This is a genomic window from Pseudomonas syringae group sp. 243L2, from assembly GCF_032587875.1.
In the GTDB taxonomy this organism is placed as follows: Bacteria; Pseudomonadota; Gammaproteobacteria; order Pseudomonadales; family Pseudomonadaceae; genus Aquipseudomonas; species Aquipseudomonas amygdali.
On record NZ_JAWHPL010000031.1, the window covers coordinates 1 to 57,671 of the forward strand.

The 57,671-nt window shown below is 58.0% G+C and carries 44 protein-coding genes and 1 pseudogene (1 of these 45 running past the window's edge); 24 read left to right on the forward strand and 21 right to left on the reverse strand.

Going from position 1 to position 57,671, the window contains the following annotated elements; all coding sequences use genetic code 11:
• The first annotated feature begins 528 nt into the window (after positions 1-528).
• The 4 genes from RYB66_RS20030 to RYB66_RS20045 all read left to right on the forward strand — a co-directional run bounded on the left by RYB66_RS20030 (position 529) and on the right by RYB66_RS20045 (position 5,088).
• Positions 529-1,845 (forward strand): MFS transporter, encoded by a 1,317-nt coding sequence (locus tag RYB66_RS20030; RefSeq protein ID WP_016980775.1) that lies wholly within the window; start codon positions 529-531, stop codon positions 1,843-1,845.
• A gap of 473 nt (positions 1,846-2,318) precedes the next feature.
• Positions 2,319-2,588 carry a helix-turn-helix domain-containing protein gene (locus tag RYB66_RS20035; protein ID WP_004657623.1) on the forward strand — a complete coding sequence of 90 codons (270 nt, stop codon included), beginning with the start codon at positions 2,319-2,321 and terminating at the stop codon, positions 2,586-2,588.
• A gap of 183 nt (positions 2,589-2,771) precedes the next feature.
• Entirely contained in the window at positions 2,772-3,491 is a 720-nt protein-coding gene (locus tag RYB66_RS20040; RefSeq protein ID WP_005746261.1) for a hypothetical protein, read from the forward strand.
• A 724-nt stretch (positions 3,492-4,215) separates the two neighbouring features.
• Positions 4,216-5,088, forward strand: coding sequence for a hypothetical protein (locus RYB66_RS20045; RefSeq protein WP_316895259.1), 873 nt, complete (start codon positions 4,216-4,218; stop codon positions 5,086-5,088).
• Positions 5,089-5,092: 4 nt separating this feature from the next.
• Here the strand turns inward: RYB66_RS20045 and RYB66_RS20050 are convergent, their stop codons facing one another.
• Together RYB66_RS20050 and RYB66_RS20055 are read right to left on the reverse strand one after the other, a co-directional pair.
• Positions 5,093-6,169, reverse strand: a complete 1,077-nt coding sequence (locus tag RYB66_RS20050; protein WP_002552545.1) for a diguanylate cyclase — start codon at positions 6,167-6,169, stop codon at positions 5,093-5,095.
• Between the two features lie 301 nt (positions 6,170-6,470).
• The gene (locus RYB66_RS20055; RefSeq protein ID WP_005746258.1) at positions 6,471-7,673 is read right to left on the reverse strand and encodes an MFS transporter; all 1,203 of its coding nucleotides are present in this window, start codon (positions 7,671-7,673) and stop codon (positions 6,471-6,473) included.
• A 109-nt stretch (positions 7,674-7,782) separates the two neighbouring features.
• On the opposite strand from RYB66_RS20055, the gene RYB66_RS20060 reads away from it, so the two are divergent.
• The gene (locus tag RYB66_RS20060; RefSeq protein WP_016980778.1) at positions 7,783-8,691 is read left to right on the forward strand and encodes a LysR family transcriptional regulator; all 909 of its coding nucleotides are present in this window, start codon (positions 7,783-7,785) and stop codon (positions 8,689-8,691) included.
• Positions 8,692-8,722: 31 nt separating this feature from the next.
• Here RYB66_RS20060 and RYB66_RS20065 read toward each other — a convergent pair whose 3' ends face one another.
• The 3 genes from RYB66_RS20065 to RYB66_RS20075 all read right to left on the reverse strand — a co-directional run bounded on the left by RYB66_RS20065 (position 8,723) and on the right by RYB66_RS20075 (position 11,560).
• Positions 8,723-9,313: a polyribonucleotide nucleotidyltransferase (polynucleotide phosphorylase) gene (locus RYB66_RS20065; RefSeq protein ID WP_002552548.1), complete on the reverse strand. Its 591-nt coding sequence runs from the start codon at positions 9,311-9,313 to the stop codon at positions 8,723-8,725.
• Positions 9,314-9,456: 143 nt separating this feature from the next.
• Positions 9,457-10,269 carry a VacJ family lipoprotein gene (locus RYB66_RS20070; protein ID WP_005733992.1) on the reverse strand — a complete coding sequence of 271 codons (813 nt, stop codon included), beginning with the start codon at positions 10,267-10,269 and terminating at the stop codon, positions 9,457-9,459.
• On the reverse strand, positions 10,262-11,560 hold the full coding sequence (locus tag RYB66_RS20075; protein WP_005733991.1) for a serine protein kinase PrkA: 1,299 nt from the start codon (positions 11,558-11,560) through the stop codon (positions 10,262-10,264). Before RYB66_RS20075 ends, RYB66_RS20070 begins: the two co-directional genes overlap by 8 nt.
• 1,276 nt (positions 11,561-12,836) lie before the next feature.
• Between RYB66_RS20075 and RYB66_RS20080 the strand changes: the two genes are divergently transcribed.
• The 3 genes from RYB66_RS20080 (at position 12,837) to RYB66_RS20090 (ending at position 15,894) form a co-directional block, all read left to right on the forward strand.
• Positions 12,837-13,691: a glycine betaine ABC transporter substrate-binding protein gene (locus RYB66_RS20080; protein WP_316895260.1), complete on the forward strand. Its 855-nt coding sequence runs from the start codon at positions 12,837-12,839 to the stop codon at positions 13,689-13,691.
• Between the two features lie 236 nt (positions 13,692-13,927).
• Complete coding sequence (locus RYB66_RS20085; protein ID WP_002552552.1) at positions 13,928-14,239, forward strand: DUF485 domain-containing protein; 312 nt, start codon at positions 13,928-13,930, stop codon at positions 14,237-14,239.
• The gene (locus tag RYB66_RS20090; protein WP_005746255.1) at positions 14,236-15,894 is read left to right on the forward strand and encodes a cation acetate symporter; all 1,659 of its coding nucleotides are present in this window, start codon (positions 14,236-14,238) and stop codon (positions 15,892-15,894) included. The genes RYB66_RS20085 and RYB66_RS20090 overlap by 4 nt, the downstream gene beginning before the upstream one ends.
• 105 nt (positions 15,895-15,999) lie before the next feature.
• On the opposite strand, the gene RYB66_RS20095 is transcribed toward RYB66_RS20090, so the two are convergent.
• The gene (locus RYB66_RS20095; protein ID WP_002552554.1) at positions 16,000-16,158 is read right to left on the reverse strand and encodes a DUF3309 family protein; all 159 of its coding nucleotides are present in this window, start codon (positions 16,156-16,158) and stop codon (positions 16,000-16,002) included.
• Positions 16,159-16,472: 314 nt separating this feature from the next.
• Here RYB66_RS20095 and RYB66_RS20100 point away from each other — a divergent pair, with 314 nt between their 5' ends.
• From RYB66_RS20100 to csrA, 4 genes are all read left to right on the forward strand, one after another.
• Positions 16,473-16,850 carry a DUF2784 domain-containing protein gene (locus RYB66_RS20100; RefSeq protein ID WP_316895262.1) on the forward strand — a complete coding sequence of 126 codons (378 nt, stop codon included), beginning with the start codon at positions 16,473-16,475 and terminating at the stop codon, positions 16,848-16,850.
• A gap of 103 nt (positions 16,851-16,953) precedes the next feature.
• Positions 16,954-17,769, forward strand: coding sequence for an SDR family oxidoreductase (locus RYB66_RS20105; protein WP_316895264.1), 816 nt, complete (start codon positions 16,954-16,956; stop codon positions 17,767-17,769).
• Between the two features lie 306 nt (positions 17,770-18,075).
• Positions 18,076-18,408, forward strand: coding sequence for a YnfA family protein (locus RYB66_RS20110; protein WP_029240841.1), 333 nt, complete (start codon positions 18,076-18,078; stop codon positions 18,406-18,408).
• A 169-nt stretch (positions 18,409-18,577) separates the two neighbouring features.
• Positions 18,578-18,772: a carbon storage regulator CsrA gene (gene csrA, locus RYB66_RS20115; RefSeq protein WP_002552557.1), complete on the forward strand. Its 195-nt coding sequence runs from the start codon at positions 18,578-18,580 to the stop codon at positions 18,770-18,772.
• 47 nt (positions 18,773-18,819) lie between these two features.
• Here csrA and RYB66_RS20120 read toward each other — a convergent pair whose 3' ends face one another.
• The 4 genes from RYB66_RS20120 to RYB66_RS20135 all read right to left on the reverse strand — a co-directional run bounded on the left by RYB66_RS20120 (position 18,820) and on the right by RYB66_RS20135 (position 23,917).
• The gene (locus RYB66_RS20120) at positions 18,820-19,047 is read right to left on the reverse strand and encodes a YheU family protein (RefSeq protein ID WP_003314533.1); all 228 of its coding nucleotides are present in this window, start codon (positions 19,045-19,047) and stop codon (positions 18,820-18,822) included.
• Between the two features lie 67 nt (positions 19,048-19,114).
• Entirely contained in the window at positions 19,115-20,311 is a 1,197-nt protein-coding gene (locus RYB66_RS20125) for an osmoprotectant NAGGN system M42 family peptidase (protein ID WP_002552559.1), read from the reverse strand.
• Positions 20,312-20,392: 81 nt separating this feature from the next.
• Positions 20,393-22,141 carry an N-acetylglutaminylglutamine synthetase gene (gene ngg / locus RYB66_RS20130; RefSeq protein ID WP_005746250.1) on the reverse strand — a complete coding sequence of 583 codons (1,749 nt, stop codon included), beginning with the start codon at positions 22,139-22,141 and terminating at the stop codon, positions 20,393-20,395.
• A 3-nt stretch (positions 22,142-22,144) separates the two neighbouring features.
• Positions 22,145-23,917 (reverse strand): N-acetylglutaminylglutamine amidotransferase, encoded by a 1,773-nt coding sequence (locus RYB66_RS20135; protein ID WP_005746248.1) that lies wholly within the window; start codon positions 23,915-23,917, stop codon positions 22,145-22,147.
• Between the two features lie 378 nt (positions 23,918-24,295).
• Here RYB66_RS20135 and RYB66_RS20140 point away from each other — a divergent pair, with 378 nt between their 5' ends.
• Positions 24,296-24,868 (forward strand): DUF4760 domain-containing protein, encoded by a 573-nt coding sequence (locus RYB66_RS20140; protein ID WP_005746247.1) that lies wholly within the window; start codon positions 24,296-24,298, stop codon positions 24,866-24,868.
• A 70-nt stretch (positions 24,869-24,938) separates the two neighbouring features.
• Here the strand turns inward: RYB66_RS20140 and RYB66_RS20145 are convergent, their stop codons facing one another.
• The 4 genes from RYB66_RS20145 to mnmC all read right to left on the reverse strand — a co-directional run bounded on the left by RYB66_RS20145 (position 24,939) and on the right by mnmC (position 31,313).
• Entirely contained in the window at positions 24,939-26,018 is a 1,080-nt protein-coding gene (locus tag RYB66_RS20145) for a lipocalin-like domain-containing protein (RefSeq protein ID WP_016980785.1), read from the reverse strand.
• Positions 26,008-28,488 carry an ABC transporter permease gene (locus RYB66_RS20150; protein ID WP_316895267.1) on the reverse strand — a complete coding sequence of 827 codons (2,481 nt, stop codon included), beginning with the start codon at positions 28,486-28,488 and terminating at the stop codon, positions 26,008-26,010. Before RYB66_RS20150 ends, RYB66_RS20145 begins: the two co-directional genes overlap by 11 nt.
• Positions 28,488-29,156 (reverse strand): ABC transporter ATP-binding protein, encoded by a 669-nt coding sequence (locus tag RYB66_RS20155; RefSeq protein WP_005746244.1) that lies wholly within the window; start codon positions 29,154-29,156, stop codon positions 28,488-28,490. The genes RYB66_RS20150 and RYB66_RS20155 overlap by 1 nt, the downstream gene beginning before the upstream one ends.
• 174 nt (positions 29,157-29,330) lie before the next feature.
• Positions 29,331-31,313 carry a bifunctional tRNA (5-methylaminomethyl-2-thiouridine)(34)-methyltransferase MnmD/FAD-dependent 5-carboxymethylaminomethyl-2-thiouridine(34) oxidoreductase MnmC gene (mnmC, locus tag RYB66_RS20160; RefSeq protein WP_005746243.1) on the reverse strand — a complete coding sequence of 661 codons (1,983 nt, stop codon included), beginning with the start codon at positions 31,311-31,313 and terminating at the stop codon, positions 29,331-29,333.
• Positions 31,314-31,475: 162 nt separating this feature from the next.
• Here mnmC and pap point away from each other — a divergent pair, with 162 nt between their 5' ends.
• Complete coding sequence (pap, locus tag RYB66_RS20165) at positions 31,476-32,972, forward strand: polyphosphate:AMP phosphotransferase (RefSeq protein ID WP_005779594.1); 1,497 nt, start codon at positions 31,476-31,478, stop codon at positions 32,970-32,972.
• Positions 32,973-33,024: 52 nt separating this feature from the next.
• Here the strand turns inward: pap and RYB66_RS20170 are convergent, their stop codons facing one another.
• Both RYB66_RS20170 and RYB66_RS20175 read right to left on the reverse strand, forming a co-directional pair.
• Entirely contained in the window at positions 33,025-33,429 is a 405-nt protein-coding gene (locus RYB66_RS20170) for a YbaN family protein (RefSeq protein ID WP_005746241.1), read from the reverse strand.
• A gap of 10 nt (positions 33,430-33,439) precedes the next feature.
• On the reverse strand, positions 33,440-34,027 hold the full coding sequence (locus tag RYB66_RS20175) for a YecA family protein (protein ID WP_002552569.1): 588 nt from the start codon (positions 34,025-34,027) through the stop codon (positions 33,440-33,442).
• 176 nt (positions 34,028-34,203) lie between these two features.
• Here RYB66_RS20175 and recQ point away from each other — a divergent pair, with 176 nt between their 5' ends.
• The 3 genes from recQ to RYB66_RS20190 all read left to right on the forward strand — a co-directional run bounded on the left by recQ (position 34,204) and on the right by RYB66_RS20190 (position 39,164).
• Positions 34,204-36,333, forward strand: a complete 2,130-nt coding sequence (gene recQ, locus RYB66_RS20180; RefSeq protein ID WP_005746239.1) for a DNA helicase RecQ — start codon at positions 34,204-34,206, stop codon at positions 36,331-36,333.
• Between the two features lie 93 nt (positions 36,334-36,426).
• On the forward strand, positions 36,427-36,861 hold the full coding sequence (locus tag RYB66_RS20185; protein WP_002552570.1) for a MarR family transcriptional regulator: 435 nt from the start codon (positions 36,427-36,429) through the stop codon (positions 36,859-36,861).
• Between the two features lie 95 nt (positions 36,862-36,956).
• Positions 36,957-39,164: a FimV/HubP family polar landmark protein gene (locus RYB66_RS20190; protein ID WP_316895271.1), complete on the forward strand. Its 2,208-nt coding sequence runs from the start codon at positions 36,957-36,959 to the stop codon at positions 39,162-39,164.
• Positions 39,165-39,203: 39 nt separating this feature from the next.
• Here RYB66_RS20190 and RYB66_RS20195 read toward each other — a convergent pair whose 3' ends face one another.
• Entirely contained in the window at positions 39,204-39,554 is a 351-nt protein-coding gene (locus tag RYB66_RS20195) for a topoisomerase DNA-binding C4 zinc finger domain-containing protein (RefSeq protein WP_005746237.1), read from the reverse strand.
• Between the two features lie 262 nt (positions 39,555-39,816).
• Between RYB66_RS20195 and RYB66_RS26705 the strand changes: the two are divergent.
• The 5 genes and pseudogenes from RYB66_RS26705 to RYB66_RS20215 form a co-directional block, all read left to right on the forward strand.
• A pseudogene (locus RYB66_RS26705) lies at positions 39,817-40,086 on the forward strand (PAS domain-containing protein); the annotation flags it as partial.
• A gap of 249 nt (positions 40,087-40,335) precedes the next feature.
• Positions 40,336-41,370 (forward strand): methyl-accepting chemotaxis protein, encoded by a 1,035-nt coding sequence (locus tag RYB66_RS20200; protein WP_407719288.1) that lies wholly within the window; start codon positions 40,336-40,338, stop codon positions 41,368-41,370.
• 659 nt (positions 41,371-42,029) lie between these two features.
• Positions 42,030-45,035, forward strand: coding sequence for an autotransporter domain-containing protein (locus RYB66_RS20205; RefSeq protein ID WP_316895274.1), 3,006 nt, complete (start codon positions 42,030-42,032; stop codon positions 45,033-45,035).
• A 105-nt stretch (positions 45,036-45,140) separates the two neighbouring features.
• Complete coding sequence (locus RYB66_RS20210; protein WP_316895277.1) at positions 45,141-48,257, forward strand: autotransporter domain-containing protein; 3,117 nt, start codon at positions 45,141-45,143, stop codon at positions 48,255-48,257.
• Between the two features lie 356 nt (positions 48,258-48,613).
• On the forward strand, positions 48,614-48,904 hold the full coding sequence (locus RYB66_RS20215; RefSeq protein WP_016980795.1) for a hypothetical protein: 291 nt from the start codon (positions 48,614-48,616) through the stop codon (positions 48,902-48,904).
• 52 nt (positions 48,905-48,956) lie between these two features.
• Here the strand turns inward: RYB66_RS20215 and RYB66_RS20220 are convergent, their stop codons facing one another.
• The gene (locus tag RYB66_RS20220) at positions 48,957-49,532 is read right to left on the reverse strand and encodes a Bro-N domain-containing protein (RefSeq protein ID WP_044293997.1); all 576 of its coding nucleotides are present in this window, start codon (positions 49,530-49,532) and stop codon (positions 48,957-48,959) included.
• 431 nt (positions 49,533-49,963) lie between these two features.
• Between RYB66_RS20220 and RYB66_RS20225 the strand changes: the two genes are divergently transcribed.
• Positions 49,964-51,517, forward strand: coding sequence for an McrB family protein (locus tag RYB66_RS20225; protein ID WP_016980798.1), 1,554 nt, complete (start codon positions 49,964-49,966; stop codon positions 51,515-51,517).
• On the forward strand, positions 51,514-52,776 hold the full coding sequence (locus tag RYB66_RS20230) for an McrC family protein (protein ID WP_016980799.1): 1,263 nt from the start codon (positions 51,514-51,516) through the stop codon (positions 52,774-52,776). The genes RYB66_RS20225 and RYB66_RS20230 overlap by 4 nt, the downstream gene beginning before the upstream one ends.
• Positions 52,777-52,996: 220 nt before the next feature.
• Here RYB66_RS20230 and RYB66_RS20235 read toward each other — a convergent pair whose 3' ends face one another.
• The 3 genes from RYB66_RS20235 to RYB66_RS20245 form a co-directional block, all read right to left on the reverse strand.
• Entirely contained in the window at positions 52,997-54,037 is a 1,041-nt protein-coding gene (locus tag RYB66_RS20235; RefSeq protein ID WP_044293995.1) for a hypothetical protein, read from the reverse strand.
• Positions 54,038-54,117: 80 nt separating this feature from the next.
• Complete coding sequence (locus tag RYB66_RS20240) at positions 54,118-55,365, reverse strand: ribonucleotide-diphosphate reductase subunit beta (RefSeq protein ID WP_002554639.1); 1,248 nt, start codon at positions 55,363-55,365, stop codon at positions 54,118-54,120.
• 324 nt (positions 55,366-55,689) lie between these two features.
• A protein-coding gene (locus RYB66_RS20245; protein ID WP_002554636.1) for a ribonucleoside-diphosphate reductase subunit alpha crosses the window boundary here: on the reverse strand, positions 55,690-57,671 show its 3' portion. The gene runs 931 nt beyond the window's last position; only the last 1,982 of its 2,913 coding nucleotides appear in the window; its start codon lies beyond the right edge, outside the window; its stop codon occupies positions 55,690-55,692.

Genomic DNA, 57,671 nt, shown 5'->3' on the forward strand with positions numbered 1-57,671 from the left:
CTCTGCGTCGTCAAGAGGACGCGGAGCGTCCAGAAACGGCATGCGACGCGGAGCGCCGCACGATAGTTGAAGTGATCGTTCCTCACGCTCCCGTGTGGGAATGCAGTTCTCGACGCTCTGCGTCGTCAAGAGGACGCGGAGCGTCCAGAAACGGCATGCGACGCGGAGCGTCGCACGATAGTTGAAGTGATCGTTCCTCACGCTCCAGCGTGGGAATGCAGTTCACGACGCTCTGCGTCGTCAAGAGGACGCGGAGCGTCTAGAAACGGCATGCGACGCGGAGCGCCGCACGATAGTTGAAGTGATCGTTCCTCACGCTCCAGCGTGGGAATGCAGTTCACGACGCTCTGCGTCGTCAAGAGGACGCGGAGCGTCCAGAAACGGCATGCGACGCGGAGCGCCGCACGATAGTTGCGATCATCGTTCCCGCTACAGGCCTCAGCTCCGTATCAGTGCGCCCGCAAGCTTTGCTATTCTTCGCGCCCTGTGAGCGCCAGGCGCTTTTTTCAGCCATGTTTCGGGGGCTTCATGACGGCCATCGTTCAATCCACTCCCCAGCCCTTCAGCAGAGCCGACTACAAGACCCTGGGTCTTGCGGCGCTGGGTGGCGCGCTGGAAATCTACGACTTCATTATCTTCGTATTCTTTGCACTGACCCTCAGCCAGCTGTTTTTCCCGCCCGACATGCCCGAGTGGCTGCGTCTGCTGCAAAGCTTCGGGATCTTCGTGACCGGCTATCTCGCACGCCCGCTGGGCGGGATTCTCATGGCGCATTTTGCCGACCGGCTGGGACGCAAGCGGGTGTTCAGCCTGAGCATTCTGATGATGGCCCTGCCTTGTCTGCTGATCGGCATCATGCCCACCTATGCACAGATTGGTTACTGGGCGCCGGTGGTGCTGCTGGCGTTACGCATTCTGCAAGGCGCAGCTGTCGGCGGCGAGGTACCCAGTGCCTGGGTCTTCGTGGCAGAGCACGCACCCCAAGGGCATCGCGGCTACGCACTCGGGGTTTTGCAAGCCGGTCTGACGTTTGGATACCTGCTCGGTGCGCTGACCGCAACATGGCTGGCAAGGGTCTTCAGCCCGGGTGAGATCCTTGACTGGGCGTGGCGCATTCCGTTTCTGCTGGGCGGTGTTTTCGGTGTAGTGGGCGTCTGGCTGCGTCGCTGGCTGAACGAAACGCCAGTGTTCATCGCCATGCACGCCCAGCGTGAAAACCTGCCTGCACTGCCGCTTGGCCAGGTCCTGCGCGATCATCGCCAATCCTTGCTGCCTGCCGCGCTGTTGACGTTTGTGCTGACGTCCGCGGTGGTCGTGCTGGTGGTGATTACCCCGACGGTCATGCAGCAGCGCTTCGGGATCAGCGCCAGCAATACCTTCGCCCTGAGCGCAGTGGGCATCGTCTTCCTCAATATCGGCTGCGTGCTGGCAGGCATGCTGGTTGACCGCATCGGTGCGTGGCGCGGGGTCATCATCTACAGCCTGCTGCTGCCGCTGGGTATAGGCGTGCTTTACGCCAGCCTCATCCAGCAATGGATGCCGCTGGGTATCGCCTACGCCATTGCAGGGCTGGCCTGCGGGGTTGTCGGCGTGGTGCCTTCGGTGATGGTCGGACTGTTCCCTGCGAACATTCGTGTGTCAGGCATCTCGTTCACTTACAACATTGCCTACGCTTTTTGGGCGAGTGCCACGCCATTGCTGCTCATCGCGCTGATGCCCTGGAATATCTGGGTTTGCGTGCTTTACAGCCTGGTCATGGGGATTGTGGGTCTGACGACCGCAGCGGTATTCGGCCTGCGCCGGGGTGTAGTGGTAGATGACCTTGCAACCGGCAGAAGCGGATAGCGCCAAGCCTGTTCCTGCTGGCGCGCCTCTTTCTCGCACGCAGCCGCTCATCTCTGTGGGCGGTTTTCGCAAATGAAACATATCAAGAAAGTTCCTCAAGTCAGGCGCTGTCAATTGTAACAAGTGATTGTAATTCTGTTTGCTCAAGTCTATCTTGCGCCCTTCTATATTATTTTTATTTATTGAGCTGGTGTGCTCTTGCCTGCCACGATTCCAACGTGGCTCGGCTGGCGGGTTATTTATGGTTTCATTAAATTGATAGTCGTAATTTTTCTGTATTTTCTGTAGGAAATTTCTTCAGTCGTTTATTAATTAACGATTATTCTTACAGGTCTTTGTTTTTGGCAAGGTTTTGGTTTTTATTCGGGTTTAATGAAAAACAATACTAAATAAAATGATTTCTGTGCCGATTTACTTTTTAGGTCATGGAAGACGAGTGTAAGAAACATCCTACAAATTTGCTCTAGGGCAAAATGATGGCAAGGGGAAGTAGTATGGAGGTGACAATGAGAGAGCAAGAGGTTCTTGGCCTGCTGTTGCAGGGCTGTACGAACAAGGAAATCGCCAGGCAGCTCCGTATCAGTGACTATACGGTTCGCGATCACGTGTCTTCGCTACTAAGAAAGAGCCGTGTAAAGACCCGTGTCGAGCTCATGGCGCGTTGTGTTTCTATCTTGCTTCCGGGAAAAAGTAACCGACCCCCTACATCTGTCGGATTGCGTAACGAGTCAGCACATACATAATGTGTCTTGTCACAAAATATATCTTGTCAGGGCGATCAGCGTTATCGGGATAGTGCCCCAAGGTCAATAATCTCAATGTTGCACTACGGTTGCTTTTCGGTGTTCGGCTATCTGACTGCCCGGAACAGGGGATTTCTGAAGTTCGTCCTTACGGCAAACCGTAAAGAATAAAAAGGAGCAATCATGACTGTTTGTTTTGTTCGGGGCCGGTCTGAGTCCGATCAGTCATTGCGGCTGGATCCGCATCGGCCCGGTTTGAATCTCACAACAGACTTCCATCGCCTGGCAACCCGTCAGTCGGCACTTTCGGTGACGCAACTTGCCGAGCAACAGAAAAAACTGTCCGGCCCCGTTGGCCTGTTTGCCAAACTCTGCCGACAGGTTCGCTCGCATGGACGCCAGGCCCCGTTGATCGAAGAGGTCGAGCGGCTTGAGGGGCGCAAGCGCAAGTGGCTGGCCGAGCAGGCTGTACAGTTCATCCTGGGCTTGCACGGCCGCCGGCCAGCGGTCGATAACCCGTTCAAAGGCCTGTTGCGCGAAGACCTGTGCTGCATCGTGTTCGATGACGCATCGCTGCACACGCTGGTCGAGCGCTACACTGCCGGTGAAGCACTGCGGCACCAGGACAGCGAGTACTTCGTCAAACTGATTGCCACCACACGGAACACGGTCGAGCGACGAATCGTCTTCCACGGCCTGCTCGAACACTTCGACCGATTACTGCCGATCGAAAAGAGCATCTACCCGCTCAATTACCGCGCCGTCCAGCTTGCCCATCTGGAGCAGGAAGAAACCCTCTACGGCAAGTTGATCATGGAGCAGCCCATTAGCGCACTCCTTGAAGTACATACCCCTGCATGGCTGTTGGAAAATCTTTCCTCTTTTGAGTTTTCGATTGATTGAGAACCCGCTCTGGATGTCCACGGGCTAAGGCTTTTTCTGAAAAGTATTTGATATGGATATATAAAGCTGTTCGGGGGTTACGATTTTTTCAGTAACGGTTTTAAATTTTTCGAGCTTTTTGAAGGCGTAGCATTAAATACCGCATGTTTTTATCAGTGGCTTATACAATAAAAGAGTAGTAAGAAGAATCGCAAATGCCGCGTGTTTTTAATGATAAATCATTGGGGAAAGTGTTATGAAAAAATTAGTACCTCTGTTGCTGTTGTTTTTGTCTTCGGCCAGTCAAGCTGCAGATTACTCGGTGACAACTACAAGAACACCTACGACTATAAACGGACCTGGGCATAATGCATTCTCCAGGCACCAGTTGAGATTGTCCGATTACCCTCGCGGGGCGGCCAATAACTCCCGATTGCGGAACATTTCATGGACGGCGACATCATTTCCGGACAGTAAAGGTGAGCGCGCCAATCTTTGCTTTCGAACCACGGGTGTACACGATATCGATTGTGTAACTATTATTCCTGGCGCTCCAGGTAGTACTGAACTCTTCAATAATCTCGGTTTTAGCTACGCGTCGGATGTGATCATTCGGCACAACGCTGAAAGTGGACCTTGGCAAAGTAAGCCGTTGGGGGCGGAAACAGTCACCTTTCATTTAACGTATTGATTGTCGACCCCTGACGATAAACGTCAGGGGTTCCATAGGCCAGGAGTCCACATTATGCGGGTAATCAGCTCTGGAATAGAAGCGCTGGTAACAGCAAGGCAACTTGATGAAAAAATAGCCTCTAAAAAAATACCCATTCTTGCTAGCTCATCCAGTCGTCCAGACTTTCTGGACCCCTCCGTGACAATCAGCGGCGGGGCGATTCTCAAACAGAGAATTTTCGGACTGACAGACCCTAAATTTCCAGCACCCATGCTAGGTAAGGCAGAGTGCGGCACGTCCATGCCTGAAACCTCTTTTTTAACACGGGATGACCGAAGGCTTCTTGGCGAGGTTTATGAGTGGGCCAGAGATCAGGGGGCTGATCTTTTCTACGTCGATGACTTGGCGTTTGGGCTGGCATCCTACAGGGAGAAAGACGATGGAAGGATCTGGTCTCGTCATAACCAAGGCAAGACCTATGACATGGAAGGGCACAAGGTCTTTTACAGTTTTACAGATACAAATGCGGCGACGGCCAAGCGTATTATTGAGGGAAGCGCTTTAACAACAACACGGCTGGATCAGGGTTTTATTCGTTTTATCACGGACAAAGACTACGGTGCCCTTGGTCACAACCACTTTGAGTTCATGGAAAAAGTCATCAATCGTTTTTCGACGTCGGGGGAAAGGGACCAGCAACTTGGACCTGACTATGCTACCTATAAAAGCCAGAAAAACGACTACATTAGAACTCTGTCAAAGGAAAAGTACGCCCTTGGCGAGGGTGACATTCGGGAAACCGGCATCCCCGCTCAAAAAACCACAAAACCCAAGGAAATCACCCTGGAAAGCCTGCGAGAAGACATGCGCAACTCGTTCATGAAGGCAATGGGCATCAAGAACTTCTCATCCCTGTTTGACGTTCTGTTCAAGAACCGGCGTTGACCGGTCAGGCATCGGCACTCAGTGGCTGGAGCTCTGACGGCATATCCTGAGCGCTGGCCACGCAGTTGCGACCAGTGCTTTTGGCGAGGTACAGCGCCTTGTCTGCTTCGTGCAACCAGGATGAGGCATCCGGCAGTTCAGGAGAGTAGGCGGCTATGCCGATACTGAGGCTGACCTTGAGATCGCGCTGCAGAGAGTAGGTCATTTCATCTATCGCCAGACGCGTGCGCTCCAGGATTTCCCGCGCTTGAAACAAGTGGGTGTCCGGCAGAATGACGCAGAACTCATCCCCGCCACAACGTCCGATCAGATCCGAGTCACGCAGGTTTTCCATCAGTGCTTCACTGATGTTCTGCAGCACTGTATCGCCCATGAGGTGGCCATAGGTATCGTTGATGACTTTGAAATGGTCAATGTCGATCAGTGCGATGACGCACTGCTGATGCTGGTTCTGGCTTTTTACGTACTCCAGATCAAGCAGGTCTTTCCATGCGCCATGATTGAGCAGTCCAGTGAGGCTGTCGGTGCGGCTTATTTTGCGCAGGATGTTGCGATGCTCCCAGAGCTTCAGGGTGACCTGATGGCTCATCCAACCGATGAAAATAGGGTAAATCACCAGTACGGGAAGGCAGGCATAGATCTGTGCCATGTTGCCGTGCAGATTGACAGCAGGGTTGAGCAAGGCCAGCGAGATCAGTACACCCAGTGCCTGTGCGCACAAGCCTTGCAGCATCAGGCGTGGCCCGGCAGCAGCCATGTTATGCATGGCCATCATCGCGATGACCGTAACGCCGGGAACGGCACTGAAGCCCATCGCGCCAATCCAAAACCCGCCCATCAGCGAATCGAAGAGCAGATTGCGCCATTCAGCCTGATAGGGTTCGCGCGACTTTTTCGCAATCTGGTAAGCAACATGTGGCCAGACCAAGGCATTGAGCAGTGCCAGCGTCCAAAGCCAGTGTGCGGCATTCACGTAATACAAAGACACAGCGACAGTAATAAAGCCAACGCTGACACCGAGGGATCTCGGCGCGTAGATCCGCTTGGCGAATGCCAGTCCCTTGCGGTGATATGAGCTCATAGTTCCTTACCGGACTTAACGTCTTGAATCGGTCAGAAACCATGACTCCTTGACCGAAAGGCTGGAGTTTGAGCGTTCGACAGTGTCATGGGAAGAGCATTTTGCAGTGCTGTGTCAATTAGCTGCACATTGGGAAGGCTTGCATGTTTCGGAGTCAATTAACTGACAAAAACAGCCAAGAAACAGGTTCAAAAATATGACGAAACATACAAGCAGCGGCACACTGGAATAACCGGGCAGTGTAGTTGCGTCTTTGCAAAAGTACTGCCCGGTGACATCCGGCTAATCGAGCCGGGCCAGGTTATGCGGCTGTCTTGTTTTTCTGAATCCCGGTCATCCAGGCGACACCAATGGCCAGCAATGCAACGACGGCTGCGACATATCCAACTGCATTCAGGCCCAGATGCTCAATGGTCAGACCGCCAATGATCGATCCCAGACCTATACCTGCGTTGGCGGCCGAGACGTTCAAGGTTCCTGCCAGTGCCTGGGCCTGCGGTGCCGCTTTCATCACCCTGATCTGACAGATAGGGAACAACGCTGTGTGGGCAATGCCCCAAATCACCAGCACCACGGCCAGTAACGGCATCGAGCCTGCGGCAGGTACGCTTGCGGTCATGCCCAGCGCCAGCAGCAGCGCAAACACCATGGTTGAGCCCAGCGGGCTGCGGTCCACATACCGGCCACCCAACGCATTGCCGATCAGGCCGACTGCACCAAAGCCCATTAACCACCAACCTACTTGAGCCGACTCGATACCTGCGATGCGTTCCAGCGTATCTGCCAGGTAGGTGTAGGCGCCAAACATGGCAGTGAACAGCAAAATGGACAGTAGCAGGTTGGCGAGGAACAGCGGATCTCGCAGGATTTTTGCCTGCTCGGCGAGGCCCACCTTTGCGGTAGGTTCAATACGTGGCATCGACAACGCCAGCAGCACTGCCATTAATGCAGACAGCAGCGTCAGCGCCCAGAACGCGCCGCGCCAGCCCACTGCATCGGCAAATACGGTGCCCAGCGGGATGCCGAACAGCATCGCGGCGGAGATACCGAGGTAGACCTGCGCCACAGCCTTGCCGGCGCGCTTCGGTCCGGCCAGCAGGCTTGCGGTTTCACTGGCGGTGCCCCAGAACACCGGCAACGCCAATGCTGGAATGAATCGCGCCAGTGCCAGCACCCAGATGTTGCTCGACACCGCAGCCAGAGCGTTGGAGGCCGCGAAAATCAGCAGGATGACGATGAACGTACGCTTGCGGTCCAGGTGCGAAAGCATGGCTGTCAGCGGCGGGCCAAACAGCATCACCGTGAAGGCGAATAGCGTGACCAGCAAACCGGCAGTAGAAATGGAAATTCCCAGATCGCGGGCCAGTGAAGGCAGCAGGCCTATGATGAGAAATTCAGTGGTAACGATTACGAAGCCAGCCAGCGCCAGGATCGCGATGGACAAGCCAGCACCGGTCGAGCTTTCGCTCTTGGTGCCGGAGGCGGCAGTTTCCAGAGACGGCATGATACGAACCCATAAAAAATAAGTTCGCCAGCTTATTGCAGAAAATGATTCCTATCTTTGGCAAATATTCATTACATTATGGACTTAAATTCACTAATTGGTCTTCCATGTGCTGTCCACTGACCGCCTCAAGGGCATCGAAACGTTTGTCGCCGTTGCCAATGCTGGGAGCTTTACGGCAGCCGCTGACCGCTTGAGTCTGACTAATTCCGCAGTCAGCAAAAGCGTTGCACGCCTGGAGAGCCGCCTGGGCATGCGTCTGTTCGAGCGCACTACCCGAAGTCTCGCGCTGACGGAGGAGGGGGCGGCCTATCACGCTGTGTGCACGCGCATGCTTGCCGACCTGGAGGCTGCCGAAACCGCGCTGGCGGCGCAGCGTACAGAACCCGCCGGACAACTGCGTATCGATCTGCCTGCGACCTTTGGTCGTTTGCACGCGCTGCCGCTGATCCTCGCCTTCACCGGGCAGCATCACAAGCTGCGCCCGCGGATAACCTTCACTGATCGTTTCGTTGACATTCTTGAGGAAGGTATCGACCTGGCCGTGCGCATCGGCGGTCCTGCTGTCTGGCCAGCGGGCGTGGCGCACCGTTACCTGGGCACCGAGCGGGTGATCTTTTGTGCGGCACCGGCTTATCTGGAGCGCCACGGCGTACCGACGACGTTCGAGGACCTCGCCAGTCACGCATGTATTCTGTTTGGTCGTGGCGATGGCAGCACCAGCCCCTGGTTGTTTGTTGACGATCAAGGGCAGCGGGAGGCGCGCGCTGTCGAAGCGCGGCTGGTTATTGGCAACGGCGAAGCCCAGGTGGCTGCGGTGACTTCGGCGTGGGGCATTGCGCAGCTGGCGACCTGGCTGATCAGGGAGCAGTTGCAGCGTGGCGAGTTGGTGGAGATCCTTCCACAACTGGCCACTGACGGTTTGGCGCTGCATCTGGCCTGGCCGCGCAACCGCGAGTCATTGCCCAAGGTGCAGGCGCTGGTCGAGCGACTTTCAGAGGCGTTGCGGGTGGATTAAGCCACAGGGGTTCAGCCACCCGATACTCGAATCATTCGCCTATGACGGCCTTCACCAGCGCTGCGTGTTCCTTCGGGTTTTTCGCGTTGGAGACCACGTTGAGCACGGCTGCGCGGGCACCCGAGGCGGCAATGATCGAGGTGCTCAGAACCTGGGCGTCGCTCATGGTCGCCGAGGTATCCAGCTGCCGTACACCCAGACCGTTCTTCTTGACGATCTTTTTGTCACCCAGCTTTTTGAAGTCTTTGTAGCCGGTACTCTGCTGGGCAAGTATCCCGGTGACCAGGCCATCAAGCACTACGCCGTCGTTGTCGCTGGCCTGGACGCCCATTGGCATAGGCGTCTCGGTAACGATCAGCACGCGCTTTTCAGCGGCATTGGTGTACAGCGCACCCGTCACCCCCTGAGCCTTGGCCTTCGCGTCAATCTCGGGCATCTCGCCCTGCACGTAGCCCGCAGGAATGGTAAACGCCAGTTTGCCACCCAGCAGCGACGCCTTTTGTACCGCAGCGGCGGCAGGCGCAGCGGCCTGGGGCTTGGTCGCGGCCTGAACGCTGACCATGCTCTGGCAGGCTGCCAGCGCGACACACACAACGATTGCCTTGAAACCGAAAGACCGCATGGAAATTCCTTGTTTGTCTATTAAATGGAGATGGATCGAGGCCTGTGTGCCCGAGGAATGTGAGTGGCCCGGCAGGTAAAAGTGCCCATAAAAAAACGACCAGCAGGATCACTCCAGCTGGCCGTCCTTTTACTGCGTTTCGCTTACTCGGCGATCTGCAGTTTGCGCGACTCGGTATAGACGTAACGCACCTTCTCGTACTCGAATGGCGAGTTCAGCTGGCCATAGCGGAAGCTGGTGACATACCGGCGGTCAATCGCACGCAGCACGGTAATTTCCGGATGGTCGTCGCTGACTTCGGCAACGTTCAGGAAGTTGATCTGGTTTTCAGCCGTGTAGTCGAACAGCATACCGCCCGTGTCACGCAGGTTCGATGGACCGAACAATGGCAACACCAGATAAGGGCCGGCAGGAACACCATAAAAGCCCAGCGTCTGGCCGAAGTCTTCGCTCTGGCGCGGCAGGCCCATCATGGTCGCCGGGTCCCACAGACCGGCGATGCCGATGGTGGTGTTGAGCAGCAGACGACCGGTTGTGTCCAGCGAACGCTCACCCTTGAACTGCAGCAGGCTATTCAGCAGGTTGGAGACGTCGCCCAGGTTGCTGAAAAAGTTGCTCACGCCGCTGCGCACGAAGCCGGGTGTGATGTAGCGATAGCCGTCCACGACCGGCAGGAACACCCATTCATCAAAGCGGTAGTTGAAGTGGTACACCCGACGGTTCCAGGATTCCAGCGGGTCGTAGACTTCCAGCGCGTTAATGGAGGCGCGCTCGAACTCACGCTGATCTAGCCCCGGGTTGAATTGCAGTGACTTCAGCGGTTGAGTGAAACCGTCAGCATCGGTCTGACGGGCCACAGTGGCCGGGTGCTGAGCCTTGTTGCTGGTATCCGCGTCAGCGGCCTGGACTGTGCCGGCACAGAGCAGAGCGGCAAGAAGTAAAAGACGTTTAGCCACGGAAAAACTCCAGCATGGCGTCGGTGTTGACGCGGTAATTAAGGTTGCCGCAATGCCCGCCGTACGGATAAACGGTCAGACGATCCCCGAAGGTCTTGCGCAGGAAGCCCAGATCACCCGAGCCCAGAATCACATCGTCAGCGTTGTGCATGACGGCAATCTTGGTGTTGCTGTGCAGGTAATCCTTGAGTGCGTAAAGACTGACCTGGTCGACCAGCTGCAGCAGGCTACCGCCGTCAGTGCGGGCGCGCCACATCGGAATGACCTGTTCGGTCAGGTAGCAATCGAAGTCGCATTGCAGGGCACGCTTGAGGAACGGCGTCAGGCTGGTGCCTTCAGAGATAGGGAATTTTGGTGGCGTGATCAGGCCGCGACGGTTGATCAGGTCCGAGGTGAACGCGATGTCGGCCGACGAGAAGCGGAACGAGGTACCGATCAGCATCGCCATCTGCTCATTGGTCAGGTGCTGCTTGGACTGCTGAAAGTCGAACAGCAGTGCATCGTTGAGGTCGATGTAACCCTTTTGCCGGAAGTAACGGGTCAGCTTGGCCAGCACCAGCTCGTAGAACGTGGTGGTGTTGTTGATGCCCTTGACGTTGGTCTGCACCAGTTTGTCGAGGTTGCTGATTGAGGTGTAAAGGTTGACCGGCGGGTTGAGCAGCAGCACTTTCTTGAAGTTGAAGCTGCGGCGGGTTTCATCCAGTTTGCTGACGAAGGCGGCATTCAGTGCGCCGAGGCTGTAACCGGTCAGGTAATAGTCGGTCACCGGCAGTTGCGCCTGCTGAGCCCGAATGGCCTGCATGACGCGATAAATGTCTTCTGCGTCGTCGGTGGAGACGCCAGGAGTGGCGAAGCGCGAGGCCGAACTCATGAAGTCGTAGCTGGTGGGCGAAGACAGCTGCACGACGTGGTAGCCCGCGCCGTAATAGAGTTTTTTCAGGAATTCATTGATGGTGCTGTTATACGGCGCACCGGTGCCGGCGATCAGGAAGATCAGCGGGGCAGCGTGGTCCTGCTTCGCCAGGCGATAGTGCAGCTTTTTTACCGCCCAGAAGTTGTCCGGCAGGGTGAACTCGCGCTCGGGATGCAGGTTCAGGGTGTAGACGTCCTGATCGATGTCTTCATCGTCAGGCAGATCGGGGCGCAGATCAGGCGGTGTGGTCGCAATGGTCGCTTCAAACGGATTAGTCAGCGGGTAGCCATAGGTAGCAGAGTCGACGGTGGTTGCCAGAGCGGACGCACTTAAACACAAGCCACCTATAACGGTAGCGAAGCGCAGAAAACGGAGCATGACTAAATCCCTTGGGAAAGAAGTGCTGATGAGATACGCAGGCTATGACCAAGGTGTAGTGCCAAAGTGCCGCATCCACCGGTTAACCGTGTAAATTATGACGGAACAATACACGTTCTTTGGATTTTGCAATGCAGTTATGCGGTTTATTTTTCGCAGGCGACGTAGATTGGCTCGGTTTGACCATACAGGCGGGGGACTGACTGCCGCTACATGCCGCTACGCTGCAGCTTCCTGGGGACGAAAAACACAAAGGAGAGCCGTAGCTCTCCTCCAATGTGTTTTACCTGCTCTTTTTATTGTTGTAGGGCGGCCTGTTATTGTTGTTGATGGCCAGTCCCTTTACAGCGTTGTTGAGCGACCCCCATCCGGGGTCAAGAGCAAACGTATTTTTTTGAGCGCTGACTCGCTTTAATCACCTGTCTTCACAACATCGTGATCCCACCGGTTCGGAAGCTACCTGAAGGTAGTTTTATTGTTCTCTGTCCGGTCGCGAGGCCTTTCACCGAAAGGTCCCTGTAAAGCTTATCCACTCCAAAAAAATCTGTTAGCTGCGCCTCTGTCCGTTTTGTTCTTGTTATGTCAGAGCCGTTACGTCTTGTTTTTATTGGTTTGCCGCTTCGTTTCTTGTTTTTGTTGTACAAGAGAGATAGCAGAAGCTGTGCCAACTTTTTAAAGTGCTTTTAAAACAACGATTTAGCTGTTCTGCGGGAAGAGGTGAGTGGGCTGCGCTGGAAAAACTGTTCCCGTGTTACCCGTTCGGGCCGGTGGATGTGAGTCGGCGGTAACACATCCTGTTTCCTTTTATAAAACGAGCAGGCTGAGACGTTTTTCAGCAGCGCTTGTCGCTGATGACTGCATGTTGTCGTTTCCCGTTGCCCGAGTGTCGTAGCCAGAGCATGTCTGCTTGCCCGGCAGGTTGATGATGACGGTGGCAATTTGCTGCGTGTCACTGCGCGTGGCGGCGATCAGAGCGCAGCGTGCCCCGAAACTGGACGCTCAGCGTTATACATCAGCCCCGGAGAGCCCGGGAAGTGATGCTTTCAAGCTTCTGCCCGCAGGGCGTGGGAGCGAACCTGTTCGCGAAAGGGCCGGTACAATCTCTGAATATGCATCGTCTGAGATACAGCCTTCGCGAACCAGTTCGCTCCCACGGCCTTCAGCCAGAATCACAAGCAACGTGTGTATGACGATGAGAGCCAAGCGTGGGTGTGCGCTTGAAAACAACGTTGACGAAGCCCGACAACCGTCGGTGCAGACTTCCGGGGAAGCGACAATGATGATGCGAAAAATACTGGGGGCGGGTGCCGCTCTGGTGCTTGCTGTCAGCTCCACGCTGGCGATTGCTGAAACCAAAACCCTGACTATCGGCTATGTGGAAGGCTGGTCCGACAGCGTCGCCACCACCTTCGTGGCTTCCGAAGTGATCAAGCAGAAGCTTGGCTACGACGTCAAACTGCAATCGGTCGCGGCCGGGATCATGTGGCAGGCCGTGGCCACCGACAAGCTCGACCTGATGTTGTCTGCTTGGCTTCCGGGCACTCACGGCGAGTACTACACCAAGTACAAGGATCAGGTCGTCAACTACGGGCCCAACTTCAAGGACGCCAAAATCGGCCTGATCGTGCCTGAATACGTGAAAGCCAAAACCATCGAAGACCTCAAGACCGATGCTTCCTTCAACAAGAAGATCACCGGGATCGATGCCGGTTCAGGGGTTATGCTCAAGACAGATCAGGCCATCAAGGATTACGGTCTGGACGGTTACAAACTGCAGGCGAGTTCCGGCGCAGGCATGATTGCCGAACTGACTCGTGCGGAGAAAGCGCAGAAAGCCATCGTCGTCACCGGCTGGGTGCCGCACTGGATGTTCGCCAAGTGGAAACTGCGTTTCCTGGAAGACCCTAAAGGCGTCTACGGTGCAGCTGAAACCGTCGACAACGTCGCCAGCCTTGGCCTGGAGAAAAAAGCCCCCGAGGTCGTGGCCTTCCTGAAAAAATTCCAGTGGGCATCCAAGGATGAAATCGGTGAAGTGATGCTGGCGATTCAGGACGGTGCCAAACGTGAAGCCGCTGCCAAGGACTGGGTAGCCAAGCACCCGGATCGGGTTGCTGCATGGACCGCTAAATAGTTCTGCAGCCCTCTGCAAAAGCCGTTTCAAGGCCGTCTGGTGCCATCGCCAGACGGCCTTTGGCGTTTCTGGACCACGGTATTTTCTGCACAGGCTGACTGATGGCGGACCTGTGCCGTGCAAAGAGGTTCATCTGCGGCTAGTGTCGTTCTAATACTAAGGTCGTCTGGAGTGCGCGCCGGACCCGACTAAAGTGCGTTACGTGACATCTCATCTGTGCTGCGAGGACAAAAACAATGAACGACAGCATTTACCTCTCGATTCAAAACAGCCCGCGTTTCAAGGAGCTGGTATCCAAAAGAGAGCGGTTCGCCTGGATTCTCTCGGCGATCATGCTTGGCCTGTATGCGGCCTTTATTCTTTTGATTGCGTACGGACCCCATATTCTGGGGGCCAAGTTGAGCCCGACTTCAACCATTACCTGGGGAATGCCGATAGGCGTAGGGCTGATTCTCTCCGCGTTTGTGCTGACCGCCATCTATGTTCGCCGTGCCAATGGCGAATTCGATGATCTGAACAACGCCATCCTGAAGGAGGCTCAGCAATGATCCGGCGCCTATCAGCAGCACTTGGCCTTGCCGCCTTCGCGCCGACTCTCTGGGCGGCAGACGCATTGACGGGCGCCGTGCAGAAGCAACCCCTTAACATCGCCGCGATTGTCATGTTCGTGGTATTCGTCGCCTTCACGCTGTACATCACCTACTGGGCGTCGAAAAAGAACAAGACCGCGTCGGACTACTACTCGGCAGGCGGCAAGATCACCGGTTTCCAGAACGGTCTGGCAATTGCCGGTGATTACATGTCGGCAGCGTCCTTTCTGGGGATTTCCGCACTGGTCTACACCTCCGGCTACGACGGCCTGATCTACTCGATCGGCTTCCTGGTGGGCTGGCCGATCATTCTGTTCCTGATCGCCGAACGCTTGCGTAACCTGGGTAAATACACATTTGCTGACGTTGCGTCGTATCGCCTCAAGCAAAAGGAAATTCGCACCTTGTCCGCCTGCGGCTCGCTGGTGGTAGTGGCGTTCTACCTGATTGCGCAAATGGTCGGTGCCGGCAAGCTGATCCAACTGCTGTTCGGTCTGGACTACACGGTTGCGGTGGTACTGGTCGGCATCCTGATGTGCCTTTACGTATTGTTCGGCGGCATGCTGGCCACTACTTGGGTGCAGATCATCAAGGCAGTCATGTTGCTGTCCGGTGCGTCGTTCATGGCCCTTATGGTTATGAAACACGTTAACTTCGACTTCAACATGCTGTTCTCCGAGGCGATCAAGGTTCACCCTAAAGGTGAAGCGATCATGAGCCCTGGCGGTCTGGTGAAAGACCCGATTTCAGCGTTCTCGCTGGGTCTGGCGCTGATGTTCGGTACTGCTGGCCTGCCGCATATTCTGATGCGCTTCTTCACCGTGAGCGATGCCAAGGAAGCCCGCAAGTCTGTGCTGTACGCAACCGGCTTCATCGGCTACTTCTACATCCTGACCTTTATCATCGGTTTTGGCGCGATCCTGTTGGTCAGCACCAACCCGGCGTTCAAGGATGCAGCGGGTGCCTTGCTGGGCGGTAACAACATGGCAGCGGTTCACCTGGCCGATGCGGTCGGTGGCAGCCTGTTCCTGGGCTTCATCTCGGCAGTCGCCTTCGCCACCATTCTGGCAGTGGTTGCCGGTCTGACCCTGGCAGGTGCTTCGGCGGTCTCCCATGACCTGTATGCCAGCGTGATCAAAGCGGGCAAGGCCAACGAGAAAGACGAGATCCGTATCTCGAAAATCACCACCATTGCGCTGGCAGTCGTGGCGATCCTTCTGGGTATTGCCTTCGAAAGTCAGAACATCGCGTTCATGGTGGGTCTGGCGTTCTCGGTCGCTGCAAGCTGCAACTTCCCGATCCTGCTGCTTTCCATGTACTGGAAAAACCTGACCACCCGTGGCGCTATGATTGGCGGCTGGATGGGCCTGATCAGTGCCGTGGTGCTGATGATCCTGGGGCCAACCATCTGGGTGCAGATCCTGCATCACGAGAAAGCCATTTTCCCTTACGAATACCCGGCGCTGTTTTCTATCGCCATCGCCTTCGTAGGTATCTGGTTCTTCTCCATCACCGACAAGTCGAAAGCGGCAGAGGGCGAGCGCGCCTTGTTCTACCCGCAATTCGTCCGGTCACAAACAGGCCTGGGTGCCAGCGGTGCGGTTTCGCACTAAGTGCTGAAGCAGTAAATAAAGCAGCCTTCGGGCTGCTTTTTCATGGGCCATAAAAAAGCCCCGCCTGGAGAGGCGGGGCTTTTGCCTGTTGCTTGAAGCAACAGGTTATATCTTGCCGAGCAATACCAGAATCAGCAGGATCACCAGGATAGTACCGATGATGCCCGACGGACCGTAGCCCCAGCTGCGCGAGTGCGGGAATACCGGCAGACCGCCAACCAGCAACAGAATCAGAACGATGATAAGAATAGTGCCGATGCCCATGATGAGTTCCCTCTTTCATTTAAGTTAGTTAACAGATGCAGTACAGAATTTCATACCCAACGGCACTGAATTTGCCTGCTTGACTCATCCGACTATGGCCACTCGGGAAAGGTTTCATCTATTTTTAATAATTTCTTACATATCTAAAAAATCATTAAAATCATGGGCTTGATGTGTTTTTGTCCGACAATAATTCGGGTCTAGTTGATGGAAGGTGCCTGAAATGATCTTAAAAATCATTGAACTAAATGGCGTGAAAATTCTCCGCTGATTTGCACAGATGACCTGATTGAAATCCAGCAGAGGGCGCGCAGATGTTTTATCGAGTGGCGGCAGATGCCGTGGTCGCGTTTCATCTACTGTTCATCGTATTCGTGCTGTTCGGCGGTCTGCTGGTAGTGAGCAGGCCGTGGCTGGTATTACTACACGTCCCGGCAGTTGCGTGGAGGGCTGCGGTTGAGTTTCTACATCTGTATTGCCCACTGACACCGCTGGAAAACACACTGCGCCGCACAGCCGGTGAGCAAGGATATGACGGCGGCTTCGTCGAGCATTATCTGATTCCGCTGATCTACCCGGCCGGGCTTACGCCGGGCATACAGCTGTGGCTGGGGGGCATTGTGCTGTTGGTCAATGTGTCGGTGTACGGCCTGTTATTGATGCGTTTCGTATCACGCGTGCGGCATTCATGAGCTTCGGGTTTGCTCCAGGCATTCAGCGCCTTGATGGTGGGGTTGTAGGGCCCCGGCTGTGATTACACTCAGGCAACTCCTGCACATCACAAGGCACTCGGCTATGCAAAACCGCATCATGATTACTGGCGCCGGCTCAGGTCTGGGTCGTGAAATTGCACTGCGCTGGGCGCGCGAAGGCTGGCGGCTGGCGCTGTCGGACATCAACGATGCCGGTCTGCAGGAAACCCTGATGCTGGTGCGCGAGGCGGGTGGTGACGGGTTCGTTCAGCGTTGCGATGTTCGCGATTACAGTCAGCTCACGGCGTTTGCTCAGGCATGTGAAGAGCGACTGGGCGGCATCGACATTATCGTCAACAACGCGGGCGTGGCATCGGGTGGCTTCTTCAACGAGCTGTCGCTGGAAGACTGGGACTGGCAGATCGCGATCAACCTGATGGGGGTCGTCAAAGGCTGCAAGGCGTTTTTGCCTATGTTGCAGGCCAGCAAAGGCAAAATCATCAACATTGCGTCGATGGCCGCGTTGATGCAGGCCCCGGCGATGAGCAATTACAACGTCGCCAAGGCAGGGGTTGTGGCACTTTCCGAAAGCCTGCTGGTTGAACTGCATGATCAGGGCGTCGCCGTGCATGTGGTTTGTCCGTCGTTCTTTCAGACCAACTTGCTGGATTCGTTTCGAGGCCCGACGCCTGCCATGAAAGCGCAGATCGGCAGACTGCTGGAGAAGTCACCGATCACTGCCGCAGATATTGCCGACTACACCTTCAGGCAAGTAGCCGCAGGCGAGTTCATGATCCTGCCCCACGAAGAAGGCCGAATGGCCTGGGACCTGAAGCGCAACCAGCCACAAGCGATGTATGACGAAATGACCATCATGTGCGCAAAGATGCGCGCCAAGGCGCAGAAAGGGCACGCCTGACACAGCTCCAAAGCTTCACTATCGTGCGACGCTCCGCGTCGCATGCCGTTCCGGACGCTCTGCGTCCTCTTGCGACGCAGAGCGTCGCGACCTGCATTCCCACGCTGGAGCGTGCGGAACGATAACCTCACGATCGCGCGACGTTTCGCGTCGGCATGATGACTATCGTGCGACGCTCCGCGTCGCATGCCGTTCTGGACGCTCTGCGTCCTCTTGAGCGACGTGTTCAAGGTCATCAGGGTCATGACCGCGCTGTTTTCTGATAGGGTTGCGCCCATCCTTTCAGCCCCTTTCAGCGAGTCCATCGTGCTCAATTACCTGTGGTTCTTTCTCGCAGCCCTGTTCGAGATATTCGGCTGCTATGCCTTCTGGCTATGGCTGCGCCAAGGCAAAAGCGCGCTGTGGGTCATTCCGGCACTCATCAGCCTGACACTGTTCGCGCTGTTGCTGACACGTGTGGAAGCGGCCTATGCGGGGCGAGCCTATGCGGCGTATGGCGGGATTTACATCGTCGCGTCGATTGCCTGGCTGGGGCTGGTCGAGCGGGTCAGGCCGCTGGGTACGGACTGGCTGGGTCTGGCTTTCTGCGTGATCGGCGCGACTATCATCCTGCTCGGGCCGCGCTGGTCAGCTCCATGAAAACTGCGGCTGTCAGCGATATTTCCTACAGATTTAGCTAGAAAGTAAGACCCTTCCTTCAGTCTTTTCCGATGCGTTTGAAGGGCGTTACTGATTTGCCATCAGCGCATTGAAGCGCTCGGTTTCGCGATGCACCCTGCCTTTTTGCGCAACGAGAAGGGTGGGAAAAATGCTGGTACTGACGCGGGAAATTGGTGAAACGTTTTCAATCGGTGATGACATCACCGTGCAGATTCTGGGTATCAACGGCAATCAGGTGAGGCTCGGGATCAATGCCCCGAAAGACATCAAGGTTCACCGAGCCGAGGTCTACAAGCGCATCGCCAACAAACTTTCGCAACAAGCGACAACGCCGCTTCAATAGGCGACGTTGTTCGCCTCATTGAAAACCCGATTCAGGCCCGCCCAAGGTTATTCAAAAAACTCCTTGGGCACATCGTGCTTGAGCATCAACTGACATTGCTGACTCTCAAGATCGAAAAAGATTACCGCCTGGCCTTTGGTCAGCGCATGTCGCACACGCAGCACGCGGGTTTGCAGCGGTGTTTCGTCGCCATTATCGGTGCCCTCACGGGTGACGAAATCCTCGATCAGGCGGGTGAGGGTGTCGGGTTCCAGTTGGTCGTAGGGGATCAGCATGGCGGTTCTCGTGTCGATGAGCAGCGATGATAGAACTGCGGTGCCAGGCACCGCAATTCACAGGCCCTCAACTTTCCTCGCGATTCTGCCCGATCAGGCTGTCGACCGGTGGCACACGGGTGTCGGATTCCATCTGCGCATCATGTTCGATCTGATGACTGAACCGCTCCAGTGAACTCTGGGCCGGTTTGGCATCGCTGGCGAACACAGGTGGGCTCAATATGTAAGCACCCAGCAGTTTGCTCAGCGCTGCCAGGCTATCGATGTGCGTACGCTCATACCCGTGAGTCGCATCGCAGCCGAAGGCCAGCAGGGCCGTGCGGATGTCGTGCCCTGACGTCACTGCCGAATGCGCATCGCTGTAGTAATAGCGAAACAGGTCACGGCGTACCGGCAGTTCGTTCTCTACGCCCAGACGCAGCAAGTGGCGGGACAGATGGTAGTCGTACGGACCGCCCGAGTCCTGCATCGCCACGCTCACCGCGTGCTCGCTGGAGTGCTGGCCCGGTGCAACCGGCGCGATGTCGATACCGACGAACTCGCTCACGTCCCAAGGCAGTACGCCCGCTGCGCCCGTACCGGTTTCTTCGGTGATGGTGAACAGCGGGTGGCAATCGATCAACGGCTCTGCACCGCTGTCGACAATGGATTTCAGCGCCGCAAGCAGCGCCGCGACACCGGCCTTGTCATCCAGATGGCGTGCACTGATGTGACCGCTCTCGGTGAACTCCGGCAGCGGGTCGAAAGCCACAAAGTCGCCGATACCGATGCCCAGCGATTCGCAGTCGGCACGTGTGGTGCAATAGGCATCCAGACGCAGCTCGACGTGGTCCCAACTGATCGGCATCTCGTCCACGGCGGTATTGAACGCATGACCGGACGCCATCAACGGCAGAACGCTGCCACGAATCACGCCCGTGTCGGTGAATACACTGACACGGCTGCCCTCGGCAAACCGGCTTGACCAGCAACCGACTGCCGCCAGTGCCAGGCGGCCATTATCTTTGACTTCCCGAACGCTGGCACCGATGGTGTCCAGGTGCGCCGATACCGCACGGTCAGGGCTGTTCTGCTTGCCCTTGAGGGTGGCGCGGATCGTGCCGCGGCGGGTCAGTTCGAACGGGATGCCCAGTTCTTCAAGACGCTCGGCCACGTAACGCACGATAGTGTCGGTAAAACCGGTCGGGCTTGGAATCGCGAGCATTTCCAACAGAACTTTCTGCAGGTATTTCAGATCCGGATCGGGGATATTTGCAGGGGTCATGGATGCTCCTTATGGAACAGTTGCAAGCCACAAGGCTGCAAGGGCTGATAGCCCTTTTGCAGCCTGTGTCCGCAACTGCGATCAGATATGCACAGGCAGGCTGTGCGGAAACAACAGATCGACGAAACGTTCGGCGGTGGGTTGTGGTTCATGGTTGGCAAGGCCCACGCGTTCATTGGCTTCGATGAACACGTACTCGGGCTGATCGGCGGCCGGCACCATCAGGTCCAGGCCGACGACCGGGATGTCCAGAGCCCGCGCTGCGCGTACTGCTGCATCGCTGAGCACCGGGTGCAGAATGGCCGTGACATCTTCAAGGCAGCCACCGGTGTGCAAGTTTGCAGCGCGGCGCACGGCCAGACGCTGATCCATCGGCAGGATATCGGCATACTCAAAACCGGCCTCGCGCACTGTGCGCTCGGTCTCCTGGTCCATCGGAATACGGCTTTCGCCATCAGTCGCGGCGGCACGGCGTCGGCTCTGGGCCTCGATCAACTGTTTGATGGTATGGCGCCCATCACCAATGACCTCAGCCGGACGACGGATCGCTGCAGCCACCACCTGAAAGCCGATCACCACGATGCGCAGGTCGAGGCCTTCATGAAAGCTTTCCAGAATGACGCGCGTGTCGAACCGACGGGCCTGTTCGATAGCGCTCTGAACGTCTTCGATGGTCCGCAGATCGACGGCGACACCCTGGCCTTGCTCGCCATCCAGCGGCTTGACCACGATTTGCCCGTGCTCTTCAAGAAACGCAAGGTTGTCGTCTGCACTGCCTGCCCGCTGCTGTGCGGGCAAGCGCAGGCCGGCAGCCTTCAACGCTCGATGGGTCAGGCTTTTGTCCTGACACAGGGTCATGCTCACCGCGCTGGTCAGATCGCTCAACGACTCGCGGCAGCGGATCCGCCGACCACCATAGCTGAGGGTAAACAGGCCAGCATCCGCGTCATCCACCTGTACATCAATGCCACGACGATGGGCTTCCTCGACGATGATTCGCGCATATGGATTGAAATCCGCCTGCGGACCGGGGCCGAGGAACAACGACTCGTTGATGCCGTTCTTGCGCTTGATGGCGAAGGTCGGCAGGTTACGGAAATTCAGCTTGGCGTACAGCGCCTTGGCCTGATCGTTGTCATGCAACACCGACAGATCAAGGTAGCTCAGACCGCGGCTCATGAAGTGCTCGATCAAATGCCGCACCAGCACTTCACCCACGCCGGGACGTGTGCATTGCGGGTCAACCGCCAGGCACCAGAGGCTGCTGCCTTTTTCCGGGTCATTAAAGGCTTTCTGATGATCAAGGCCCATGACGCTGCCGATGATCGTGCTGCTGCCCTCATCTTCGGCCACCCAATATACCGGGCCACCTTCATGACGCGGCGTGAGCAGGGCCGGGTCGATGGGCAACATGCCGCGTGCCAGATACAGGTTATTGATGGCTTGCCAGTCCGCTTCGTTATGCGCCCGCCGGATGCGATACCCGCGAAACACCCGGTGCGCCGGTCGGTAGTCGCTGAACCACAGACGAAGCGTGTCCGACGGGTCGAGAAACAACTGCTGCGGCGATTGCGCCAATACCTGCTGCGGCGCCGCCACATACAAGGCAATGTCACGCTCGCCGGGCTTTTCGTTGAGCAGGTCCTGGGCCAGTGCTGCCGGATCAGGGTAAGTGTGACCGATCAGCAAGCGACCCCAGCCACAATGCAGCGCCAAAGGCTCTGCGTCTATCTGGCTGCCATCTTCGGCAAGACGCGCTTGCAGACGTTCGTACGAGGGCGACTGGCCACGCAACAAGCGCTGGCTATAAGTCGTCGCGTTCTGTTTCATCAATCACAGTCCTTGTTCGCTGAGCCACAGGTTCAGCGCTGCCAGTTGCCACAGCTTGGAGCCGCGCAATGGCGTGAGCTGGCCTTCTGGGTTGGTCAGCAACTTATCGACCATGGCCGGATTGAACAGGCCGCGGTCCTGACTGGAGTCGGTCAACAGTTCACGCACCCAGTTAAGGGTGTCGCCCTGCAAGTGCTTGAGGCCGGGAACCGGGAAGTAGCCCTTCTTGCGGTCGATCACTTCCGAAGGAATGACCAGACGCGCCGCTTCTTTCAACACTTGCTTGCCGCCATCAGGCAATTTGAACTTGCCCGGAATACGCGCAGACAGCTCAACCAGACGGTAGTCAAGGAACGGTGTACGCGCTTCCAGGCCCCAGGCCATGGTCATGTTGTCGACTCGTTTGACCGGGTCATCGACCAGCATCACCGTACTGTCCAGGCGCAACGCCTTGTCGACCGCCGCGCTGGCACCGGGCTGGGCGAAATGATCGCGAACGAAATCACCGGCTGCGTCGTTGGCTGTGCGCCACTTCGGCTGCACCGTCTCGGCATATTCCGCATAGCTGCGGTCGACAAACGCATCGCGGTAGGCCGCAACCGGGTCGCTCGCGCCGTCTACTTGTGGGTACCAGTGGTAACCGGCAAACAGCTCGTCAGCGCCCTGACCGCTCTGTACCACCTTGCAATGCTTGGACACTTCACGCGATAGCAGGTAGAAGGCGATGCAATCGTGGCTGACCATCGGCTCGCTCATGGCGCGGAACGCCGCAGGCAGCTGTTCGATGATCTCGCTTTCCTGAATACGCAACTGGTGGTGGCGTGTGCCGTAATGCTTGGCGATCAGGTCGGAATACTGAAACTCATCTCCACGCTCGCCACCGGCATCCTGAAAGCCGATAGAGAAGGTCGACAGGTCTTCGACCCCCACTTCACGCAACAGGCCGACCAGCATGCTGGAGTCGACACCGCCGGAAAGCAGCACGCCGACGTCTACCGCGGCACGCTGACGAATCGCCACTGCTTCACGGGTGCTGTCCAGTACGCGGTCGCGCCAGTCTTCGAGCGTGAGGTTTTTCTCGTCTTCATGAGGACCGTAAGGCAGGGTCCACCAGACTTTCTGTTCGACCTTGCCGCTGGCGTCGATACGCATCCAGCTGGCTGGCGGAAGTTTTTCGACGCCGGCCAGCAAAGTGCGCGGCGCAGGCACCACAGCGTGGAAGTTGAGGTAATGGTTGAGCGCCACCGGATCAAGCATCCCGCTGATGTCACCACCCTTGAGCAGGGCAGGCAGCGAAGACGCGAAGCGCAGGCGCTTGTCGGTTTTCGACAGGTACAACGGCTTTACGCCGAGGCGGTCACGGGCGATGAACAGCTGCTTGCTGTCACGCTCCCAGATGGCGAAGGCGAACATGCCATTGAGCTTGGGAAGCATGTCTGCACCCCAGGCGTGATAGCCCTTGAGCAACACCTCGGTGTCGCCACCGGAATGGAACTGATAGCCAAGGCTTCCCAACTCGGCACGCAATTCCGGGAAGTTATAAATCGCACCGTTGAAGGCCATGGACAGGCCCAAGTGACTGTCGATCATCGGCTGCGCCGAGCCATCCGACAGGTCCATGATTTTCAGACGGCGATGACCAAGGGCAACCGGCCCCTGGCTGTGAAACCCCCACGCATCCGGGCCGCGAGGCGCCAGCTCATGGGTAATGCGCTCAACAGCGGCCAGGTCCGCTGGTTGATGGTCGAAACGTAATTCACCTGCTAATCCGCACATAAGTCCTTACCGGGTTTCCGTTGGGGAGGTGACTGAGAAAGTGCAGTCACCCAGAAACTGACCCAGTGCGGGCATGGTAGTTTTAGATCAAAAAGTTATAAGCGTTTGTTTTCAGCTGGTTGGCAACGTGCTTCTGGAATTGATGCTCTCACTGGGTTCGATTTGCCGTCGTGCTTACCGCACCCGCTTTAAGACGGATTTTTCTGACATGTAAAGCAGATTCGGCTCATTGACGGTGATGTTGGCAGCACGCTAGCTTGGGGCATGTGAAAGCACGCCAACTCACTTGCCATACGTAAAAAGGTATCGATATGAACAAGCACGCTGCAAAGGCTCGCGAAGAGTACGAAGGCTTTTAAACCCGCCCAGGAATTTCAGATGGAGACCCAGCCGGTCTCTATTTTTTATGAGAAAAATCATATGGATATGTGTCTGGCTCTGGCCGAATTGCTGGCAAAAGAAGCGCTCCGCAATATTCTTTTGCTATGCGGAGTGCTCACTGCAATCGTTTCGATGTACATGGTTTTGGCGACTGCAAAAAAGAAACAGACCGCAGACCTGTTATTTGGATGTCGGCTGGATGAACAGCTGCAGTTGGGTAACACGCGCATCGCCGCTATGCATGTCGCCCAGTCGCCAATGAAGGATTTGCTTTTGTCCTGCAACGAGGCCGACCGCAAGGAAAAGGAAGCGGTCAAGTATGTGTTAAACCATTGGGAGCGAGTGGCCGTCGGTATTGTTCAGGGGATCTATCACGAGGAGATGCTGCGTCAGTCCAACCATTCGAATGTCGTGAGCCTGTACAAGAAAGCCAAGCCTTTTATAGACGCGGTACGTTACAAGGAGCAGAAGGATACTTTTTACAGACATTTTGAAAAAATGGCGTTGTCTTGGGATGAGCGCCCTCTGAAAAATCTGAGAACATGGCCCTATTTCAAAAAGTCAGCCTGATGTGCGTCGGCGGTTCTCGCAGGGCCTGCTGGTGTTTCGAATTGAAAGCGCAACTGCCAGCAGGATCCGCTCAATACCCGGTCATCTCCAGATACCCCACGCCTTCCTGACTCCCGCTGAACCTCACCGGCCCCTCCCAGTAGGGAATGCTCACGCCCATCCAGGCGGCCAGGTTCAGCGCATCGGTGGTGATGTCCAGGTCTTTGCCGGGGACCCTGACTCTCCAGCGGGTGGGCACTTTATGCTCGCCGATCAATGTTTCTTTCAGTGGCTCCAGGCTGATCTCGTTGGCGTGCAGCATCCGGGTGGTGCCATCGGCGCTGATCCAGTTGCCGGTCAGGTAGGGTGTGCCGTCCTTGTGGCGGATGCGGTAAAGCATCAAGCGGTCGCCGCCTGCCAGTTGCAGCGAGAACCAGTCCCAGCCGCTCTGGTTGGCGGTCAGTGGCTGGCTGCTCCACTCCCGATCCAGCCAGGCGTTACCGGTGACCTGATAGGTTTTTCCTTCAATTACCACACTGCCTTTGGCGTCGAAGAAAGGCTGGCTGTAGTAGTACGACGCCTGGCCCGCTTCCGATTTCTGGCTGTAGCCTTGTTCGCCCTGCAACACCAGCGGCTTACTGGAGGTCAGGTGCAGGTCGTAGCGGAAATCCTTGCCGCTTGCCTTGAGTTGCATCGATGCGAGCGGGTCTCCGGTTTGAGCAGTGCTGGTGAATGCCCAATCGTCGATCCACGCCGAGAAGGGCGCCGACGTCACATTTGCCTGGCCGACTCCACCTCGTGCGTAACGCTCTGCCACGTAATGGCCGCTGCTTGATGTGGCTGCTGCATGGCCCAGCCAGATCGTGCCTTCGTTCCAGCCACTGCCGGTCTGTTGGCCGGGTCGCAGGGCATTGCGGAACAAGGTCCACTGCACGCCGAACTGCTGGCCCGCTTCATCCTTGAGGGTGGCGGTGATGTACCACCACTCGATACGAAAGCCGGGGTGCTGGCCGTGGTCCTGCGGGAATGAAAAGACCTTGCCGGGTGTCACCTGCGCATAGCTGTCGGCCGTATTGCCCAGACCGGCGAAACCGCTTTCAGGTTGCGGTTTGTCGTCGCAGGCGGTGAGCAGCACCGCGACGACCAGCGGCACCACCCATTTACTGTTCATTGGCGAATGTCCTGATTAGATCCGCTGGACGGCTACGGTACAGCCTCAGCAACGGCCAGGCCGAGGCCAGCAAAGTCGCCAGCATCGCCAGCGCCATCAATTGCAGCAGTTGCAGCGGGAACACCTGCAGCGGCAGGCGCCAGCCAAAGGCGCGAACGTTGATCACCGCATCCAGGCACCAGGCCAGCAGCAGCCCCAGTGGCAGCGCGAGCACCAGTGTCAGGACCGCCAGCAGCCAGGTCTGCCCCAGGTTGAGCAGCATCAGTTGCCGTCGCGTGACGCCCAGCGCCCACAACGGGGCGAGCTGCCCGAGGCGGCTCTGGCTTTGGGTCAGCAGGCTGATGAACAGCGCCACGCCAGCCACGCCCAGTGTCAGGCTGTTGAGTGCGGCAGTGGCGGCAAACGTACGTTCAAAGACCTGGCTCGACCAGCCCTTGAGCTGGCTTTGATCGATGATGTGATTGTCGTCCAGCTTGAAACGCGCTTGCAGCCGGGTGACCAGCGACGGGATTGTCGCCTGATCGACTCTCAGGTTGAAACGCACCGGCATCGATTGCGGCCAGTGGGCGAGCAGGTGCCGGGCATTGACCAGCAGATGGCCCTTGGGGTTGCCATAGTCGGCATAGATCCCGACGATGCGCGGGGTCCACTTGCCAGTGGGCACCGGGATACTCAGCGTATCTTCCAGCCCCAGTTGAAGGCGGCGGGCCAATTGTTCGCTGAGCATGACTGTGTCTTCATCGCGCAACAGATTCCACGGATCACCGGCGACGGATTCCAGCAACGCCCAATGCTGGCGATAGGTGTCGTGATCGATCACGCCAAACAGGTCCGCTGGCCAGCCCTGGACTTGCACCGGCACTTGCCAGTTGGGCAGCACGGCGCGGATATCCTGTTGCTGGTTCAGCCAGGTGTTCAGCGGCTCGGCCTGCTCCGGATTCTGCGGGCTGACATACAGTTCGGCGGTCAGGCGTTGCTCCAGCCAACTGTTGAACGTCTGACGAAAACCCGACGTCATGCTGCCTGCGCCGATGTTCGCGGCCATCGCCAGCAGCAGGGCCATCAGCGCCAGACTCAGGGCGGGCAACTGTTGACGGCAATCCGCCAGAAACCACTGCCCGAGCACCGAGCGGCTGCGCGTCAACAGACCGCCAAGCATGGTGTCCAGCAAAACCGGCAGGGCCAGCGCGGCACTGAGCAGTAGGGCGGACATCATCACAAACCCCAGCATCAGACTGGTGCCAAATAACAGCGCGCTCACGCCCACCAACGCGCCCAGCACCGCCACCCACGCCTGGCGCTGCAACCAGCGTGCATGGGCTTGCTGCCATGCCTGGGCATCGGCCAGTGCCAACAACGGCAAGCGCGCAGCCCGCAACAGGCTATTGGCACCGGCCAGCAACGCGCCAAGCAGACTCAGGCCGATACCGCTCAGCCACCACCACAGACTGAGGTTCAACTGGCCGGCGACCTCCGCGCCGTACAAGCCGCGCAGGCTGGCCGCGACATCCGGCAATAACAGGCTGGCCAGCAAGTAGCCGCTGACCACGCCGAAAATACCGCCCAACAGAGCCAGTGCGCCCAACTCTACGCCCAGCGCAGCTATCAACAGGCGTGCGCTGACGCCACAGGCACGCAAGTTACGCAACAGCCCACGGCGCTGTTCAAGGGCCAAGCCAATGGCCGCGTGGACAATGAACAGGCCGACGATGAAGGACAGCCCCCCGAGCGCATTCAGATTCAGGTGGAAGCTTTCGGTAAGGCGCTCCAGATTGTTTTCTTCGCCGCTTTTCTTGATCACCAGCAGATCGTTAAGGGTTGCCGGTAGCGCAGGGTTCTGCCGGGCAAAATCCTTGGCCAGCAGCATTCCGGACAATTGCCCCGGCTGGCCCAATAACGGTTGCGCAAAGCCTATGTCAGTCAGCAAAACGCCGGGCGCCATATCGGGTTTAGCGTGCAAGGGGGGCAGCGGAACACCGGTTTCGGTCAACGGTTGCTGGCCTTCTTCGAGCCCCAGCGCTTGCAGGGTCTGCGGCGCAATCCAGGTCATGCCCGGCGGCGTGAGGAAGTCCACGACCTGTTCGGCGTTCAGCGTCTGCCCGGCCAGTGCCGAGCCGGTCGGCAAGGTCACCGGCTCGATACCCATCAGTTGCAGGCGACGGTCTTCGCGCCCTTGAAGCACGATACGGCCTTGCAGCATGGGCGATACGGGCCAGCCTTCGCGGCGCAACTCGATAAACAATGCCTGCGGGAACAGCCCGCCGCTGCTGGCGGCGATACGGGTCTGCGGCTCGCCGCCAATCAACTGGCTGGCCCGCTGGTAGCTTTCCCGTGCCTGACTATTGAGCGCCTGAACGCCGGTCAGCAGTGCGGTGGCCAGCCACAAGCCGGTCAGCACACTGAAAAACTGCACCGGATGACGGCGCCAATGGCTCAGCAGGGCGCGCAGCGTCCAATAGAAAACCCGCATCAGCGTTCGCCTTCGTCAGCCAGACGCCCCATGTGCAGTACCACTTTACGCGACAGGCGCTGCGCGACGCGCGGGCTGTGGGTGACCATCAGCAGGCTGGTGGGGCTGTCGGCGAGAATATCCAGCAGCAGTTGCAGCACCTCGTCGCTGCTGGCTTCGTCGAGATTGCCGGTGGGTTCGTCAGCCAGCAGCAGGCCGGGTCGAGAGGCGAGGGCGCGGCCTATCGCCACTCGTTGCTGCTGTCCGCCGGAGAGTTGTTCGGGATAGCGATCCAGCAGTGCAGCCAGACCCAGGCGCTCGATCAAATGCGCCTGCCAGGCTGCATCTACGCGCCCGGCCAGTCGTGCCTGAAACGCCAGGTTGTCGGCTATCTTCAGGCTGCCGATCAGGTTGAACTGCTGAAACACCAGACCGATCTCGGTACGCCGCCAGTTGGCCAGCTGGCTTTCGTTCATCAGGTCCAGACGCTGGCCTGCAACCTCGATGCTGCCATCGTCGACCTGATCCAGGCCCGCCACCAAATGCAGCAAGGTGCTCTTGCCACTGCCGGACTCACCCATCAACGCCAGGCTTTCGCCCTGTGCCAGATGCAGATCGACACCACGCAAGACATCCAGCGGTCCCTGTGCCGTGGTGTAGCGCTTGAATACGTTTCGCACTTGCAGCATGAGCGGCTCAATGGTTCTGACTGAGTTAAAAGAGTAGCGCCTGAGCGCAAGCGCGTCGCGACCAGATATCAGCTATCGTGCGACGCTCCGCGTCGTCATGCCGTTCAGGACGCTCTGCGTCCTCTTTGCTACGCAGAGCGTCGCGACCAGCATTCCCGAACGACAATCATAAAGCTACTTCCCGCCGCCACGAATCAGCCCGCGCAGGGCAAACCGGTTGGGGTGACAGGCTTCGGCAACGCTGCGCGGCAAGGGCAGGGGCTCGTTGTCGAGCCAGGCGGCGATCAGCTCGCCACACAGCGGCGCGGTGATCAGCCCGCGCGAACCGTGGCCGCTGTTGACGTACAGGCCGTCCAGCCACGGGCAGGCGATGTTGGGCACTTGGCGCGCGTCCTTGCCCAGGGCAGCATAGGCCTGAAGGAATGCTTCGCGGTCGGCCAGCGGCCCGACGATGGGCAGGTAGTCCGGGCTTGTACAGCGAAAGGCTGCGCGACCCTGCAATTGCTCGGGCGACAAATCGGCGGTGTCGAGGCGCGAAGTGAGGTCTTCTGAAATCTCCCGCAACAGCCCCAGATTGTCCAGATGATCGGCCAGGTTGGGGGTCAGATCAGTACTGTTGAAGTCGAAACTGGCCCCCAGCGTATGTTCGCCCAGACGCGCCGGAGCCACATAACCCTCGGCGCACACCACACTGCGCAATGCCGCGCTGGCCTGAGTCTGCGGCAAACGGGTGATCTGCCCGCGGATGCGTTTGAGCGGTAAATCGGCGCTCTGCGAAAACTGCTTGATATCCGCCGCCCCGGCCAGCACGACGACCGGAGCACTGTCGATCAACTGTTCGTCACTCCAGACCTGCCACTGATCATCGACGCGTCTCAGCTCCAATGCCTGCTGATGAGCGATCAGACGGATATTGGCGTGCGCGGCCTGTGCGTGACACAGCGCAGGCGGATGAACCCAGCCGCCTTCGGGGTAAAACAGCCCGCCACTGTTCAGCGCAACGCCGCTTTGCGCCTCGGCCGCCGGTTGGTCGAGCAGGCGCAAGAGAGATTCGGGGAAGGCATCGGCCAGTTGTTTCTGGCGTTGCGCCTCCTTGTCGTCGAAGGTCAGTTGCAGCACTCCGCAAGCGTCCCAGTCGACTCCGCGCTGCAAGCGTTCAAGCAGTCTTCGCGTGTGGCCAAAACCACTGAGGATCAACTGTGAAAGCGCTGTGCCATGCGCCGATAACTTCAGGTACAGCACGCCCTGCGGATTGCCCGAGGCTTCCTGCGCCGGTGCGGCATGACGCTCCAGCAAGCTGACCTGCCAACCCCGCTGCGCCAGGCTCTGTGCGGTGGCGCAGCCGGCCAGCCCCGCGCCAATCACCAGCGCTTTGCGCTCGCCGCCAATCGCAGCGGGGCGGGCGAACCAGGGTTTGGCGGCAGGAGAGGGTGCAGCATCTTCAGGCCAGGCGATAAACGCGCCGCGCAGCACTTCCCATTTATGGCCGATGCCCGGCACCCGCTTCATTTTGAAGCCTGCTGCGTTCAGCGAGCGCCGCACCCAGCCGGTGCTGGTAAACGTGCCTATCGTGGCGCTCGGTGCAGACAGGCGCGCCAGTTCGGCAAACAGTTCGGGTGTCCACATTTCCGGGTTTTTCGCTGGCGCAAACCCGTCGAGAAACCACGCATCAATCTGCCCGTCCAGCTGCGGCAGCATCTGCAGCGCGTCACCAATCAGCAGGGTCAGGGTCACGCGGCCGTCATCGAATACCAGACGCTGAAAGCCTTCATGCACAGCCACATATTGATCGAGCAATTGACCCGCGAACGGCGACAGCTCCGGCCACAATGCCAGGGCGCGTTGCAGGTCGGCGCGGCTCAACGGGTATTTCTCGACGCTGACGAACTGCAGGCGCGCATTGGCGGGCGCGCACTCGTCGAACAACTGCCAGGCACAGAGGAAATTCAGCCCGGTGCCGAATCCGGTTTCACCAATGATCAGCCTGCCGTCCTCCGGCAGCTCGCTGAAACGCCGACGCAGGTCGTTCTGCACCAGAAACACATGGCGCGTTTCGTCCAGACCGGACTCGGTGGAAAAGTAGACATCGGAGAAATCGCGGGAACGCGGGTTGCCTTGTTCGTCCCAGTCTATCCGGGCGTGGCGGGTAATGGTCATGTCAGGCTCAGCGGTGGCAGTGGGCGCATTTTAGCCGTGTGCGAGGATAAAAGTGCGATCACTGCTGCGCGGATTGACCGATGCCTGCAATCGGTGGTCAGAATGCTCACTGAGGGTTGTCCACCGGGCGTTCTCTGAGCCATCCCCAATCAGGAGTTGTGCATGTTTGAATCCGCTGAAATCGGTCATGCCATTGACGACGAGACCTACGAAGCTGCTTTGCCCGAGTTGCGCGAAGCCTTGCTGGAAGCGCAGATAGACCTGCACGAGCAGGCCGGTCGGCAGATCATCGTGCTGATCAACGGCATAGAGGGCGCAGGCAAGGGCGAGACCGTCAAACTGCTCAGCGAATGGATGGACCCGCGCCTGATCGAGGTACGCACCTTCGATCAGCAGACCGACGAAGAGCTGGCCCATCCACCCGCCTGGCGTTACTGGCGGCAATTGCCGGCCAAGGGCCGCATGGGTATTTTCTTCGGCAACTGGTACAGCCAGATGCTCCAGGACCGGGTTCACGGGCGCTTCAAGGACGCGGTACTCGATCAGGCCATCAGCGGTGCCGAGCGATTGGAAAAGATGCTCTGTGACGAAGGCGCGCTGATCTTCAAATTCTGGTTTCACCTGTCCAAAAAACAGATGAAGCTGCGCCTCAAAACCCTCAAGGATGATCCGCTGCACAGCTGGCGCATCAGCCCGCTGGACTGGCAGCAGTCCAAGACTTACGACAAGTTCGTGCGCTTCGGTGAGCGGGTGCTGCGCCGCACCAGCCGCGAATATGCGCCCTGGCATGTGATCGAAGGCGTGGACGCCAACTACCGCAGCCTGACGGTTGGCCGCCTGCTGCTGGAAGGCATGCAGGCTGCACTGAACAAGGTAGAGCCCGAGCCCGCTGCGCTCACCGTTGGCCCGTTGGCGATCCATGACAATGAGTTGACCCTGCTGGACAGCCTCGACCTGAGCCTGCACCTGAGCAAGGACGACTACCAACAGCAGCTCATCACCGAGCAGGCTCGCCTGTCCGGCAACATGCGCGACAAACGCATGAAAAGCCATGCACTGGTGGCCGTGTTCGAAGGCAACGACGCGGCAGGCAAGGGCGGCGCGATACGTCGTGTTGCAGCGGCGCTCGACCCGCGGCAGTACGCTATCGTACCGATTGCTGCACCGACTCAGGATGAACGCGCTCAGCCGTATTTGTGGCGTTTCTGGCGGCAGATACCGGCGCGCGGCAAATTCACTATTTTTGACCGCTCGTGGTACGGCCGGGTGTTGGTCGAGCGGGTCGAGGGCTTTTGCAGCGAGTCCGACTGGAAGCGCGCTTACGCCGAAATCAATGACTTCGAAGAGCAACTCACGGACGCAGGCATTGTGGTGGTCAAATTCTGGCTGGCCATCGATCAGCAGACCCAGCTGGAACGTTTTCAAGAGCGCGAAAAGATCCCGTTCAAGCGTTACAAGATCACCGAAGACGACTGGCGCAACCGCAAGAAATGGCCGGATTACCGCCAGGCAGTGGGCGACATGGTGGATCGCACCAGCACCGAAATTGCGCCGTGGACACTGATCGAGGCCAACGACAAGCGCTGGGCGAGGGTCAAGGTGTTACGCACGATCAACGAGGCGCTGGAAAAGGCGTTTGGCAAAGACAAGAAGAAGTGATCGTCTGAACCGCGTGCCTGTCTGCATCGGCACTGACGGGCGCAGCGGGGCATCATTTGCGAGGCGGGCGCGTTTTCTGCCTGATGATGTAAATGGTCACCAGCACCGCGCTGGTCAGCATGAAAGCTCGTGCCCAAGGCTGTGCGATCAGGTAGCACGACAGGCTGATGCTCAGCCAAATCAGGCCGATTGCGTACACCTTGCCCTTGAGCGGGATGCCGTTGCCTTCAAGGTAGTCTCGAATCCATGGGCCAAGCCGCGGGTGCTCGACCAGCCAGTGGTAGAAACGTGGAGAGCTGCGCGCGAAGCAGGCAGCTGCCAGCAGCAGAAAGGGCGTGGTGGGCAGCACCGGCAGGAATATCCCGATGACACCCGATACCACGCTCAACCAGCCAACCGCTATCAGCAGATAGCGCACCGAGCGGTGACGGCTGGTGCGCGGTGGGTCTTGCGCCATAGGCGCAGACTCAGTGGTGGCGGGGCTTGAGGATCGCCGGCTTTTCGTCCGGAGCCTGGCAGAGCAGGTACAGGGCGGTCAGTGCTTCGGGGATCTGCACGATCATGTCGTCCATCAGGTTGGCGTCCTGAGCGATGTCGGCGAACTCCGGCTGCTCATCGAACAGGCCCGAACCGACCATGATCGGCAGGAGCATTTCGCTGACTTCTTCCTCGGCACTTTCGAACCAGGCGTTTTCACGCAGGAATACGCCTTCCATGAAGCCGATGCACCAGCCACGCAGGTCCGAATCATCCGGATCGTCGCCCAGGTCGAGATCACATGGCAGTTCGAACTCTTCGTCCGACGCCAGCTGGCGGGCAATGTGTGCCTTGAGTGCGATCAGCGTGGCTTCGACTTCTGTCTGTTGCGCCTCGCTGCTGTACTGCGGCGGCTCGGAGAACAGCGCGTCGATCCACTCGCGCTCCGGTACGTCTTCGGCACAGATGGACAGGGCGGTCAGGTAGCCATGAGCGGCCACGTAGTCCAGTGCTTCTTCGTGCAGTTCATCTGCATCGAGGAAGACTTGCAGGCGGGTTAATTGCTCAGCGAAGGACATGGAAGCGCTACCTTGAAAATAAACGATGCTGGATTCTAGGCCCTGAGCGTCCTTGGCGCCAGCGCGCAGGCCAATTGCGGTTAATTTCGACCGCTCATGTCCGAGCCATCCATTGCTCCCGAGCGCTCGGGTATACTCCCCCGTTTTGCAGTGCAGCAGGATATTCCGGGGTTTTTATGCTTGAGCAGGCACAACGCGTACTTAAAGACATCTTCGGTTACGACAGCTTTCGTGGTCGCCAGGGTGCCATTATCGAGCGTGTAGCCAACGGTGGCGATGCACTGGTGCTGATGCCGACCGGTGGTGGCAAGTCCCTGTGTTTTCAGGTGCCGGGGCTGTTGCGTGAGGGGCTCTGTGTGGTCGTCTCGCCGCTTATCGCGCTGATGGACGATCAGGTTGCCACGCTGGATGAACTGGGTGTGTCCGCTGCTGCACTCAATTCCACCCTCAGTGCCGAGCAACAGCGTGAGCTGGCCAACCGCATTCGCCTGGGCGAAGTCAAAATGCTTTACCTCGCCCCGGAGCGCCTGGTGCAGCCGCGCATGCTGTCGTTTCTGCAAAACCTTCAAATTGCCCTGTTTGCCATCGATGAAGCGCACTGCGTATCGCAATGGGGTCATGATTTCCGCCCTGAGTACCTGCAATTGGGGCAACTGGCCGAGCTGTTTCCGGATGTGCCGCGCATTGCGCTGACTGCCACCGCCGACAAGCGTACCCGTGAAGAAATCGTCACGCGCCTGCACCTGCAGAACGCCGAGCGCTTTCTGTCCAGCTTCGACCGGCCAAACATTTTCTATCGCATCGTGCCCAAGGAACAGCCGCGCAAACAGCTGCTGGCGTTCCTCTCCGAACGGCGCAGCGATGCTGGCATTGTCTACTGCCTGTCGCGCAAGAAAGTCGATGAAGTGGCCGTATTTCTGAGCGAAAACGGCTATCCCGCGCTGCCGTATCACGCCGGGCTGCCCTCGGAAACACGTGCTGCCAACCAGAAACGCTTCCTTAATGAGGAAGGGCTGATCATGGTGGCGACCATCGCGTTCGGCATGGGCATCGACAAACCCAACGTGCGTTTTGTGGCGCACATGGATCTGCCCAAATCGCTTGAGGCCTACTATCAGGAAACCGGCCGGGCCGGGCGTGATGGTCTGCCTGCCGATGCCTGGATGGCCTACGGTCTGCAAGACGTGCTGATGCTCAAGCAGATGTTGCAGAACTCCGAAGGTGACGAGCGCCATAAGCGTCTGGAGCAGCACAAGCTCGACGCCATGCTCGCCCTGTGCGAAGAAACCCGTTGCCGTCGACAGACCCTGCTAGCCTATTTCGACGAAGACATGCCCAACCCGTGCGGGCATTGCGACAATTGCGTCGATGGCGTGCAGACCTGGGATGCCACCGAACCTGCGCGTCAGGCGCTGTCGGCCATCTACCGTACCGGCCAGCGTTATGGCGTCGGTCATCTGGTCGATGTGCTGCTGGGCAAATCCAACGACAAGGTAGAAAGCTTCGGCCATCAGCATCTGTCGGTGTTCGGGGTCGGCAAGGCACGCACCGAGGCCGAGTGGCGCTCGCTGTTCCGCCAACTGGTGGCGCGCGGGCTGGCAGACATCGACCTTGAAGGCTATGGCGGCCTGCGCTTGAGCGACACGTGCCGGCCTTTGCTGCGTGGCGAAGTTACTCTGGAACTGCGCCGCGACCTCAAGCCACAAACCACTTCAAAGAGCAGTTCCGGCAGCCCGGCGAGCCAACTGGTGCGCGGCGAAGAGCGCGAGCAGTGGGAGGCCTTGCGTGCCTTGCGGCGCAAGCTGGCCGAGGAACATGCCGTGCCGCCTTACGTCATTTTCCCGGACTCGACCCTGCTGGAAATGCTGCGCAGCAAACCCGGATCAATGGCCGAGATGGCCCGAGTGGGCGGCGTGGGCGCGCGCAAGCTGGAGCGTTACGGCGAGGCCTTTCTTGAAGTGCTCAGTGGCAAGGCCGAGGCACCACGGGTGGTGGCCGATGTACGCCACGAGCTGATCAGCCTGGCGCGTGCCGGCATGACCCCTACGCAGATTGCCGGTCAGTTGCAGTGCTCGGAAAAGAATGTCTACACCCTGTTGGCCGAGGCCATCGGCAAGCAGCAGCTGTCCATCGAGCAGGCACTGGACTTACCGGAAGACCTGTTGGGCGAGGTTCAGGATGCCTTTCTCGATGGCGAAGGAGAACTACCACCGGTGTCGGCGATTGCCGAGCAGTTTGCCGGGCGGGTGCCGGAGGGCGTTTTGTATTGCGTGCGAGCGGCGTTGCAATCGGAATTTGAGGTATAACAGCGTGCGACGAAACGTCACCGTCCCGCGCTTGCCTGAACATAAGGACCATGCTTAGCTCGCTAATAATTAGTTTGAATCATGAGTTTCCTTATGCCATTGACTGATGAACACCGTTTCGGGATGCAACTCGGACATCTCACCCGGGGCTGGCGCGCCGAACTGGATCGTCGGCTTGCCGATCTTGGCCTGTCTCAGGCGCGTTGGCTGGTCCTGCTGCACCTCGCCCGGTTCACCGAGCCGCCCACCCAGCGCGAGCTTGCGCAAAGCGTGGGCGTCGAAGGGCCGACCCTGGCGCGTTTGCTCGACAGTCTTGAAAAGCAGGGCCTGGTTCAGCGCCAGGCAGTGGTCGAGGATCGACGCGCGAAAAAGATCCTGCTCAGTGATACTGCCTTGCCACTGATTGAAAAGATTGAAACCATCGCCAATGTGCTGCGTATCGAGCTGTTCGAGGGCGTGAGCGAGGAAGATTTGCGCGTCAGCATGCGGGTGCACTCGCAGATTCTGGCCAATCTGGAAAGATCCTGAGACGAAGCCGGGCGTTCTCAACCATAATCGTGCAACGGATACTGAAGTCCAACTGATTACGTGAGAAGCCTGCTGTGGTTTCTATAAGGGTTCGCATGCTGAAGAGTTCACTGGCTGCTGTCGAAGGTGCAGGTCGCAGGTCGCGCGGGGTGTTTTGCAAGAGCGTCATAGCGGCGTCATTGCTGGCCTGCTCTACGCTGGCGTCTGCGCTGGGGCTGGGTGAAATCACCTTGCACTCGGCGCTCAACCAACCGTTGAATGCCGAGATCCAGTTGTTGGAGACCGGCGGTCTGAGCAACGAAGACGTTGTTGCCAGGCTCGCGTCGCCCGAGGCTTTTGCCAAGGCGGGCATAGAGCGGGTGTTCTTTCTCAACGACCTGCGCTTCACCCCTGTGCTGCGCGGCGATCGCGGCGTGATCCGGGTGGTATCCACTAAACCGGTCACCGAACCCTACCTGAGTTTTCTCGTCCAGTTGGCGCGGCCGAATGGCGATTTGCTGCACGAATATACGGTGTTGCTTGATCCTGCCACCTCACCGCAAGGTCTGGCCGCCACGCGCAGCCGCAACACGCAACGTTCGACGGCCTCGGCGCAGGAAAGCCGCATGCCGGTCGCGCCACCGGCCGCCGTGCAGGGCAAGCATTACACGGTTGCCAATGGCGATACCCTGAATGGCATTGCCAGCCGTTTGCAAGGGCCGGGTAACAAGGTTTCGGCAAGCCAGCTGGCAGACGGCATTCGTTTGCTCAACCCGCAGGCATTCGCGGCGGGCGCCGGTTCCGCGCTTAAAGTTGGCCAGGATTTGTTGCTGCCCGATTCCGCGGTATTGCCAAGTGCCGCTGCGCCTGCCGCCAGCCCGGAGGCGTCGTCACCCAAGCCTGCCGAGTTGCAGCGCACCGCCGAGCAACTGTCGGCGGCAGCCATTGAAAACCAGCAACTGGCTCAATCGCTGGAGGCGCTCAAGGCCCAGACTCAAGAATTGCAAGAGCAGATGAGTGGCAAGGACAAGCAAATCACCGCGCTGCGCAGTGATCTTGCCGTTGCGCAATCCGCTGCCCGACCTGCCACGCCTGCCGCACCTGCAATGACTCCGGCTACTCCTGCTCAACCGGCCGCTGCCCCGACGCCAGGCACCGATTCATTCCTGAGCCTGCCGATACTGCTTGCTGCCGTGTTGATTGTGCTTCTGCTTGTAGCGTTTGCTTATTCGAGACGACGCCAGCAGCGCAAACAGTCCGCAGCACCTGCTGTTGCGCCGGATGAGCAACTGATCAAACCTGCTCAGGCGACCATGCTTCCGGTGTTCGAAGTGCCCGCCGTTGCGCCACAGCCCGTGGTGCAGCCACCACCAACCCCGGCAGCGACCAAACCACCGGCAGCGCAACGTTCGGCTGGCTCTACGCCGGATGCGCTGGACGGCGTCAGCATTTACATCGCCTACGGGCGCTTTACCGAGGCGATGGGCATTCTGCGCAGCGCCCTGGAAAAGCAGCCGGAGCGTGATGACATTCGCATCCGCTTGCTGGAATTGCTGGCGGAGCAGGGCGACGGCAGCGGTTTTGTTCGGGAAGAGCAATCAGCGCTGGAGCACGGTGTTGATCCGCAGACCATTCAAGACATCCGCGACCGCTTTCCACAAATCAAGGCCGCCGAAGTTGCGCCTGTGGCGGCGGTCGTCCCTGCCGCTGCGGTCGCGGCTACCACGCTGTCTTTCGAGAAAACCGAGCCCGAGCCTGAATCTGCCGCCTATCTGCAGCCCGACCTGGAGCCTGAACCCGCGGCGCAGCTGGACGAAACCGCCGCAGCGGCGCTGAATCCGCAGGACGAGTTTCAGTTGAACCTTGATGACCTGTCGATGGATGCCGACTGGGATCTGGTCGATCCGTTCGACAGCCCGCCGCCGCGCATCAAGCCAGCAGCGGCGACTGCTGCGCCAGCGCCCGCTGACGTCGACCCTGGTTTTTCTTCGGACCTGACTCAACTGCCGGAAGTCTTTGAGCTCTCGGATGAGCAGTTCCTCAGTGATTTCTCCGAGCCCGATGTCATCGAGCCCATCGAAGTGGTGGCACCTGCCGCCGCTGACGACCTGAGCGATGACTTTCTCGACAGTTTCATGAGCGACGACGCAGAGTTCGACCTGCTGGACCTTGAAGAGCCACCGCTCAGCCAGATCAATCAGGCGCAGGTGCTGATCGAGGAGGGCGATCTCGAGTCGGCTCGTGAAATTCTGCAACAGGTCATTGCCGAGTCCGACGAGGAGCATCGGCGCATGGCGCGGGAACTGTTGGCGGGCATCAGCTGAACCCGTTGTTTCCTTGAGCAGGCGTGGCCGGTCTGGCGTTTAACGAAAGATCGGCCGGATGCCCCGGCATTTCGGATACGCCACGCAGCCCCAGAACTCACCGGCATTCTTGCCGGTCCGGGCCACCTTGATCACCATGGTTTTTTTACAGTGCGGACACGCTGGCGCTGCTGGCTTTGCCGGCAGCTTTGGTGTGGCCGGTTCACGACGCTTTTCCGGGCGCTTGGCGCGGCTGGTTTTGACAGGCTTTTGCGGTTGCGGTGAGTGTGCTGCGGGTTTGGTGGGCTGCACATGTTGTTGCTGATCCGCTGTCTGACCGGCAACCCTGCTTAGTAGCCTGCGAAATATGCGGATCAATGCCGCCAGAGCAGATGTCGTGTTGCGTGCCATAAAGGTGCCTTGAGTCGCGTCGCGTTCAGGGGCGGCATGGTGCAGGCATCCTCGTCAGGACGCAAACTCCTACGTGGCGATCATGCCCGTCTGCTGTTCCCCGCCCCACCTAATTGCCGCCTGTCGCTAAAGCCCTGCGTTTTGTGGGCGATAACAGTGCACGAGGACTGCCGGTTGCCACCCTGAAGGGTTGTGCTACACCTTCAGCACACGCCCGGCATATCAAGCATTATCACGGAGTGAATTATTAATGCGCGTCAACATGCCTATCACGCAGACTGAACGGACTTTTCCGGCATCTGAACGCCTCATCTCCACCACCGACCTCAATAGCCACATTACCTACTGCAACGATGCGTTCGTCGCGTTGAGCGGTTTTACCCGCGAAGAACTGGTCGGCCAGCCGCATAACCTTGTGCGCCACCCGGATATGCCGGCTTCGGTGTTCGCCCATATGTGGGAAACCATCAAGCAGGGCAAGCCGTGGATGGGCGTAGTCAAGAATCGCTCCAAACAGGGTGACTATTACTGGGTCAGCGCCTACGTGACGGCGGTGTATGAAAACGGTCGAATCGTCGGCTATGAGTCCGTACGCTCGTTGCCGACCCGCGATCAGGTTCGTCGGGCAGAAGCATTGTATGCACGGCTGCGTGCTGGCAAATCGGCGGTGTCGGCAACCAGCTCGGCGGCCTATCACTTGGTTCGCCAGCTACCGATGATCCTCTGCGCCCTGGCACTCGCTGTCGGCGTCTACCTGCTCGACGATCTGCCTTCGATCATCATGATTCCGATTGTAATGGTGGTGCTGGGCGGTTTTCTGGAAATGCGTCAGCGCCGCAGCATTCGCAACACCCTTGAAGAACACCCCAAAGCGTTCACCAGTTCTTTGGTTGCGCTGACCTACAGCGACAACCGTGGCCCGCAGGCGCAACTCGATCTGGCCATGCTCAGCGAAGAAGCCCGCCTGCAAACTGCCCTGACGCGCCTGGCCGATACCGGCGAGAGCGTACGCCAGCATGCCGGGCGTTCTGCGCAACTGTCGTTGCGTCAGGCCGAGTCGCTGGACCAGCAGCGCAGTGAGGCGGATCAATCGGCTACGGCCATCAATCAGATGGCGGCGACCATTCAGGAAGTGACCCACAACGTACAGAACACCGCCCACGCCGCCGAGGAAGCGGACAAACTGGCGCAGCAGGGGCGTGGTCTGGCCGATGAAAGCCTGTTGGCGATTCGGCACATGGCCAACTCGGTCACCGACATCGGCAACGCAGTGGGTGAACTGGCCAGCGCGACGCAGTCAATCGGCAGCGTGGTTGACGTGATCACCTCCATCGCTCAACAAACCAACCTGCTGGCGCTCAATGCGGCCATCGAAGCGGCCCGTGCCGGTGAGCAGGGGCGTGGCTTTGCGGTGGTGGCCGATGAGGTTCGCTCGCTGGCTTCCCGTACGCAGTCCTCGACCGAGCAGATTCAGCAAATCATCACCTCGCTGCGTGATGGTGCCGACCGTGCGGTGCAGACCGCCAACAAAGGCGAGCAGATCTCCCAGGAAAGCGTCGCCAGCGTCGAAGCCGTGCAGAAGGCCCTGGACGGCATCAGCCAGTCGGTGACCCGTATCACAGGCATGAGCCAGCAAATGGCCTCGGCATCCGAAGAACAGAGCCACGTTGCGGAAAACATCAGCCAGCAGATTACCCGTATCGCGCAACTCTGCGACGAGAGTGCCAGCCAGGCGCAGCAAGGCTCGCAGATCAGCGGCGAACTGGAAGAAATGGCGCAGTACCTGCACAGCCTGGCCGAGCGATTCAGTCGCTAAGCATGCGCAGAGGACGCAGAGCGTCCGGAACGGCATTACCACGCGGAGCGTGGTAACGAGAATTGGGGGGATTGCGCCTGGGTGCGTTCACACTACAACCCCACTGTCCGGACCTCAGCCTGACCTCAGAAGGCGTAGCCCGAAGAGGACGCAGAGCGTCCAGAACGGCATTACCACGCGGAGCGTGGTAACGAGAATTGGGGGTATTGCGGCTGCGTGCGTTTACACAAAACCCAACCCCACCACCTATCGTGCCCATCGCTCCGCGTGGGCATGCAGTTCATGACGCTCCGCGTCATCTGTTTGCCGTAACGCAGACTCCATTTGGGTGATTATCAATTATTGTCGGACAATTATTGGTATATCCGAATAAATAAGACGCTTAACTGAAGTTGTTGAAGATATCGGCTGGAAAACTAGAAAAAGTGGAGGGCGTGCAATTAAATTGCCACTACGCAGTTCAATTACCTCCATATCAAAAAAACAAACAAACTCAATACATTCAAACGGATATCACTGAACTATATATCCAGTAATGCATTATCCTTATGTCCTGAAACTTGTATCAGAATTGAAATAAATCTGTTGCCAAGTGCATAACTGCAGACTATGTTCTGGAATCGCTCAATGAAGAGCCGACCATTATCAGGTGTGCAGGGATGCGAAAGTCCAAGCGTTTGGGTGCTGTCCGTTATTCGTTTAAACCTGTAGCAAGCGGCGCTCTTTGTGCGTTGTCTTTTACGTTTGGCTGCTCTGCCTACGCGGATTATGTCGAGCAGGGCAAACCGGGTGACGCTGCCAGTTGGCGTTCGGCAGAATTCCAGAGCGACTGGGGCCTGGGGCGTATTCAGGCTGATCAGGCCTACGCCGCTGGCATCACTGGCGCAGGCGTCAAGATCGGTGCGCTGGACTCGGGTTTTGACCCGTCCCACCCTGAAGCCACTTCGTCCCGCTATCACGCAGTCACCGCTACCGGTACTTACGTTGACGGTTCGCCCTTCAGCATCACTGGCGCCATCAACCCGAACAACGATACCCACGGCACGCACGTCACCGGCACCATAGGCGCGGCGCGCGATGGCGTCGGCGTGCATGGCGTGGCGTACAACGCACAGATCTACGTCGGCAACACCAATCAGAACGACAGCTTCCTGTTCGGCCCGAGCCCGGACCCGCAGTATTTCAAGGCGGTGTACGGGGCGCTGGCAGATGCCGGAGTACGCGCCATCAACAACAGCTGGGGCAGCCAGCCATCCGACGTGACCTACGCCACCGAGGCAGGTGTGCGTGCGGCCTACGCTCAGCACTACAACCGTGGAACCTGGCTGGACGAAGCGGCGAACGTCTCGCGCAAGGGCGTGATAAACGTGTTCAGTGCAGGCAACAGCGGTTACGCCAATGCCAGCGTGCGGGCGTCGTTGCCGTATTTCGAGCCAGACCTCGAAGGCCACTGGCTGGCTGTGTCGGGCCTCGACAGCAGCAACGGTCAGCGCTACAACCAGTGCGGCCTGTCCAAATACTGGTGCATCACAACGCCCGGGCGACTGATCAACGGCACCGTGCCCGGCGGCGGTTACGGGATCAAGTCCGGCACCTCGATGTCTGCACCGCACGCCACCGGGGCGCTGGCACTGGTGATGGAACGCTTCCCGTACCTGAATAACGAGCAGGCGCTGCAAGTGTTGCTGACCACCGCCACCCAGCTCGATGGCTCGGTCACTCAGGCACCGACCAACAGCGTGGGCTGGGGCGTGGCCAATCTTGAGCGGGCGATGCGCGGTCCCGGTCAATTGCTCGGCACCTTCGACGCCAACCTGGGGGCCGGTGTGAGCGATGTATGGAGCAACGATATTTCCGATCAGGCGCTGCTTCAGCGTCAGGCCGAAGACACTGCCGAGCAGGCCACCTGGCAGCAAACCCTGATCAGCAAAGGCTGGCAAAACGGCGTTGCCAGCACCGCCAGCCAGCAGGATCAGGCCGATTACGCCACCGGCACTGCGCGAGCCGCCGCAGCCGCTCAGCGTCAGTACCAAGGCAGCCTGGTCAAATCCGGTGCCGGTCGACTGATTCTGCAAGGCGCCAACACCTACCGTGGCGATACCCTGGTCAACGGCGGCTTGCTGTCGGTCAACGGCTCGCTGGTTTCCGCTGTGCAGGTCAATGCGGGCGGCACGCTGGGCGGTAACGGCCAGATCGGTGGGCTGACAGCGCGCAGTGGCGGTATCGTTGCGCCGGGTAATTCCATCGGTACGTTGCAGGTCAACGGTGATGTCACCCTGCAACCGGGTTCGACCTACGCTGTTGAGCTTTCGCCCACCGCCAGTGACCGTATCGTCGCCACCGGAAGCGCCACCGTGTCAGGCGCGAACATGACGCTGGCGCTGGAGAACGCGACGCCGGTGGCCTTGAGTTCTGCACCGATCCAAAGCGTCGTAGGTCGCCAGTACAACGTGCTGCAAGCCGCCAATGGCGTGAACGGCCAGTTCGGCTCAGTGACTTCGAACTACGCGTTTCTGGGTGGCCGACTCGACTACGCAGCCAACGGCGTCGCGCTGAACGTCGAGCAAACCAGCGCATTTAGCAGCGTCGCCCAAACCCCGAATCAATCTGCCGTAGCAACCGCTGCCGAACAGCTTGGCGCAGGCAACGCGGTGTACGAAAACCTGTTGCTGACTCAAAGCGCAACTGCTGCCCGAGACAGCTTTCAGCAACTGTCCGGCGAGATCTACCCGGCCATTGGCAGCGTGCTGATCAACGACAGCCGGCAGATCCGCGATGCAGTGGGTGAGCGTCTCGGGACCAGCGTATTCGGCACTGATGGCAATACGGCCGCGCAAGACAATGTCTGGATCAAAGCCCTAGGTGCCTGGGGCAAGACCGACTCGCGTGACGATACCGCCGGTTACACCACCTCGATTGGCGGCCTGCTGGCCGGTGTCGATGGCAACCTTACCGATGACACACGTCTGGGCGTGGTCGCGGGCTACAGCGACAGCTCATTGAACATGGGCTCCGGCACGCATTCCCGGGCTTCGGTGGACAGCTACCACCTGGGCGCTTACCTCGGCCATGAAATCGGCGCACTGCGCCTGACCCTCGGCGGCGCGCACAGTTGGCATCGCATTGATGCACAACGCGACGTGCAGGTCGGCGGTGCTGCTGGCAAAGAGAAAACCAAACACGATGCCCAGAGCACGCAAGTGTTTACCGAGGCGGCGTATCGCATCCACTTGCAACCCGCGACCCTCGAGCCGTTCGCCAATCTGGCCTACGTCCACCTCAACACCGACAGCTTCTCCGAGAAGGGTGACGCGGCGGCCCTGTCTGCCGGTAGCGATAACCGCGATGCGGTGCTGAGCACTCTCGGTGTACGGGCGCTGAAAACCATCGCGATCAGCGACCGACAGAAAATCGATCTGTCGGGCAGCCTCGGCTGGCAGCACAACCTGAGCAACACCGATTCCGAGCAGCACCTGGCATTTGCCTCGGGCGGTGGCAGTTTCGGTATCGAAAGCTCGCCGCTGGTCCGTGACGCCGCGCTGGTCGGTGCTCATGCCAGCGTTGCATTGAGCAAAGACGCCAGGGTCAGCCTCGACTACAGCGGCCAACTGGCCAGCCGGGAAAAAAGCCACGGTGTCGGCCTGAGCCTTAACTGGCAGTTCTAAACCCGGCATTACCCAACCCAAACCAACCCTCAAACCAAAAAAACGACGCGCATGCAGATGCATGCGCGCGGAGATTCGTGCGCGTTAACTAAGGACGGTCGTTTCATGAAAGATGCATCCACCACTCGACACACCTCTGTCAAACCCCTCGGTCAGGCCATTCGCGCCATCAACCGCGCCTCTTGCGGCGCACTGGCCTGCTACCTCGCGACCTTGGGCGTGGCACATGCCGCACCCTATGTGGAAGCAGGTCAGGCGGGCAATGCTGCCAGCTGGCGCAGCGCCGAATTCAACGCCGACTGGGGCCTGGGCGCGATCAATGCCGATCAAGCCTACGCCGCTGGCTACTCCGGCAAGGGCATCAAACTGGGCATCTTCGACCAGCCGGTCTATGCCCCGCATCCAGAGTTTTCCAGCGCCAACAAGGTGATCAACCTGGTCACTAGCGGTATCCGTGAATACACCGACCCGTATATCCCGGTGAAGGCGGGCGACGCGTTTCGCTACGACGGCGCACCGACGCTGGACTCCGGTGGCAAACTCGGGAACCACGGCACCCACGTGGGCGGCATCGCCGGTGGCGATCGCGATGGCGGGCCGATGCATGGTGTGGCCTACAACGCGCAAATCATCAGCGCCGACAACGGCGACCCAGGCCCGGAAGACGGCATCGTGCTGGGCAACGACGGCGCGGTGTATCAGGCTGGCTGGAACGCGCTGGTCAACAGCGGCGCACGGGTCATCAACAACAGCTGGGGCATCGGCATTACCGACCGTTTCAGCAAGGGCGGTCGCGACCCGGCCTTCCCGCACTTCACCGTGCAGGACGCGCAAGTGCAGTTCGATCAGATCCGCCAGATCCTCGGCACGCGTCCGGGTGGCGCGTATCAGGGTGCCATCGACGCGGCACGCAGCGGCGTGGTGACCATCTTCGCCGCAGGCAACGACTACAACCTCAACAACCCCGACGCAATGGCCGGGCTCGGCTACTTCGTACCGGAAATCGCACCCAACTGGCTGACCGTCGCCGCCCTGCAACAAAACCCCGACGCCGCCGCAGCTGCAACCACGCCGTACACCCTGAGCACCTTCTCGTCACGCTGCGGCTACACCGCCAGCTTCTGCGTCTCGGCACCAGGCACGCGCATCTACAGCTCGGTGCTCAACGGCACCAGCCTTGCAGACCTGACCGTCGGCTGGGCCAACAAGAACGGCACCTCGATGGCCGCGCCGCACGTGGCAGGCAGCATGGCTGTGCTGATGGAGCGCTTCCCGTACATGACCGGCGCGCAGGTCGCCGACGTGTTGAAAACCACCGCCACCGACCTTGGCGCACCGGGCGTCGACGCGCTGTACGGCTGGGGCATGATCAACCTCGGCAAAGCAGTCAACGGCCCGAGCATGTTCGTGACCGAGGCAGATATTCCTGCCGAATTCCGTATCGACGGCGCCTACGGCGACAGCCAGTTCGTCGCTGACCTGCCCGGCGTCGGTGCGATTGTCGACGCAGGCAAACCGACCCAACGCACTTGCACCGGGCCGCAATGTGGGCTGGATGTATGGAGCAATAACATCTCCGGCCACGGCGGCCTGACCAAACAAGGCATTGGCATCTTGGTGTTGAGCGGGGCCAATAGCTACAGCGGCCCGACGCTGGTCAATCAAGGACGCCTGGCCATCAACGGCTCGCTGGCCTCTGCCGTCACCGTCAACAATGGCGGCATTCTGGGCGGCAATGGCAGCGTCGCAACACTGACCGCCAACCGGGGCGGCACCGTCGCGCCGGGCAACTCCATCGGCACCCTGCAAGTGGCGGGCGACCTCAACCTGGCACCGGGCTCGACCTACGCGGTTGAATTCTCGCCCACTGCCAGCGACCGCATCGTGGTCGGCGGCACCGCGACTGTGAGCGGTGCCAACATGGCCCTGTCTCTGGAAAACGACAATCCCGCACTGCTCAGCAGCAACCAGACTCGCAGCGTTCTGGGTCAGCAGTTCAACGTACTGCAAGCGGCTGGCGGCATTCAGGGTCAGTTTGGTTCGGTGACGGATAACTACGCATTCCTGGACGGCAACCTAGCGTATACCGGTACAGGCGTGACACTGGCCCTTGCACGTAACGGCGACAGCTTCGCTAGCGCAGGCCAAACCGACAACCAGCGCAGCGTGGCCCAGGCCATTGAGCAACTGAGTGCAGGCAACTCGGTCTACGAGAGCATCATCCTCAGCCAGGACGCCGCCAGCGCACGCCGCGCCTTCACCCAACTGTCGGGAGAAGTGCACCCGGCCATCGCTACACAACTGATCAACGACAGCCGCCAACTGCGCGACGCCGTAGGTGATCGCCTGCGCGTCGAAGGGCTGTACGACCAGCCAGCAGCGGGCAGCGAAGACAATTCAGTGTGGGTCAAAGCGCTCGGCGCATGGGGCAAAAACAGCGGCAGCAGCGACAGCGCCAGCTCGACCTCATCGCTGGGCGGCTTGCTGGCAGGCGTCGACGGCCTGATCAGCGAACACACCCGTTTGGGCGCGATGGCAGGTTACAGCGACACCTCGCTGAGCCTGGGCGATGACACCCACTCGCGGGCCTCGGCAGACAGCTACCACCTGGGCGCCTACATCGGCCACGAACAGGGTGCTTTGCGCCTGACTGCAGGCGCATCGCACAGCTGGCACCGCATCGACGTGAAACGCGATCTGCAATTCGGCGCGTTCTCCGATCGTCAGAAGGTCAAGCGTGACGCCCAGTCGAGCCAGGTGTTCACCGAAGCCGCCTACCGCCTGAACCTGCAACCGCTGGCACTGGAGCCTTTCGCCAACCTGGCCTACGTACACTTCGACAGCGACAGCTTCACCGAAAAAGGCGGTGCCACGGCCCTTAAAGGCAGCGACGACACCCGCGACACCGTGCTCTCGACCCTGGGCATGCGCGCCGGAAACCGATTCAACCTCAACGACACACAAAAACTCGACGTCTCCGCCACTCTCGGCTGGCAGCACAACCTGAGCGACACCTCGTCGGAACAACACCTGGCCTTCGCCAGCGCCGGCAACAGCTTCAACGTACAAAGCGTCTCCATGGACCGCGACGCCGCCGTAGTCGGTGCCCGCGCCAGCGTGGCGTTGGGCAAGGATGCACGCATCAACCTGGACTACAACGGCTTGCTCGGTGCGCGGGATAAAACCCACGGCGTGGGCTTGTCGCTGGATTGGCAGTTCTGATGGAGGATGCCTGCGGGGTGCAGTAGCCCCGCAGGCACTCGGTAATACCTATCGTGCCAATGCTCCGCGTTGGCACGCATCTCGTGACGCTCTGCGTCGCATCCAAGCCATCACGCGAATGCTGAATCACTCATAAGTCCAAGCTTCTGCCCGGAGGGCGTAGGAGCGAACTTGTTCGCGATCTGCCGGGAACCGGCAGCAAAACCTGTGTATGCGGTACATCATTTGCGAGCCAAATTTCAGGCTCGGCCTAGCCATGCCTCTCCAGATCGCCTCAATAAAAAAATTTGATGGCTCAATGGCATCATGGTAAAACCTTGCAACAGACACTCGTCTGCACTCGCTAAGGAATAGCCATGAAAAAGACAGGGACAGGCTTCGTCGCCATACTCGCATTCCTCTGTGCCTTCTCCGCAAACGCCAGAGAAGCCCAGGTAACAGACGCCTCAATCGTCAAAGCCATCATCCAGGAATCCATCGACAGCTACCCCGGCAATTGTCCGTGCCCCTACAATTCCGCTCGCAACGGCAGCCAATGCGGCAAACGCAGCGCGTACAGCCGCAAAGGCGGTTACGCACCGATCTGCTACAAGGAAGATGTCACCAAAGAAATGATCAGCGACTACCGCAGCCGCCTGAAAGACTGATTCCGTAAAAACACGATGGTCGTCACCCAGCGTCGCGACCATCAAGCCACATTCAACCCAACCGAGAGACAGGCAACACAGCCCGCCACCACGACTTCGCCAAGCGATGCGGCCGCGCATCAACCTGCATCTGCGGATGCGCCAACAGCATCGGCATATCCCGCAACCGTATCCACGGCTCGCTGTGCCAGTGCAACATACTCACCGACAACCCCGGCCACTGCAGCATGCTCAGGTGCGGCGTGCAGTCATCAAACGGCAACTGCCCATCCCGCAACGCAGGCACCACCTCATTGGTAATCCACTGCCGCAACCCACGATTCTCTGCGTGATAGTGATGCACCATCATCGTGTACGCCCCCGACTCACTGACCATGAGCTCTGACTGTGCTTCGCCGTGCAGGTCGAGCGTGATCATTCGATGCTGGTCAGCATCCAGCTTGCGCAGCGTCCGCTCGTTCAACGGCCAGCCGATCATGCGACCGAGATCGCGGGCGCTGAACCAGGGTTGGTTTTCGAAGAGGAGGGCGAGGAGTTGTCGGTTATGGCGGTGGAAGGGGGTTGGGGTGAAACCGGCGCACACCTCGCGCGGCTGACGAGCACTGGCCTGAAATAGATTGCTTAACATGCTGACCTCTACGTATGAACTGAAATGACGTTAAAGACAAACGTAGAGCGGGCGTAAGAAAACCCAACTGAGCGGATCAGCAAAGCCGAGATTCCCCGTTCAATTAGAACGATTGGAATCTGAAGCTATGCGTGAACTCACTGCATCTACGTTGGGTGTTTCTTAGGCACCGGCGCATATGATACTGGCTCTGGCAGCGTGTCCATATCGGACTGGGGAGGGAGAGGATGTCAGGGGTTTCTGATCTTCAGGCGAGGTATCGGGCTCAGCAACCCATATCGTTCCAACGCTCCGCGTGGGAATGCAGTTCGCGACGCTCTGCGTCGCATTCTCAGGGCTGCTACATAAACACGACACCACCGAGGCTTCGCTTTACCCATGCTGGCAATCTAGATACTGTTGTCGGACTTTTCCTACAAGGACGTTCGGCAATGCCTTCGCTCAATCAGATTTTCTTCGGTCCGCCCGGTACGGGGAAAACCTACGCCACAGTCGAAGCGACGTTGCAGATACTTGATCAGCCTTTTCTTGCTAAAAACCTTGATAACCGATCAGCGCTGAAAGCTCGATTTGACGAGCTGCTTGCAGCAGGTGATGTGCGCTTTGTGACCTTTCATCAGAGCTTTAGCTATGAAGATTTTGTCGAAGGGCTACGCGCTACAACTGACGAGCAAGGTCAGATCCGTTACGAAGTGGTATCTGGCGTCTTCAAGAGCCTCTGCGAGTCAATTGCGAGTGAACTGAGCGGAAAATACCGAGCATTCAAGGTCGGTGATCGCTACGGCACAGGCTACAAAGTGACCCGCGCCACGCCTGACGTCGTTGAGATAGAGAAGCCCCAAGGTAAACACCTTCCCATCGGCATGAGTCTGCTGAATACACTCGCTTCTTATGTAGACGCTGGCACCTTCACAATCGAAGAGCTGGGCAACGGTCGTTGGGATAAGAAAGTGCCCGGCTCCATCCTTGATCCGTTTTTGGTGAACGGCTACAAGAACTTCTTGCCATCAATGGTCGAGCACATGCTGGGCAAAAACGAGGAGGGCTTATTTGAGCCTGCCCCCGTTCAACATAGCGACGCCAAGGTGCTGATCATTGATGAGATAAACCGAGGCAACGTCTCGCGCATTTTCGGTGAGCTGATTACGCTCATCGAGCCTTCCAAGCGAGCGGGCGCCGATGAGGCTCTGGAAGTCATGCTGCCTTACTCGAAAGAGCGTTTCAGCATCCCCGGCAACATCCATCTGATCGGCACCATGAACACCGCTGACCGATCATTGGCCGCGTTAGACATTGCCCTGCGTCGTCGCTTCACCTTCATCGAAGTCCCGCCAAATCCAGAGTTGCTTGATGAAGTAGAGGTTGATGGCATCGCCATCGACGAATTGCTCAGCGTGATGAATCAACGCATAGCGGCCCTGCTTGATCGAGACCACTGCCTTGGCCACGCTTACTTTATGCCGCTCAAGGATGAGCCTACGTTGGAGCGGTTGGAAGGCATCTTCCGCGAGCAAATCCTGCCGCTGCTTCAGGAGTATTTCTTCGAAGATTGGCAGCGCATTCAGTGGGTTCTCAACGATCAGCGCAAGGCCCCGGAAAATAGTTTTCTGATTCAGCCGAGCCAAGACCTCATTGCGTTGTTTGGGGATACGGTCACGGTTGGCCAGAGCGATGAGCGTTGGGAGTTGAATCTGCCAGCGTTCCAGAAGATTGAATCGTACCTGGGTGTGATTGATCACAACCTGAAAGTCGGTGCGCCGCTGGAAGCAAAAAACGTTAGAACGGATGGGGTAGATATAAGGCAGTCTGCCGATGGTCGCATCGATGTGTATCGCGGAGGTCAGCACATTAAGCCTGCAAAGCCACTGTTGCGCGAGCTTGCGAGCAAGCACGGCATCTCCATTACGTCCGCGTTGGGTACCGCGCTGAATACGCGAAGCCTCGGACGCAAGATCATCAAGTTTCTGAGCGAGCAGCAGGGGTGAAGACCACTGTCACGGTCCGAGAATATGCTCGGTTGACCACCAGCAATATTCCCAACCCGACGCTTGATGTAGCCCAAGTGTCTACCACTGCTTTCGACTGGCTCTGCGAAACTAGTTCACGCTTTAGCAAAGCGGGTGCCGCACTGGTTCAAGTTGAAGGTCGCCGCTGGCTTAAGCTCGATAATTACGTTGGCGCGCTGGAAACACCCTGCGGCACGCGGATCGAAATTCTGCCCAAACATTTCGAACAAGGTGACTGCATCCAGCAAAGCCGAGCTTTGCTGAGACGCATGATTCAGAAGTCATTAGACCTACCAACCCGAAAGGTCGGCACAACCGCGTTACAGCGCTTCGATGCGCCGTTGACCGAATGGGTAATGAGCAGCTTTCTGGAAGCGCTCGACCACCTCATCAAACGCGGCCTTCGCTTCGACTACCAACGAGTCGAAGAGGAGCAGCGATATTTGCGCGGCCAACTCAACACCGCCCGTCAAATGCGCCAACCTCCTGGCCGACAACACCACTTCCAAATTCGTCACGACGTATTCCTGCCCGACCGGCCCGAGAACCGCCTTCTCAAAACAGCGTTAGACATCGTTTGTAAAACTACTCAAGACCCCAGTAACTGGCGTCTCTCCCACGAACTGCGCTCGTTGTTGCTAGAAATCCCAAACAGCCGAGACACCACTCAAGATTTCAAACAGTGGCGTCACGACCGGCTCATGGCCCATTACCAGCCGGTAAAGCCTTGGTGCGAACTCATCATCCAACAGCAGACACCACTGGCAGTTGCAGGCGAATGGCAGGGCATGAGCTTGCTGTTCCCAATGGAAAAACTGTTTGAACGCTACGTGGCTGCGTGTCTGAGGGATTCACTGCCGCCAGACGCTACGCTACATACGCAGCGCAGCAGTGAGTACCTGTGTACTCATGAGGGCAAAAAGGTCTTTCAGCTACGGCCTGACTTGATGATTACTCAGGGAGAGAAGAGCTGGGTTCTGGACACCAAGTGGAAACGGCTGGACAGCGAGCTGGGTAGCAAAAATTATGGCCTGAGCCAGGCTGATTTTTATCAACTGTTTGCGTATGGGCAGAAGTATCTAGGCGGACAGGGGGATTTGGTGCTGATTTATCCGAAGCGGGCTTTGTTTCAGGAGGCATTGCCGGTTTTTGAGTTTTCAGAGAGGTTGAGATTGTGGGTGGTGCCGTTTGATTTGCAAATAGGTAAATTACAAGCTTTAAATTTTAAATATTTCTAGGAGGGTTTTGAAATTATGATTGCCCAATACTGAGGTTGATAAATATAAGGGCTTTAGTTCGGAGCTTTCTCAAAGTAATTATTTTCAGAGTGTACTTGGAATGTGTTTGGTAAAGTGTGTTTTAAAATAATTTGGAGTTGATTTTTCTAGCCTTTCCATTTGAGAAAGGCATTCCTCGAAAAGTTTATACTGCAGGAGGGTGTTTGGTTTTTGATACGCTTTATTTTTTTGGTTGCTCCAAGTTCTCAATCTTAGCTTGAGTTTGACCGCTGTTAAGCTGTTTTTTTACTTCGATAGGCAACTGATCGTAGTTTCGAGTTTGAATTGTGTGGTCGTTAACTTCGATTTGCTGAGTGTTTTCTAGTAGTTTTTCTAGCTGTTTTGATATTATTAATGATGATTTCTTTATGTTTTCGTCAATATTTTTGACGTCATGCCCGTTCGTGGCAAGTGTTTCCCTAATCTTCAAGAGCTTATCGATTATATCGGATGACTCTCTTAGTGGGGTGGTATTGTTATTTTCAAGCTCTTTGAAAAAGTAGTTCGATCCATTGTTTATGATCGTAGTTAAAAGTATTACCACTAGTGGGTTTGCCGATATTTTGGCGAAATAACTTCCTGACTCGATTTTTTTAATTTCTACGGCTGCTTCTTGTACGCTAAGTCCAACTAAGTTGCAGCATTCTTCTATGATAGAATTTAAAGCATCTGTTTTTGCTGTGAATTGACTCAGTGAAATATGTTGTGGGAAATATATCTTGAATGTTTCGTTTTTTTCGTTTTCGATGGAAAGTTCTTTTGCTGTAGTCTCCAATAATAATTTTTTGCAAGCTTTTATTTCTAAGAGAGATTTTTTTAGTTCGTGTGCTGAGTTGATGAGTTTAAGTGAGGTTTCTATGCTTGAATTGCTTAGGTGATCGTCAATTGCATCTACGATATTTTTTATATCGAATGCTGCATTATCAAAAAAAGATACTTCTTGTAGGTGTAGTAGTTCTTCTATCCCGTGGGCGGCCTTGGTAATTGTGCTAAATCTAGATTTCCTTAAGCTGCTATTTACTTTGGTCAACAGTAAATTGTGTTTTTCGTGAGCTTCGGTCCTTAAGTTATTTGGGCTTGTTATTATTAGTAGTTGTGAAAGTATTTTTGGGAGCTCCTGATGGATAGCGTCTAGGTTTTCAATTAACTTTAGAAGCTCTGGTTGTTTGTTGGTTAGTTTTTCTATGTCTGTTAATATGGTGATCAGTTTTTCAGTATGCATATTCTATTTTTTATAGTTTGTTTTTTGAAATAAGCCCCGGATTAGCGGGGCTTCATAGTGAACTATATTTTAAATGTGTATCAATCCCAGCTCAACGCCCCACCAGTCTGATACTCAATCACTCTCGTCTCAAAGAAATTCTTCTCTTTCTTCAAGTCCATAATTTCGCTCATCCAAGGAAACGGATTCGTCGTCCCCGGATACTCTTCCTTCAACCCAATCTGGCTCAAACGACGATTAGCGATGAATTTCAGGTAGTCTTCCATCATCGCTGCGTTCATGCCCAGCACGCCGCGGGGCATGGTGTCGCGGGCGTATTCGATTTCCAGCTGGGTGCCTTGCAGGATCATCTGCGTGGCTTCTTCTTTCATCTCGGCATCCCACAGGTGCGGGTTTTCGATTTTGATCTGGTTGATCACGTCGATACCGAAGTTCAGGTGCATGGACTCGTCGCGCAGGATGTACTGGAACTGCTCGGCGACGCCGGTCATTTTGTTGCGGCGGCCCATGGAGAGGATCTGGGTGAAGCCGCAGTAGAAGAAGATGCCTTCCAGTACGCAGTAGTAGGCGATCAGGTTGCGCAGCAGCTCTTTGTCGGTTTCGACGGTGCCGGTTTCGAACTTTGGATCGGAGATCGAACGGGTGTACTTCAGGCCCCAGGCTGCTTTTTTAGCGACCGATGGGATCTCGTGGTACATGTTGAAGATCTCGCCTTCATCCATGGCCAGTGATTCGATGCAGTACTGGTAGGCGTGGGTGTGGATCGCCTCTTCGAAGGCTTGGCGCAGGATGTACTGGCGGCACTCCGGGTTGGTGATCAGGCGGTACACGGCCAGTACCAGGTTGTTGGCAACCAGCGAGTCGGCAGTGGAGAAGAAGCCCAGGTTGCGCATGACGATGCGGCGCTCGTCGTCGGTCAGGCCTTCCGGGTTTTTCCAGAGGGCGATGTCGGCGGTCATGTTGACTTCTTGCGGCATCCAGTGGTTTGCGCAACCGTCCAGGTACTTCTGCCAGGCCCAGTCGTACTTGAAAGGTACGAGCTGGTTGAGGTCGGCGCGGCAGTTGATCATCATTTTTTCGTCAACGGCGACGCGGGCGCTGGCGCCTTCGAGTTCGGCCAGGCCTTCAGCGACGTCCAGTGCGTCCAGCGCTTTCTTGGCGCGGATCAGGGCAGCGGAGTCGGCGGCGGTAACGGCGCGGGCTTCTTGTGCAGCCAGGCCACCGGCGCTGTCGAGGCGGTCCATGTTGGCTTCGTTGGCGTGGCCGGCGTTGGTCGCTTTGGCGACTACTTCGCCGTCTTCTTTATCGAATTCGTCCCAGCTCAGCATGGTGTAATTCTCCTGCTTGAGGGTCAGTCGGGTGGACTGGCCTGTTGGATCTAGAGGGGGTGTTGCTTGCTTTTAAGGTGTTGCGCGCAAGGAACATGAATTTTTGGCTTTTTAGGCCTTTGGGTGAGGAGGAGGGTGGCAAGGGCATGTGTGTCCTTGCCGACCTCTTCGCGGACAAGTCCGCTCCTACAGGAGTCTACAAGTCAGCATTCGGCTTGTTGGCCTCTTTGCGGACAAGTCCGCTCCTACAGGTACAGCGTCAGGCTTGGTGGCCTCTCGCTCCCACAGGGTTGTGTTTATCCTGTGGGGCGAGGTGCGGTTGCCTTACTGGCAAGCCTCACAATCCGGCTCGTCGATTGCGCAAGCCTTTGGCACTGGGGCCGGGCCGGCGGGTGCTGCTTCGGTTGGACGTGGGGCGGTGATCGCCGAGTCGTCCGGGCCGTGGCCGCCGCTCGATACTGCGTTGAGCTTGCCGGTGTTGACGGTGGACTTCTCGGTGCTGGTCGCGGCCAGGGCACGGAGGTAGTAAGTGGTTTTCAGACCACGGTACCAGGCCATGCGGTAGGTCACGTCCAGCTTCTTGCCCGAAGCGCCAGCGATGTACAGGTTCAGCGACTGAGCCTGGTCGATCCACTTTTGACGACGGCTTGCCGCGTCGACGATCCACTTGGTGTCCACTTCGAAAGCAGTCGCGTAAAGCTCCTTGAGCTCCTGCGGGATGCGCTCGATCTGTTGTACCGAACCGTCGTAGTACTTCAGGTCGTTGATCATGACCGAGTCCCACAGGTCGCGAGCCTTGAGGTCGCGAACCAGGTACGGGTTGATCACGGTGAATTCGCCGGACAGGTTCGATTTCACGTAGAGGTTCTGATAGGTCGGTTCGATCGACTGCGACACGCCGGTGATGTTGGCGATGGTGGCGGTCGGTGCGATGGCCATGATGTTCGAGTTACGGATACCTTTCTGCACACGGGCACGAACCGGCGCCCAGTCCAGGGTTTCCTTCAGGTCGACATCGATGTACTTCTCGCCACGCTGCTCGATCAGGATCTGTTGCGAATCCAGCGGCAGGATGCCTTTGGACCACAGCGAACCCTGGAACGTCTCGTAGGCACCGCGCTCGTCGGCCAGGTCGCAGGACGCCTGGATGGCGTAGTAGCTGACCGCTTCCATGGACGTGTCGGCGAACTGCACCGCAGCGTCGGAACCGTACGGAATGTGCTGCAGGTACAGCGCATCCTGGAAGCCCATGATGCCCAGGCCGACCGGACGGTGGCGCAGGTTGGAGTTCTTGGCCTGCGGCACGGAGTAGTAGTTGATGTCGATCACGTTATCGAGCATGCGCACAGCTACATCGACGGTGCGCTTGAGCTTGTCGGTGTCCAGCTTGCCGTTGACGATGTGGTTCGGCAGGTTGATCGAGCCCAGGTTGCAGACCGCGATCTCGTCCTTGTTGGTGTTCAGAGTGATCTCGGTGCACAGGTTCGAGCTGTGAACCACGCCCACGTGCTGCTGCGGGCTGCGCAGGTTGCACGGGTCCTTGAAGGTCAGCCAAGGGTGGCCGGTTTCGAACAGCATCGAGAGCATCTTGCGCCACAGATCCTTGGCCTGGATGGTCTTGAACAGTTTGATCTTGCCTGGGTATTCGGTCAGCGCTTCGTAGTACTCGTAACGCTCCTGGAAGGCCTTGCCGGTCAGGTCGTGCAGGTCCGGTACTTCGGATGGCGAGAACAGGGTCCACGGGCCGTCGTCGAAGACGCGCTTCATGAACAGGTCAGGGATCCAGTTGGCGGTGTTCATGTCGTGGGTACGACGACGATCATCACCGGTGTTCTTGCGCAGCTCGATGAACTCTTCGATGTCCATGTGCCAGGTTTCCAGGTAGGCACAGACAGCGCCCTTGCGCTTGCCGCCCTGGTTGACCGCAACGGCGGTGTCGTTGACCACTTTCAGGAACGGCACGACGCCTTGCGATTTGCCGTTGGTGCCCTTGATGTACGAGCCCAGCGCACGAACCGGCGTCCAGTCGTTGCCCAGGCCGCCTGCGAATTTGGACAGCATGGCGTTGTCGTGGATCGCGTGGTAGATGCCCGACAGGTCATCCGGCACGGTGGTCAGGTAGCAGCTGGACAGCTGTGGACGCAGGGTACCGGCGTTGAACAGCGTCGGGGTCGAGGACATGTAGTCGAACGACGACAGCAGGTTGTAGAACTCGATGGCGCGGTCTTCACGGGCTTTCTCTTCGATTGCCAGGCCCATGGCCACACGCATGAAGAAGATCTGCGGCAGTTCGAAACGCACGCCAT

Bases quoted from the DNA above. Each gene is read 5' to 3' on its own strand.
- RYB66_RS20030 (WP_016980775.1), top strand. From the start codon at position 529: ATGACGGCCATCGTTCAATCCACTCCCCAGCCCTTCAGCAGAGCCGAC.
- RYB66_RS20035 (WP_004657623.1), top strand. From the start codon at position 2,319: ATGATGGCAAGGGGAAGTAGTATGGAGGTGACAATGAGAGAGCAAGAG.
- RYB66_RS20040 (WP_005746261.1), top strand. From the start codon at position 2,772: ATGACTGTTTGTTTTGTTCGGGGCCGGTCTGAGTCCGATCAGTCATTG.
- RYB66_RS20045 (WP_316895259.1), top strand. From the start codon at position 4,216: ATGCGGGTAATCAGCTCTGGAATAGAAGCGCTGGTAACAGCAAGGCAA.
- RYB66_RS20050 (WP_002552545.1), bottom strand. From the start codon at position 6,169: ATGAGCTCATATCACCGCAAGGGACTGGCATTCGCCAAGCGGATCTAC.
- RYB66_RS20055 (WP_005746258.1), bottom strand. From the start codon at position 7,673: ATGCCGTCTCTGGAAACTGCCGCCTCCGGCACCAAGAGCGAAAGCTCG.
- RYB66_RS20065 (WP_002552548.1), bottom strand. From the start codon at position 9,313: ATGCGGTCTTTCGGTTTCAAGGCAATCGTTGTGTGTGTCGCGCTGGCA.
- RYB66_RS20075 (WP_005733991.1), bottom strand. From the start codon at position 11,560: ATGCTCCGTTTTCTGCGCTTCGCTACCGTTATAGGTGGCTTGTGTTTA.
- RYB66_RS20080 (WP_316895260.1), top strand. From the start codon at position 12,837: ATGATGATGCGAAAAATACTGGGGGCGGGTGCCGCTCTGGTGCTTGCT.
- RYB66_RS20085 (WP_002552552.1), top strand. From the start codon at position 13,928: ATGAACGACAGCATTTACCTCTCGATTCAAAACAGCCCGCGTTTCAAG.
- RYB66_RS20090 (WP_005746255.1), top strand. From the start codon at position 14,236: ATGATCCGGCGCCTATCAGCAGCACTTGGCCTTGCCGCCTTCGCGCCG.
- RYB66_RS20095 (WP_002552554.1), bottom strand. From the start codon at position 16,158: ATGGGCATCGGCACTATTCTTATCATCGTTCTGATTCTGTTGCTGGTT.
- RYB66_RS20100 (WP_316895262.1), top strand. From the start codon at position 16,473: ATGTTTTATCGAGTGGCGGCAGATGCCGTGGTCGCGTTTCATCTACTG.
- RYB66_RS20105 (WP_316895264.1), top strand. From the start codon at position 16,954: ATGCAAAACCGCATCATGATTACTGGCGCCGGCTCAGGTCTGGGTCGT.
- csrA (WP_002552557.1), top strand. From the start codon at position 18,578: ATGCTGGTACTGACGCGGGAAATTGGTGAAACGTTTTCAATCGGTGAT.
- RYB66_RS20120 (WP_003314533.1), bottom strand. From the start codon at position 19,047: ATGCTGATCCCCTACGACCAACTGGAACCCGACACCCTCACCCGCCTG.
- RYB66_RS20125 (WP_002552559.1), bottom strand. From the start codon at position 20,311: ATGACCCCTGCAAATATCCCCGATCCGGATCTGAAATACCTGCAGAAA.
- ngg (WP_005746250.1), bottom strand. From the start codon at position 22,141: ATGAAACAGAACGCGACGACTTATAGCCAGCGCTTGTTGCGTGGCCAG.
- RYB66_RS20135 (WP_005746248.1), bottom strand. From the start codon at position 23,917: ATGTGCGGATTAGCAGGTGAATTACGTTTCGACCATCAACCAGCGGAC.
- RYB66_RS20140 (WP_005746247.1), top strand. From the start codon at position 24,296: ATGGAGACCCAGCCGGTCTCTATTTTTTATGAGAAAAATCATATGGAT.
- RYB66_RS20145 (WP_016980785.1), bottom strand. From the start codon at position 26,018: ATGAACAGTAAATGGGTGGTGCCGCTGGTCGTCGCGGTGCTGCTCACC.
- RYB66_RS20150 (WP_316895267.1), bottom strand. From the start codon at position 28,488: ATGCGGGTTTTCTATTGGACGCTGCGCGCCCTGCTGAGCCATTGGCGC.
- RYB66_RS20155 (WP_005746244.1), bottom strand. From the start codon at position 29,156: ATGCTGCAAGTGCGAAACGTATTCAAGCGCTACACCACGGCACAGGGA.
- mnmC (WP_005746243.1), bottom strand. From the start codon at position 31,313: ATGACCATTACCCGCCACGCCCGGATAGACTGGGACGAACAAGGCAAC.
- pap (WP_005779594.1), top strand. From the start codon at position 31,476: ATGTTTGAATCCGCTGAAATCGGTCATGCCATTGACGACGAGACCTAC.
- RYB66_RS20170 (WP_005746241.1), bottom strand. From the start codon at position 33,429: ATGGCGCAAGACCCACCGCGCACCAGCCGTCACCGCTCGGTGCGCTAT.
- RYB66_RS20175 (WP_002552569.1), bottom strand. From the start codon at position 34,027: ATGTCCTTCGCTGAGCAATTAACCCGCCTGCAAGTCTTCCTCGATGCA.
- recQ (WP_005746239.1), top strand. From the start codon at position 34,204: ATGCTTGAGCAGGCACAACGCGTACTTAAAGACATCTTCGGTTACGAC.
- RYB66_RS20185 (WP_002552570.1), top strand. From the start codon at position 36,427: ATGCCATTGACTGATGAACACCGTTTCGGGATGCAACTCGGACATCTC.
- RYB66_RS20190 (WP_316895271.1), top strand. From the start codon at position 36,957: ATGCTGAAGAGTTCACTGGCTGCTGTCGAAGGTGCAGGTCGCAGGTCG.
- RYB66_RS20195 (WP_005746237.1), bottom strand. From the start codon at position 39,554: ATGGCACGCAACACGACATCTGCTCTGGCGGCATTGATCCGCATATTT.
- RYB66_RS20200 (WP_407719288.1), top strand. From the start codon at position 40,336: ATGATTCCGATTGTAATGGTGGTGCTGGGCGGTTTTCTGGAAATGCGT.
- RYB66_RS20205 (WP_316895274.1), top strand. From the start codon at position 42,030: ATGCGAAAGTCCAAGCGTTTGGGTGCTGTCCGTTATTCGTTTAAACCT.
- RYB66_RS20210 (WP_316895277.1), top strand. From the start codon at position 45,141: ATGAAAGATGCATCCACCACTCGACACACCTCTGTCAAACCCCTCGGT.
- RYB66_RS20215 (WP_016980795.1), top strand. From the start codon at position 48,614: ATGAAAAAGACAGGGACAGGCTTCGTCGCCATACTCGCATTCCTCTGT.
- RYB66_RS20220 (WP_044293997.1), bottom strand. From the start codon at position 49,532: ATGTTAAGCAATCTATTTCAGGCCAGTGCTCGTCAGCCGCGCGAGGTG.
- RYB66_RS20225 (WP_016980798.1), top strand. From the start codon at position 49,964: ATGCCTTCGCTCAATCAGATTTTCTTCGGTCCGCCCGGTACGGGGAAA.
- RYB66_RS20235 (WP_044293995.1), bottom strand. From the start codon at position 54,037: ATGCATACTGAAAAACTGATCACCATATTAACAGACATAGAAAAACTA.
- RYB66_RS20240 (WP_002554639.1), bottom strand. From the start codon at position 55,365: ATGCTGAGCTGGGACGAATTCGATAAAGAAGACGGCGAAGTAGTCGCC.